The organism is Pseudomonas sp. RW407 (assembly GCF_003176655.1).
Classification (GTDB): Bacteria; Pseudomonadota; Gammaproteobacteria; order Pseudomonadales; family Pseudomonadaceae; genus Pseudomonas; species Pseudomonas delhiensis.
In genome coordinates this window covers 228,843-285,351 of record NZ_QGSL01000091.1, presented here as the reverse complement: position 1 = coordinate 285,351, position 56,509 = coordinate 228,843, and the positions used below count along the sequence as shown (strand labels likewise).

The window sequence follows — 56,509 nt, the reverse complement described above, 5'->3', positions numbered from 1 at the left end:
GTGCGTTCGGTTTTCCGAACGCGGCTGGACCCACTCCTGCAGTTCCAGGGAGGCACGGTCGTAGGAGCGGGCCCTGCCCGCGAATCGCGCGCAGGGCGCGCTCCTACAGGAGAATGGCATGGCTCGGGCAGCGTAGGAGCGGACTCCGTCCGCGATCAGGCGCATAACGCCGTAGGCGTTATGCGCCCTACGGGCCTAGGCCGCCGGTGCCTGCTGGGCATCCAGTCGATGGAAGCCACCCCACTCGCCGCGCCGGAACGGCTTGTCGCGGTCGGCCATGTAGGCGGCGATGCGTTCCAGCATCTGGTGGGTGGGCGCGCGCACGCCGGTCATGCCCTGCAGCGAGGCCAGCAGCAGGACCATGGCCAGCAGCAGCGGCGACAACGACGGCAGGCGGCGCTGCGTCAGGCAGAGGAAGGCGCCGCTGGCGGCCAGGCCGACGGCCAGCCCGCCGTAGACTTCCGCCGGCGAATGCACGTTGATCTGCAACCGCGACACCCCCACCAGCACCGCCAGCACGGCGCCTCCGGCCGCGGCGGCCAGGCGCCAGATGGGGCGGGTGGGTACCAGCAGGCTGCAGAGCACTGGCAGGACGCTGGCGGCCAGCATGCTGTGGCCGGACAGCCCGGTGAAGTTCCACGCGGGAATGCCGATGCCCCAGCCCATGAAGGCCAGTTTGGAGACCAGGGTGGCGCCGGCGGCCAGGCCGAACAGCAACAGCCAGCAGTGGGCGTTGCGGCTTTCCCGGCGCAGCAGCAGCCAGGCATAGATGAACAGCGCGCAGGGCAGCAGCAGGGAGCTGTCGCCGAAGCGGGTGATGAGGTTCCAGAGGTTCATGGGCTTGCAGGCGGTCCTTCGAGGGGCCGAACCATAGCACAGCGAGGGCTCTGCCATGGGCCCGGCCGATCGGAGGCGGCTCAGGCGGGCTCGTCCTGGCGCGCCGCCTGGCCCTCGCGGCGCAGCAGCTCGTGCTTGCGTTCCAGGCCCCAGCGGTAGCCGCCGCTGCCGCCGTCGGCCGCCACCACCCGGTGGCACGGCACCAGCAGCCCCACCGGGTTGCTGGCGCAGGCGCGGGCGATGGCCCGGGGGTGGCTGTGCAACTGTTCGGCCAGTTCGCCGTAGCGCCGCGTCTGGCCGCTGGGAATCTGCGCCAGGGCGTGCCAGACGCGCAGCTGGAAGGCGCTGCCGTGCAGGTCCAGGGGCAGGCCGGCGGTGCGTTCGGGCTGCTCCAGCTGGTGCAGCACTTGGCCCAGCCAGTCGCCCAGGCCGGCGTCGTCGCGCTGCAGCTCGGCGGCGGCGAAGCGTTGGCGCAGTTCCGCCTCCAGTTGACCCGCTTCGTCGCCGAACAGCAGGGCGCAGACGCCCCGCGGGCTGGCGGCCAGCAGCACCTGGCCGAGCGGGCAGGGGGCGATGGCGTAGCGCAGCCGGGTGCCGGCGCCCTTCTGCCGGCGCTGCGCCGGGCTCAGCGCGGTGGGTGCCTCGTAGAGCGCGCGGGTGCCGGAGTAGCCCGCCTCCAGGGCGGCGTCGAGCACCGAACGCGCCTGCGGCAGGGCGGCGGCCAGGCGCTGCTGGCGGCGGGCCTCGGCCCAGGCCCGGGGCGTCAGGCCGGTGCGGGCCTTGAAAGCGCGGGCCAGGTGCGAGGCCGAGAGGCCGATGCGGGCCGCCAGCTCTTCCATGGTCAGCGGGCGCTCGGCCTGCTCCAGCAGCTGGCAGGCGGCGGCGACCAGGGCGTCCAGGCGCTGCGCCGGGCTTTCGCCGTCGGGCGTGCAGCGCCGGCAGGGGCGGAAGCCCGCGGCTTCGGCGGCCGCCGCGTCGGCGTGGAAGCGCACGTTGGCGCGGCTCGGCCGCCGCGCCGGGCAGCTCGGCCGGCAATAGACGCCGGTGGAGCGAACGGAAAACACGAAACGCTGGTCGAAGCCCGCGTCACGCTCGCAGACCGCCTGCCAGCAGCGTTCATCATCGGGAAGTGAGGGCATGGTGCTCTCCGTGGAGGACCAGGGACATGGGTAAATTGTCGGCGCCACCCGGCGGGCGGGCAATCCGTAATCGCTTTTCAAACTGCCGGCTACGCTTGCAGGAGGTCCGTCGAGAGCCCGCCATGCCCTGCCGCCGACTCCTTCACCACTGCCTGCTGCTCTGCGTCCTGCTGTGCCCGCCGCTGTGGGGCGCGGAACTGACGCTCAGCCCCCGCGAACGCAGCTGGCTGGAGGCCCATCCGACGCTGCGGGTGGGCATTTCCCGGGACGGCTGGCCGCCGTTCGAGATGGTCGACGCCCAGGGCGAGTTCCAGGGCATCAGCGCCGACTACCTGAACCAGGTCGCGCAGCGCCTGGGCCTGAGCCTGCAGACGCAGACCTTCGACGACTGGGCACAGGTGATCGAGGCGGCGCGCAATGGCCAGGTCGACCTGTTGCCGACCGTGGCGCGCTCGCCCGAGCGCGAGCAGTTCCTCGCCTTCAGCCGGCCCTACCTGAGCACCAGCAGCCTGATCTTCGCCCGCCGCGACAGCAGCGTGCGGATGCTCGACGACCTGTCCGGCAAGCGCGTCGCCGTGGAGCGCGACTTCGCCGTGCACGACCTGCTGCGCACGGCGGTGCCGGGGGTGTCCTTCGTCATCGTCGACGACACCGCCGAGGCGCTCAAGGCCGTGGCCTCCGGGAACGCGGACGCCTACGTGGGCAACCTCATCTCGACCAACTACCTGCTCGGCCAGCTCAATCTGAGCAACCTCGAGGTGCGTGGCGACAGCGGCCTGGACAACAGCCAGGTGCGCTTCGCCGTGCGCCGCGAGCTGGCGCCCCTGGTACCGCTGCTCGACCGCGCCCTGGCCAGCATCGACGCCGACGAGCAGGAGCGCATCCGCCAGCGCTGGCTGCCGCAGCTCGACGCCTTCGACTGGATGCAGCTGCTGCAGGCGCTCTGGCCCTACGTGGCGGGCTTCTTCGCCCTGCTCACCTTCGTGCTGATCTGGAACCGCCGCCTGCAGATCCAGGTGGCCGAGCGCGCCCGCGCCGAGGCCGAGGAGCACCGCCAGCGGCGCACCCTGCTGGCGCTGATCAACGCCATTCCCGACCCCATCTGGTTCAAGGACACCGAGGGCCGCTACCTGGGCGCCAACCACGCCTTCGCCGAATGCCTGGGGCTGCCGGCCGAGGACGTCATCGGGCGCAGCGACGCCCAGCTGTTCAGCGATGCCGCCAGCGCCGGCCGCGGCGAGCGCGACCGCCAGGCGCTGTCGGCCAGCCAGCCGTTCGCCAGCGAGGGCTGGGTGGTCTACCCGGACGGCCGGCGGGTGCTGTTCGACACCCTGCGCAGCGCCTTCCACGACGACCACGGCGGGTTGCTCGGGCTGGTCGGGGTGAGCCGCGACATCACCGCGCGCAAGGCCACCGAGGAGGCCCTGGCCCAGGCCCGCGACCTGGCCGAGCAGGCGGCGCGGCTGAAGAGCGAGTTCCTGGCCAACGTCAGCCACGAGATCCGCACGCCGCTGAACATCATCATCGGCCTTGCGCATCTGCTGGAGCAGACCGCCCTGGACCCGCAGCAGCGCGACTACCTGGGCAAGATCCAGGGCTCGGGCCAGTACCTGCTGGAGCTGATCAGCGACATCCTCGACCTGTCCAAGGTGGAGGCCGGCCGCCTGGAGTTCGAGCACCTGGACTTCGACCTGGAGCGCCTGCTCGGCGAGCTGGTCGACCTGCTGGCGATCCGCGCCGCGGGCAAGGGCCTGAGCCTGGAGTGCCACATCGACCCGCGGCTGCCCTCGCACCTGCTGGGCGACTCGCTGCGCCTGCGGCAGATCCTGATGAACTACGGCAACAACGCGCTCAAGTTCACCGAGCGCGGCGGGCTGCAACTGGAGGTGCGCCTGGACATGCAGGCCGGCGACGAATACTGGCTGTACTTCGGCCTGCGCGACAGCGGCATCGGCATCAGCCAGGCGCAGCAGGAACGGCTGTTCGAGTCCTTCCGCCAGGCCGACAACTCCATCACCCGCCGCTACGGCGGCTCCGGCCTGGGCCTGGCGATCTGCAAGCGCCTGGCCGAGGCCATGGGCGGCGAGGTCGGGGTGGACAGCGCGCCGGACCAGGGCAGCCTGTTCTGGTGCCGCCTGCCCATGGGCCGGGTGGAGGACGCGCGGCCCATCGACCTGTCGCGCATCCTGCGCTCGCCCCCGGCGCCGCTGCTGCAGGCACCGGAGCCGGCGCCCGCGCAGGCCCGGGAGGAATTGCCGACGGAACAGCGCCAGCAGGCCGAGCAGGTGGTGCGCCGCCTGGCCCACCTGCTGGCCGCCGACGACCCTCGTGCCGGACGGCTGGTCGGCGAGCGCGCGGGCCTGCTGCGCAGTATCTTCAATGACGGGTACGACGACGTCGCGGCGAGCATCCGCCGCTTCGAGTTCGAGCGGGCCCTGGAAAAACTGCTGGTGTTGTCGCGCGAGCGCGACATCCGCATCTGACCGTAGAGGAGTGAGGCCATGGACAGCATGCTGGACCGGCCGGACCAGGAAGTGATCCTGGTGGTCGACGACCAACCCGACAACCTGATGCTCATGAGCGAGCTGCTCATGGGCCAGTACCAGGTGCGCGTCGCCGGCAGTGGCGCCAAGGCCCTGCGCCTGGCCGCCAGCGAGCCGCGGCCGGACCTGGTGCTGCTCGACATCATGATGCCGGAGATGGACGGCTACGAGGTCTGCCGCCAGCTCAAGGCCGACCCGCTGACCGCCGAGATCCCGGTGATCTTCCTCACCGGCATGGTCAGCACCGCCGACGAGCAGCGCGGCCTGGACCTGGGCGCGGTGGACTACATCACCAAGCCGATCAGCCCGCCGGTGACCCTGGCGCGCATCCGCGCGCACCTCAAGCTCAAGGCCAACGCCGACTTCCTGCGCGACAAGAGCGAATACCTGGAGCTGGAAGTGCGCCGCCGCAGCCGCGAGCTGCAGGCGGCCCAGGACGCCACCCTGGAGGCCATGGCCACCCTCTGCGACCTGCGCGACAACCCCCACAGCCGCCACCTGCTGCGCATCGAGCAGTACATGCGCCTGCTCGCCGACGCCCTGGCCCGCCGCGAGGGCGAGGCCGGCAGCCTGGACCTGGAGCAGATCGAGCTGCTGGCGCGCTCCGCGCAGCTACACGACATCGGCAAGGTGGCGGTGCCCGACCGCGTGCTGCTCAACCCCGGCCAGCTCAGCCCCGAGGACCTGCTGCTGATGCAGAGCCACACGCGCATCGGCCACGACGCCCTGGCCGCCGCCGAGCGCCGCCTGGGCACCCCGGCGGAATTCCTGCGCTACGCCAAGGAGATCGCCTACGGCCACCACGAGCGCTGGGACGGCACTGGCTACCCGCGGGGCCTGCGCGGCGAGCAGATCCCGCTGTCGGCGCGCCTGCTGGCGCTGATCGACTGCTACGACGAGCTGACCAGCCGCCATCCCTACCATGCGACCCTGTCGCCGGACGAGGCCCGCCAGCACATCCTCGCCGCCAGCGGCAGCCACTTCGACCCGCAGGTGGTGGAAGCCTTCGCCGAGGTCGCCGACGGCTTCGCCGCCATCGCCATCCGCTACGCCGACGACGACCAGGCCCTGGGCAGCGAGATCGAGCGCATGGCCGATGCCCTGGGGGAAAGCATCGAAATGACCACGACGCCACCATGATTCCGGCGGTCGGTGCTGGGCGCCACCCGGCGCATGTCGTATAAGGGGCGGCTGCGGCCGCTTGGGCCGGATATGAACGACGACGGAGCCTGATGAAGACACCCAAACGCATAGAGCCGCTGATCGAGGACGGCCTGGTCGACGAAGTGCTGCGCCCGCTGATGAGCGGCAAGGAAGCGGCGGTCTACGTGGTGCGCTGCGGCGAGCAGCTGCGCTGCGCCAAGGTCTACAAGGAGGCCAACAAACGCAGCTTCCGCCAGGCCGCCGAATACCAGGAGGGCCGCAAGGTGCGCAACAGCCGCCAGGCCCGGGCCATGGCCAAGGGCTCGCGCTACGGCCGGCGCGAGCAGGAGGAGGCCTGGCAGAACGCCGAAGTGGCGGCGCTGTTCCGCCTCGCCGGCGCCGGCGTACGGGTGCCCAAGCCCTACGACTTCCTCGACGGCGTGCTGCTGATGGAGATGGTCGCCGACGAAGACGGTGACGCCGCGCCGCGCCTGAACGACGTGGTGCTGGAGCCGGAGCAGGCGCGCGAATACCACGACTTCCTCATCCGCCAGATCGTCATGATGCTCTGCGCCGGGCTGGTGCACGGCGACCTCTCGGAGTTCAACGTGCTGCTCGGCCCCGACGGCCCGGTGATCATCGACCTGCCCCAGGCGGTGGACGCGGCGGCCAACAACCACGCCTTCCGCATGCTCGAGCGCGACGTCGGCAACATGGCCGCCTACTTCGGCCAGTTCGCCCCGGAGCTCAAGGACACCCGCTACGCCAAGGAGATGTGGGCGCTGTTCGAAGACGGCAAGCTGCAGCCGGACACCCCGCTGACCGGCCACTTCGACGAGCCGGAGGAAGAAGCCGACGTCGACGCGGTGATGCGCGAGATCGCCGCTGCCCTGCGCGAGCAGGAGCGCCGCGAGGCAGCCCGCGCCGAGCAGGATGGCCCGCCGCGCGCCGAGGAACCGCCACCGCCGCCGTGGTTGCAGTGACTCCGCAGGCGGCGCGCCTGATCGCGCTGCTCGCCGCCTGCCCGCAGCGCATGGGCCTGCTGCGCGCCCTGCGCGAATACGGCCCGCCCGGCGCCTGGATCGGCGCCGGCTTCGTGCGCAACGCCGTCTGGGACCACCTGCACGGCCTGGCGCCCGGCACCCTGGCGGACGTGGACGTGCTGTATTTCGACGGGGGTAGCCTGCAGGCCGAGGCCGACGAGGCTTTCGAGCGGCGCCTGGCCCGGGCCTGTCCGCAGGCGCCCTGGTCGGTGCGCAACCAGGCGCGCATGCACCTGCGCAACGGCGACGCACCCTATGCCGACGTCGCCGACGCCATGCGCCACTGGCCGGAAGTCTGCACCGCGGTGGCGGTGCGCCTGGCCGACGAGGGCCTGGAACTGCTGGCGCCGCTGGGCCTGGACGACCTGTTCGGCCTGCGCGTCCGCCCCACCGAACACTTCCGCGGCAAGCCCGAGGCCTACCGCGATCGCCTGCGCCGCAAGAACTGGCCGAGGCGCTGGCCGAAGCTGGAGGTAGAGCGGTTGTAGCGACGCTGTATGCGTTTTTTCCGCGGCAACTGTGTACATACACCCCGCAGCGGCCCTGCTAGCGTGGCACGATCCCACCCGGAACCACCGCCATGCCCTTGCCGCACATCCTCCTCGCCCTGCTGGTCACGCTGATCTGGGGCGTCAACTTCGTCATCATCAAGGTCGGCCTGCACGACTTCCCGCCGCTGCTGTTCTGCGCCCTGCGCTTCGCCCTGGCGGCGCTGCCGCTGGTGTTCCTGCGCGGGCCGCTGCCGGCGCCGTTCTGGCGCATCGTGCAGATCGGCGTGCTGCTCGGGGTGGTCAAGTTCGGCCTGCTGTTCGTCGGCATGCACCTGGGCATGCCTGCCGGGCTGTCGTCCCTGGTGCTGCAGAGCCAGGTGTTCTTCACCGTGCTGATCGCCGCCGCTTTCCTCGGCGAACGCCCCAGCCGCCGCGCCCTGGCGGGCCTCGCCGTGGCCGCCGCCGGGTTGCTGCTGATCGGCCTGGAACGCCCCCTGGGCGACAGCCTGCTGGCCTTCGCCCTGGTGATGGCCGCGGCCCTGGCCTGGGCCTTCTCCAACATCGCCACCAAGCGCTCCGGGGCCAGCGACATGCTGCGCCTGATCAGCTGGGTGAGCCTGATCCCGCCGTTGCCGCTGCTGGCCCTGTCGTGGGTCTTCGAAGGCCCGCAGGCCATCTCGGCGGCGCTGACCGGCATCAGTTGGGAAGGCATGGGCGCGCTGCTCTACATCGCCTTCCTCGCCACCACCGTGGGCTTCGGCCTGTGGAGCTTCCTGCTGCGCCGCTACCCGGCCAGCCAGGTCACCCCCTTCGCCCTGGCGGTGCCGGTCTCCGGCCTGCTGTCCGGATGGCTGCTGCTGGGCGAACGACTCACCGCCCAGGACTGGCTGGCCTGCGCGCTGGTCTTCGTCGGCCTGGCGGTGACGGTGCTGCCGGCTTCGGTGTGGCGGCGTGGCGCGGTGGCGCAGGTTCGTGGCTGATTCCGCTCAGGCGGCCGCTGCGGCCCAGTCGTAGGGCGCATAACGCCAACGGCGTTATCCGCCGATGGCGGCGGATAAAGCGTTCCGCTTTATGCGCCCTACGGTGGAGTCCAGCCCAGTGACAGCGACTCTCTCGATTCCGGTCCTTTCGCTGGCCGGCAGCCGTAGTGGTTGCCGACGTGATGCATTTCCCTTCTCGGCACGGACTAGCCCCTCTCCCTTCAGGGAGAGGGTTGCGGACTCCGACGATGCTCCGGAGCCTGGCTTGACTCCGCACCCCCTCCCTAACCCTCCCCCGCAAGCGGGAGAGGGGACCGTTGGGCAGAACGAGGGGCCATGGAGTCAGCCGGAGGTATCCGTGATCGATTCCGGGCCAACCGGCGAGCGACGAGCTGCCCGAGCGCTGCGGACAGCCCCCTCTCCCGCAAGCGGGAGAGGGGACCGTTGGGCAGAATGAAGGGTCATGGAGTCAGTCGGAGGCATCCGTGATCGATTCCGGGCCAACCGGCGAGCGACGTGTTGCCCGAGTGCTCCGAACGGCCCCCTCTCCCTTCAGGGAGAGGGCTGGGGAGAGGGTTGCGGACTTCGACGACACGCCGGCGCTGAGCTTGGCTCCGTCCCCCCTCTCTAACCCTCCCCGCAAGCGGGAGAGGGGACCGTTGGGCAGAACGAAAGGCACTGGCGTCAGATGGTAGGTCCGTTCGCGAGCAAGCTCGCTCCTACGAAAGACTCGCCGTGCCTCGATCCGTAGGGCGCATAACGCCAACGGCGTTATCCGCCGATGGCATCGCTCAGTGACAGCAGCTCCCCGACTCCAGGTCCCTGAGGATCGGGCAGTCCGGGCGGTGGTCGCCCTGGCAGTGGTCGTGGAGTTCCTGCAGGGTGTCGCGCAGGGCGGTGAGTTCGGCGATCTTGCGTTCCAGTTCGGCGATGTGCTGGCCGGTCAGCGCCTTGACGTCGGCGCTGGCGCGGCCGTGGTCCTGCCAGAGGGCGAGCAGGCGGCCGACTTCTTCCAGGGAGAAGCCGAAGTCCCGCGAGCGGCGGATGAACGCCAGGCGGTGCAGGTCGTGCTCGCTGTAGTGGCGGTAGCCGCTGGCGCTGCGCCCGGCGGGGGCGAGCAGGCCGATGGATTCGTAGTAGCGGATCATCTTCGCCGACAGGCCGCTCTTCTTCGCCGCTTCACCTATGTTCATCGTCGCCTCCGCTTGCGTTCGCGCCGTGCGCCGGCTTCCAGCGCTTGAGCAGCAGGGCGTTGCTCACCACGCTGACGCTGGAGGCGGCCATGGCGGCGCCGGCGACCATCGGGTTGAGCAGGCCGAAGGCGGCCAGGGGCACGCCGACCAGGTTGTAGATGAAGGCCCAGAACAGGTTCTGGCGGATCTTCGCGTAGGTGCGCCGGGCGATGTCCAGGGCCTCGGGGACCAGCCGCGGGTCGCCGCGCATCAGGGTGATGCCGGCGGCGTGCATGGCCACGTCGGTGCCGCCGCCCATGGCGATGCCGACGTCCGCCGCGGCCAGCGCCGGGGCGTCGTTGATGCCGTCGCCGACCATGGCCACCACCTTGCCGCCGGCCTTCAGCTGCGCCACCACCGCGGCCTTGTCCGCCGGCAGTACTTCGGCGTGGACGTCGTCCAGGCCCAGGGCCTGGGCCACCACCCGTGCGCTGCCGCGGTTGTCGCCGGTGATCAGGTGGCTGTCGATGCCGCGTTCGTGCAGCGCCTGCACCGCCTCGGCGGCGCCGGGCTTCAAGCTGTCGCCGAAGGCGAACAGTCCGAGCAGGCGCGGCTGCGGCTGCAGTTCGAGCAGCCAGGACAGGGTGCGGCCCTGGCCCTCCCATTCGACGGCCTTGTCTTGCAGCTCGCCGGCGGCCAGGCCCTGCTCGTCGAGCAGGCGGCGGTTGCCCAGGGCCAGCAGGCGTTCGCCGACCTGGCCCTGGATGCCGCGCCCGGCAAGGGCCTGGCTGTGGCTCACGATGGGGACGCGCAGGTGCTGCTCGGCGCAGGCGCCGAGCACCGCCTTGGCCAGCGGGTGCTCGCTGCCGCGCTGCAGGGCGCCGGCCAGGGCCAGGGCGGCGTCGGGCTCGCCCTCGGCCACGGCGAAGTGCACCAGGCTGGGCGTGCCCGAGGTGAGGGTGCCGGTCTTGTCGAAGGCCACCGCGCTCACCGCGTGGGCCACCTCCAGGGCCTCGGCGTCCTTGATCAGGATGCCGTGGCGCGCGGCCACGCCGGTGCCGGCCATGATCGCCGTCGGCGTGGCCAGGCCCAGGGCGCAGGGGCAGGCGATGACCAGCACGGCCACCGCGTTGATCAGCGCGGCTTCCACCCCGGCGCCGGCCAGCAGCCAGCCGGCCAGGGTGAGCAGGGCGATGCCGATCACCACCGGGACGAAGACGTTGCTTACCTTGTCCACCAGCTTCTGGATCGGCGCTTTGGCCGCCTGGGCGTCTTCCACCAGGCGGATGATGCGCGCCAGCACGGTTTCCCCGCCCAGGGCGGTGGCGCGGATGGTCAGCAGGCCCTCGCCGTTGATGGCGCCGCCGGTCACCGCGTCGCCCGGGCCCTTGGGCACCGGCAGGCTTTCCCCGGTGATCAGCGCCTCGTCGGCGTGGCTGCGGCCGTCGAGTACCTTGCCGTCCACCGGGAAGCGTTCGCCCGGGCGCACCAGCAGTTCGTCGCCCAGGCTCAGTTCGGCGATGGCGACGTCTTCCTCGTGGCCGTCGCGGATGCGCGTGGCGCGTTCCGGGCGCAGCGCCTCCAGGGCGCGGATGGCCGCGGCGGTCTGGCGCTTGGCGCGGCTTTCCAGGTACTTGCCGAGGAGGACCAGGGCGATCACCACGGCGCTGGCCTCGAAGTACAGGTGCGGCATGGCGCCGGGGGCGGCGCTCAGCCACAGGTACAGGCTCAGGCCGTAGCCGGCGCTGGTGCCCAGGGCCACCAGCAGGTCCATGTTGCCGCTGCGGGCGCGCACCGCCTTCCAGGCCGAGACGTAGAAGCGCGCGCCTATGACGAATTGCACCGGGGTGGCCAGGAGGAACTGCACCCAGGCCGGCAGCATCCAGTGCAGCCCGGCCCATTCGGCGAGCATCGGCAGCACCAGGGGCACGGCCAGGACGATGGCCGCCAGCAGGTACCAGCGCTCGCGGGCCAGGCGCGCCAGGGCCGGGTCCTCGGCGGGGCGTTCGGGCTGCAGCAGGCGGGCGTGGTAGCCGGCCTTCTCCACCGCGGCGATGAGCGTAGCCGGCTCGACCGGGCCGAGCAGGTCCAGGCGGGCGCGCTCGCTGGCCAGGTTGACGCTGGCCTCGCGCACCCCGGGGACCTTCTTCAGCGAGCGCTCGACGCGGCCCACGCAGCTGGCGCAGGTCATGCCTTCGATGGCCAGTTCCAGGCTGTGGCTGGGCACCTGGTAGCCGGCGTTCTCCACCGCGGCCACCAGGGCCGGCAGCTGTTCGGGCGAGTCGAGGCTCACCCGCGCCTGCTCGCTGGCCAGGTTGACGCTGGCCGCCAGCACCCCCGGTACCTTCTTCAGGGCCCGTTCGACGCGGCCGACGCAGGACGCGCAGGTCATGCCGGTCACCGGCAGGTCGAGTTCGATGGGGCTGTTCATGGACGCTCCTCCTGATGTCCGCGGCCCGGCTCCGGCGGGGCAGCGGTCACGATCCGACGATGCCCAGAGGATGAACCTTGCCACGAGGGCAAGGTCAAGCCCTGGTTCAGGGAAGGTTGACCGGCGTCAGGAACAGCCCGCCCTCGCGGTAGCCGATGCGGTAGCTGCGGATCTCCCCGGCGCGCAGGCGCAGCGTCTGCGTCTGCTGTTGCTGCATGCCGTCGCGGCAGGCGCCGGTGGAGGAGACGGCGAGGCGGATGGGCACCTCGCCGGGGGACAGGTTCAGCGCCACCGCGCCTTCGGGCTGCAGGCGCGTCAGCAGTTCGCCGCGCACGTAGAGGTCGATGTCGCAGGCGCTGCCGCTCTGCAGGCCCTGGCGGCTGATGTTGAGCACGGCGTAGCCGGGCGGTGGCGGTTCCTGCTGCGGCCAGGCCTGCACCGTGGGCGGGTCGGCGGCCAGGGCCAGGGCGGGCCAGAGCAGGCAGGGCAGGGCGCGGAGCAGGCGGCGCATGGGGGGCTCCCGGTAGGGCTCGGATGCGCAGAGCTTGGCCGAGGGCGGCGCCGGGGGCAAGCCCGCGGCGCGGTGCCGCAGGGGGCTTGACCTTGCCACGGTGGCAAGGTCGACACTGCGCCCATCGTCAACCGAACCCGAGGAGTTCGACCATGCAAGCGTTCAGTGTGAAAGGCATGTCCTGCGGCCACTGCGTGCGGGCCATCACCCAGGCGATCCAGGCCCGCGACGGCGCCGCCGAGGTCCAGGTGGACCTGGCCGGCGGCGAGGTGCGGGTGGCCAGCCGCCTGGCGGCCGAGGAGGTGCTGGCGGCGATCCGCGAGGAAGGCTACGAGGCCGCGCTGGCCTGAGCCGCGCCGGCCTGGCTCCAGTCGCGGACCAGGCCGCGGAACAGCGGCTCGAAGAGCGACTCGGCGTCCTGCAGCGGGTCGAACAGCTGCGGGTCGCGCAGCCAGTCGTTGATCAACCCCAGGATCAGGCCGTGGACCGCCCGCGAGGCGGTCTTCGGCGTCACCCCGGGCAGCAGCCGCACCCGGCATTTGTCGCGGGCGAAGAGCTGCTCGCAGAGGTCGATGAACTGGCGGATGAAGGCGTTGTGGCGAAGGATCGCCTCGCGCAGCTCCTCGGTGAACTCGCAGCGCTGCAGCAGGATGGTCAGCACCCGGCGCTTCTGCGCGTTCTGCGCCAGGCTCTGCACCACCTCCACGCAGAGGTCGAACAGCGACTGCAGCGGGTCCACCCCGTCGCAGCCGGACAGGCGCAAGGCCAGTTGCTCCGGCGGCAGGCGCACCTGGGCGAGCAGCTCGTTGAACAGGTGGGCCTTGTTCTCGAAGTGCCAGTACACCGCGCCCCGCGTGACCCCGGCGTTGCGCGCGATCTCCTCGAGGCTGGTGCTGGAAACGCCGTTTTCCAGGAAAAGCGCCTCCGCCGAGTCGAGGATCGTCTGGCGGGTCCTTTCCGAATCTTCTTTAGTTCTTCTCATGGCGCGGCTTGCTATACGGGCTAGGCTCACTAAGTGTTCCCGCAGTTTACTGAAATTTCGAGTGGGAACCGTGAGTTACTGGCGGATGGCAGTTTTCCCCCGACAACCGTACCGAATCATCCCAGCCGACATTTCCATGGAGAGGTTCTATGCCGTTCACCCCGCGCGTGTCCGCCGCCCTGGCCCTGTGTGCCCTGGTTGCTGCGCAACCCGTACTGCCAGCCCTGGCGGATGAGGCGGGCGCGGCGCCACCGCCACCGGAGGTCACGGTGGAGGTGGCCAAAAGCGCCAGCCTGCCGCTGAGCCTGGAATACTCGGCGCGGGCGGCCGGCTACCGCGAGGTGGAGGTGCGCGCCCAGGTCAGCGGCATCCTGCAGAAACGTACCTATGAGGAAGGCCGGCCGGTGAAGCAGGGCCAGGTGCTGTTCCAGATCGACCCGCGCCCCTACCAGGCCGCCCTGGGCCAGGCCAAGGGCGCCCTGGCCCAGGCCCAGGCGCGCTACCGCCAGACCGACCGCGACCTCAAGCGCATCCGCGAACTGCAGCGCAAGGGTTTCGCCAGCGCCAGCGAGCTGGACCGCTACACCTCCGACTACGAGCAGGCCAAGGCTGACGTCGAGGCGGCCAAGGCCAACGTCGATGCCAAGCAGATCGACCTGGACTACACCACGGTGAAGGCGCCCATCTCCGGCATGGCCAGCAAGGAAACCCGTTCCGAGGGCAGCCTGGTCACCGCCAGCGACCCCAACACCAGCCTGCTCACCGAGCTGACCCAGCTCGACCCCATCTACGTCAACTTCGCCTATTCCGACACCGAGGCCGCGCGCCTGCGCGACGGCGTGCAGCAGGGCCGCCTGGTGCTGCCCGAGCACGGCAAGTTGCAGGCGCAGATCTTCTTCGGCGATGGCAGCCGCTACCCCATCGACGGCGTAGTGGATTTCACCGACAGCTTCGTCAACACCGGCACCGGCACCATCAACGCCCGCGCCGTGGTGCCCAACCCGGAAACCCACCTGATCCCCGGCCAGTTCGTCCGCGTGGTGGTCACCGGCATCACCCGCAAGGCCGCGGTGACCGTACCCGAGCGCGCCCTGGCCCAAGGCCCGCGCGGGACCTTCGTCTACGTGGTGGACAAGGACGGCCTCGCCCGCATGCGCCAGGTGACGGCCTCGCAGATGGTCAACCAGCGCTGGGTGATCGACTCCGGTGTCGACGATGGCGACAGGGTGATCGTCGACGGCCTGCCCAAGGTCCGCCCGGACCAGCCGGTGAAGGCCGTCGAGGCGCCCGTCGCGCCGGCGCAGCAGGCCCCCGCCGCGCAAGCCCAGTCCTGAAGGAGCGGCCATCGTGATCTCGCGCTTCTTCATCGACCGCCCCGTGTTCGCCATGGTGATTTCCATCGTCATCCTGCTCGCCGGCCTCGCCGCCCTGCGCGCGCTGCCGGTGGCGCAGTACCCGGAGATCCTGCCGCCGCAGGTCGCGGTGACCGCCTCCTACCCCGGCGCCAGTTCCCAGGTGATCGCCGAGACCGTGGCCGCGCCCCTGGAGCAGGAAATCAACGGCGTCGAAGGCATGATCTACCAGCTGTCCAACTCCGACAGCAGCGGCGCCATGAGCCTGACCGTGTACTTCAAGGTGGGCACCGACCCGGACCAGGCCACCATCAACGTCAACAACAAGGTCCAGGCCGCCCTGGCCAAGCTGCCGGAGGAAGTGCGCCGGCAGGGCGTGAAGGTGCAGAAGAAGTCCTCCGATATTCTCCAGATGGTGACGCTGTATTCCCCGGACGGCTCGCGTGACCCGGTGTTCATCAGCAACTACGCGCTGATCAACGTGATCGACGAGCTCAAGCGCATCCCCGGCATCGGCGACGTCACCCAGTTCGGCTCCAAGGACTACTCCATGCGCATTTGGCTGCGCCCGGACAAGCTGGCGCAGTACAACCTCACCCCCAGCGACGTGGTCGACGCCATCCGCGAGCAGAACTCGCAGTTCGCCGCCGGCAACTTCGGCAAGGAGCCGCTGAACACCGCGCAGGACTTCACCTACACGGTGAGCACCCAGGGCCGCTTCACCGACCCGAAGGAGTTCGAGAGCGTCATCCTGCGCACCGACAGCACCGGCGCCAGCCTGCGCCTGAAGGACGTCGCGCGCATCGAGCTGGGCGCCCAGGACTACTCGATGAAGACCACCCTGAACGGCCAGCTCAACGCCGCCTTCGGGGTCTACCTGCAACCCGGGGCCAACGCCCTGGACACCGCCGACGCGGTGCGCAGCACCATGGAGCGCCTGGCCAAGCGCTTCCCGCAGGGCATCACCTACAAGATCCCCTACGACACCACCGTGTTCGTCAAGGTGTCCATCGAAGAGGTGGTGCACACCTTCTTCGAGGCCCTGGTGCTGGTGATGCTGGTGGTCTACATCTTCCTGCAGAACCTGCGCGCCACCCTGATCCCGGTGCTGGCCATCCCGGTGTCGCTGGTCGGCACCTTCGCCGGCATGTACCTGCTGGGGTTCTCCATCAACCTGCTGACGCTGTTCGGCCTGGTGCTGGCCATCGGTATCGTGGTGGACGACGCCATCGTGGTGCTGGAGAACGTCGAGCGGGTGATGCGCACCGAGAAGCTGCCGCCGCGGGAGGCGGCGATCAAGGCCATGGAGGAGGTGACCGGGCCGATCGTCGCCATCGTCCTGGTGCTCTGCGCGGTATTCATCCCCGTGGGCTTCCTCGGCGGCCTGGCCGGGCAGATGTACCAGCAGTTCGCGATCACCATCGCGGTCTCGGTGGTGATCTCCGGGATAGTCGCGCTGACCCTCTCGCCGGCGCTCTGCGCGCTCATCCTCAAGCCCGAGCACAAGGAACCGGCGGCGCCGTTCCGCTGGTTCAACCGCATGTTCGACGCGGCCACCGCGGCCTATGGCGCCGGCGTGCAGTTCTTCCTCAAGCGCGTGCTCATCGGCCTGCTGGTGTTCGGCGGGATGATCGCGCTGATGCTGGTGCTGTTCGGCCGGGTGCCCGGCTCGCTGGTGCCCGACGAGGACCAGGGCTACGTGATCAATGCCTACCTGCTGCCGCCGGCGGCCTCGCTGTCGCGTACCGAGGCGCTGACCGACGCCGTCTCGCAGCAACTGGAGAAGCACCCGGCGGTGCTGGACGTGGTGACCTTCGCCGGCCTGAACATCCTGACCAATGCCAACACCACCAGCGCCGGGGTGTCCTTCATCACCCTCAAGGACTGGAAGGAACGCCAGACCCCCGAACTGGACGCGCGCAACCTGACGCACACCTTCATGGCCATGGGGGCCAGGCAGCAGGACGGCGTGGTGCTGACCTTCAACCCACCGCCGATCACCGGCATGAGCACCACCGGTGGCTTCGAGGCCTACATCCAGGACCGTAGCGGCGGCACCCCCGAGCAGTTGCAGGCCATGGTGCAGAAGTTCATGGCGGCGGCGGCCAAGCGCCCCGAGCTGGCCGGGGTGACCAGTACCTTCAACGCCAACGTGCCGCAGTACTACATCAACCTCGACCGCACCAAGGCGCGCTCGCTGGGGGTGGCCATCAACGACGTGTTCACCGCCATGCAGGCGACCTTCGGCGCCTACTACGTCAACGACTTCACCCTCTACGGGCGGACCTGGAAGGTCAACCTGCAGTCCGAGGCGGACTTCCGCCGCAAGCCCGAGGACCTGACCCAGGTGTACGTGCGTTCCTCCACCGGCGACCTGGTACCGCTGTCGGCCCTGGTCAGCGTGCAGCGCACCCTGGGCCCGGATTCCTACGCACGCTTCAACGTGTTCCCCGCGGCCAAGCTGCTCGGCGGCCCGGCGCCGGGCTACAGCTCCGGCCAGGCCCTGGCGGCGATGCAGGCGGTGGCCGACCAGACCCTCGGCGACAGCTACTTCCTCACCTGGATCGGCTCGGCCTACCAGGAACTGGAGACCCAGGGCTCGGGCAGCACCGCCTTCCTCTTCGGCCTGATCCTGGTATTCCTCATCCTCGCCGCCCAGTACGAGCGCTGGACCCTGCCGCTGGCAGTGGTCACTGCGGTGCCCTTCGCGGTGTTCGGCGCCATACTCGCCATCTGGATGCGCGGGCTGAGCAACGACGTGTACTTCCAGGTCGGCCTGGTGACGCTGATCGGCCTGGCGGCGAAGAACGCCATCCTGATCATCGAGTTCGCCGTGATGATCCGCGAGGAGCAGGGCCTGGGGCCGCTGCAGGCGGCGCTGGAGGCGGCCAAGCTGCGCTTCCGGCCGATCGTCATGACCTCCCTGGCGTTCATCCTCGGCTGCGTGCCGCTGGCCATCAGCAGCGGCGCGGGCTCGGCCAGCCGCCATTCGATCGGCACCGGGGTGATCGGCGGGATGCTCGCCGCCACCGTACTGGCGACCTTCCTCATCCCCATGTTCTACATGCTGGTGGAGTCGGCCGCCGACCGCCTGGGCAAGCGCAAGGCCAAGGCCCAGCCGGCCGCCGAGGCGGCCCAGGGCGAAGGCCCGGCGCGCTGACGGGCAGCGGGCGCCGGCCGCCTGGCCGGTGCCCGCGCAGCCTGTCGAAGCCTCGTGGATTTTCTATTCGGCCCTGCCCCGGCGGCGGCGAATTGCTATGCTTGGCGGCGTTTCGTTAGCCTGCTTCCAATCAATCCGCCCGAACCTTCCAGGCCCCGTCCCGCACCGGCGGCGCCCACGGTGCTCCATGAACTTTCGCATCCTGCTGATCCTCGGCGCGCTGAGCGCCTTCGGCCCCATGGCCATCGACTTCTACCTGCCCAGCTTCCCGGCGCTGGCCGCGGCCTTCGGCACCGACGTCGAGCACGTGCAGATGAGCCTGTCGGCCTACTTCGCCGGCCTGGCCATCGGCCAGCTGCTCTACGGCCCGCTGGCCGACCGCTACGGCCGGCGCCTGCCGCTGGTGCTGGGGGTGAGCATCTTCACCGCGGCCTCGCTGGCCTGCGCCTTCGCGCCGAACCTGGAATGGCTGATCGGCGCGCGTTTCGTCCAGGCCCTGGGCGGCTGCGCCGGCATGGTCATCTCGCGGGCGGTGGTGCGCGACCTGTGCGACCCGATAGCCGCGGCCAAGGCCTTCTCGCAGCTGATGCTGGTGATGGGCCTGGCGCCGATCCTCGCGCCCCTGGGCGGCGGTGCGCTGCTGGGGCTGTTCGGCTGGCAGTCGATCTTCCTCTGCCTGGTGGCGTTCAGCGCCGTGGCCGGCAGCGCCATCGCCCTGTGGCTGCCCGAGACCATCCCCGCCGGCCCGCGGCCGCCGCTGTCCGGCGCCCTGGGCGAGTACCGCCGGCTGTTCGGCGACCGTTCCTTCCTCTGCTATGCGCTGACCGGTGGGGTGGCCATCGCCGGGATGTTCGCCTACATCGCCGGCTCGCCCTTCGTCTTCATCCAGCTCTACCAGGTGCCGGCGGAGCACTACGGCTGGATCTTCGGCAGCAACGCCGCCGGCTTCATCCTCATGGCCCAGGTCAACGCGCGCCTGCTGCGCTACCGCGGGCCGGGGTTCTGGCTGCGCCGCGCGGTGTGGGTGTACTTCCTCTGCGGCCTGGCGCTGCTGGCGATCACCCTGTACCGCCCCGAGCACCTGCTGGCCCTGCTGGTGCCGCTGTTCGGCGCCATCGCCAGCCTGGGCTTCCTGCTGCCCAACTCCTCGGCCTGCGCCATGGCCGGGCAGGGCAGCCACGCCGGCAGCGCCTCGGCGCTGATGGGCAGCCTGCAGTTCACCGTGGCGGCGCTGGCCTCGGCCCTGGTCGGGGTGCTGCACGATGGCAGCGCGCTACCCATGGCGGTGGTGATCACGGTATGCGGCGGCTGCGCGGCGCTGCTGGGCTGGTTCACCGGCCAGATCAGCGAGCGCACCGTCTGAACCGGCTCAGCCGGCCACTGGCTGCTCCGTGCGTGGCAGCGCGTGGGGCGCGCGCAGGCGGGCCTCCAGGGTGCTGACGAAGAGCCGCGCCTCCTGCTCGTTGCGGAAGTCCACGGCGAACTGATCGAGGCAGACCTGCCAGCGCTTGCCCTGGGCGCCGGCCGACGGACGAACGAGTATGTGCATGGCGCGACACCCGTGTCTGTGTTGGGGGGAAGCTGAGTGTAGTTCCGCCTGCCGCGCTGTCCGGGGCGAATCGACAATCGGCGCCGGGCCCTCAGGCGCCGCCGCGGCCCTCGCCCAGGCGGGCCCGGTAGGCGCTGGGCGACAACCCCATGACCTTGCTGAAAAGTCTTGAAAAATAATAGCTGTCGTCATACCCCAGGGCCTCGCTGACCTGGGCGACGCTGTGCCCGCTGCTGTCCAGCAACTGGCAGGCGTATTCGATCTTCAGGTGCAGGAAGTGCTGCACCGGCGTGCGCCCGGTGAGCGCGCGGTAGCGGTTGACGAAGTGGAACTTCGACAGGTTGCAGAAGGCCGCCAGCCGGGCCAGGTCCAGGCGCTGGTGCAGGTTCTCGCGCATGTAGGCGTGCAGGCCGTCCAGGTCCAGCCCGCCCTCGCGCAGCGGGCGCAGCAGCGGCAGCTGGCAGAGCAGGGCGCGCAGGCGGCTGGCGGCGAGCAGGAAGGGCTGGAAGCGGTAGCCGCTGTGGCGCGCCTCGAGCAACTGGGCGAAGCCGCCGAGCAGGGCATGCTGCACACCCCAGTGGCGCACCGGAGAGGCCCCGTAGCCGGCGGCCTGGCGCAACCAGGCGGCGCCGTCGCCGCGCAGGTGCACCCAGGAGATGGTCCAGGGCTGCGCGGCGTCGGCGCGGTAGGCGTGGGCCATGCCCGGCGGCAGCCAGACCAGGTCGCCGCAGCCGATGGTCATGGCCTGGGGGCCGCCGGGGCCCTCCACCAGCAGGTGGCCGATGCCTTCGCTGCAGTAGATCAGCAGGTGGTCGTCGTGGCGGTCGCGGCTCATCTGGTGGTCGCGGGCGCGCCGGTAGTGGCCCAGGGACGTGGGGTAGAGGTCGCGGCTGAGCGGGTGCGCGGCCAGCTTGCCGAGCAGCGTGGGCGGCAGCAGCAGGCGCAGGCTGTCGGCGGGAAGCGGCCAGTCCGAGGTACGTGACATCTGGGTAGCGGGCTCAGCAATTTAATCCATCAAGACCACAATTTAGTCGATCTTGGCGCCTGCGTGCGGGTGATAGCTTTGCCCGGGAGGAAGGAGATGTGATGCCCTTCCGCAATAAAAGCCGGTTTGCCCCGCGGGCAGGCCGGTTCGGCCGAGGGGCGTGGTCTCGCAGGAAGGTCCCGCCGGCTTACGACCAAAGGTTGATGGCGGGCCCCCGCGGCCTGTCCATACTCGTTATTCGACCTCGATAAAAACAATTCAGAGGGTCAGATGATGAATTACCGGCAATCCTACGCCCGCTCCGTTGCGGACCCTGCCGCCTTCTGGGCCGAACAGGCCGAGGCCGTGGCCTGGTACCAGCGCCCGCGCAGCATCCTCGAAACACTCCCCGACGGCAGCCACCGCTGGTTCGCCGATGGCCGCCTGAACAGCTGCTACCTGGCCCTGGACCGGCAGATCGCCCTGGGCCGCGGCGAGCAGGCGGCGCTGATCTACGACTCCCCGGTCACCGGCGTGCAGCAGCGCTTCAGCTTCCGCGAGCTGCGCGACGAGGTGGCGCGCCTGGCCGGCGCCCTGCGCGCCCTGGGCGTGGGCAAGGGCGACGGGGTGATCATCTACATGCCCATGGTGCCGCAGGCGGCCATGGCCATGCTGGCCTGCGCGCGCATCGGCGCGGTGCACTCGGTGGTGTTCGGCGGCTTCGCCCCCTACGAGCTGGCGCTGCGCATCGACGATGCCAAACCCAAGCTGATCCTCACCGCCTCCTGCGGGCTGGAGTTCGAGCGCGTCATCGAATACAAGCCGCTGGTGGACAAGGCCCTGGAACTGGCCCTGCACCAGCCGGCCCACGTGCTGGTCTGGCAGCGCCCGCAGGCGATGGCCGAGCTGCACGCCGGGCGCGACCTCGACTGGCGCGAGACGGTGGCCCACGCCGAGCCGGCCGACCCGGTGGAGGTGGCCAGCGGCGACCCCCTGTACATCATGTACACCTCCGGCACCACCGGTAAGCCCAAGGGCATAGTGCGCGACAACGGCGGCCACGCGGTGGCCCTGCACTATGCGCTGCCGACCATCTTCGGCATGCAGCCGGGCGACGTCTGGTGGGGCATCTCCGACGTCGGCTGGGTGGTCGGCCACTCGCTGATCGTCTACGGCCCGCTGATGAACGGCTGCACTACGGTGTTCTACGAGGGCAAGCCGGTGCGCACGCCGGACGCCGGCAGCTACTGGCGGGTGATCCAGGAGCACCAGGTCAACGCGCTGTTCTGCGCGCCCACGGCGATCCGCGCGATCCGCAAGGAAGACCCCAATGGCGAACTGCTCGGGCAATACGACCTGGGTTCGCTGCGCCAGCTGTTCCTGGCCGGCGAGAAGCTCGACAGCAGCACCCACCAGTGGCTGGAGGAACTGACCGGCAAGCCGGTGTTCGACCACTGGTGGCAGACCGAGACCGGCTGGCCGGTGACCGCGCCCTGCACCGGGCTGGGCTGCCAGGAGCAGCGCGCCGGTTCCAGCAACCTGGCGGTGCCCGGCTACGCCGTGCAGGTGGTGGACGAGGAGGGGCGCCTGCTGGCGCCGGGGCAGACCGGCTCGATCGTCATCGGCCTGCCGCTGCCGCCCGGCTGCGCGCAGACCCTGTGGAACGACCACCCGCGCTACCTCAGCGCCTACCTGCAGGCCTTCCCCGGCTACTACCACACCGGCGACGGCGGTTTCGTCGACGAGGATGGCTTCGTCCACATCATGGGCCGCACCGACGACGTGATAAACGTCTCCGGCCACCGCCTGTCCACCGGCGAGATGGAGGAGCTGCTGGCGCTGCACGAAGCGGTGGCCGAGTGCGCGGTGGTCGCCGTGCAGGACCCGCTCAAGGGCCACGTGCCGCTGGGCCTGGTGGTGCTCAAGGACGACGCGCGCATCAGCGAGGAACAACTGCAGCGTGAGCTGGTGGCGCTGGTCCGCGAGCGCATCGGCGCGCTGGCCTGCTTCCAGCGCGCGGTGGTGGTCAAGCGCCTGCCCAAGACGCGCTCGGGCAAGATCCTCCGCGCCGTGCTGCGCAAGATCGCCGACGGCGAGGACTACGCGCCGCCGTCCACCATCGACGACCCGGCCATCCTTGGCGAGATAGCCGCCCGGCTGCAGGCCGTGGGCCTCGCCCGGGCCAGCTGAACCCACGCGCCGGCCCGCGGGCCGGCTTTCCTCCAGGGCCGCGGTGCGGCCCTTTTTTTGTCTGCGGCGGACCTGTAGGAGCGGGCCCTGCCCGCGATTCGCGCGCAGGGGATGGTGTGGGTGGGGTGGCGTAGGAGCGGATCTCATCCGCGAACCGAGCCGGAATGTCCGGCTATCGCGGACAGGGTCCTACGTCCGTGCTCGACCGTAGGGCGAATAACCGTTCGCGGTTATCCGCCGCCGGCCGGAATGCCGGTGCCCGACGGCGGCGGCGGATAACGCCGTAGGCGTTATGCGCCCTACGGCCGTGCTCCCCTGGACCCGTAGGAGCGGACTCCGTCCGCGATTTCGCGCGCAGGGCGCGCTCCTACGTGTCACCTCGGCGCGGCCAACGCATAGGCATGCCAACCCTCAGAAAACCGCGAACCCCGTTACCTTTCCGATGATTGGCGGATATTCCAGCTATGAATACGGAATCTGCTGTCGATACAGGAGAGGATGTTCCGTCGGAATATGTCGTATTTATCTGAGAATGCTGAATTATTTAGTGGCAAAACGCCGGGTTATGTAACAAATTCGGCTTCAAATAGCCCGGTCGAGCTACTAGGCTCGGCTACGACGGATCCCCAATAAGAGCTAGAGCAAAGAGCCAGGGCATGACCGATTTCTCGACGCTGCCACTCCCGCCGGAAACCGCCGGCCCGCCGGGTGGCAGCCGCTTCTATCGCCCGCCGCTGCCCGCCGGCTACGTCAGCCGCGCGCGGCTGTGCCAGCGCATGGGCGCGGGCCTGAGCGGGCGCCTGCTGCTGCTCAGCGCCCCGGCCGGGTTCGGCAAGAGTTCCCTGGCCATCGAGTTCTGCGAATCCCTGGCGCCGCACTGGCGCAGCCTGTGGCTGGGCCTGAGCGCGCGGGACAGCGACCCGGGGCGCTTCCTCGAACGCCTGCTGGAAGGGCTGCGCCTGTACCTCCCGGGCCTGGGCGACGACGCCATGGCGGTGTTGAAGATGCGCCAGCGCCACCAGCCGTTCGCCTTCGAGGCCTGGCTCGACGACCTGCTCGACGAACTGGCCGAGCGCCTGTCCCCCGAGGCGCCGCTGCTGCTGGTGCTGGACGACTACCACCTGGCCCAGGGCGCGGTGCTCGACCGCTGCCTGCAATTCCTCCTCAACCACCAGCCGCCCGGCCTGGTGCTGCTGGTCACCAGCCGCCAGCGCCCGGACTGGCACCTGGCGCGCCTGCGCCTGTCGCGCCAGTTGCTGGAGCTCAGCGAGCAGGACCTGCGCCTGACCGCCGAGGAAACCGCTGCCCTGGTCTCGGCCAGCGGCACCCCGGCCAGCGAGGCGCTGGTCGAGCGCCTGATCGAACGCAGCGAAGGCTGGATCGCCGGCCTGCGCCTGTGGCTGTTGGCGCACCCCGAGGGCCTTGGCGGGCAGGCTGCCGACGCGCCGCTGAACGGCACCGAGGAACTGATCCGCGACTACCTGCTGGAAGAGGTGATCGACAAGCAGCCGCCCGAGGTCCAGGCCTTCCTGCTGCACACGGCGCGCTTCGAGCGCTTCTGCGGCGAGCTGTGCGACGCCCTGCGCGACAGCCACGACAGCGCCGCCATCCTGCGCCACCTGCAGCGCCACCAGGTGTTCCTGGTGCCGCTGGACGAGCAGGGCCAGTGGTTCCGCTACCACCACCTGTTCTCCGACCTGTTGCTGGCCCGCGAGCTGCCCGCCGACGGCCCCTCGGCGGGCTCGCTGCACCTGCGCGCCTGCCGCTGGTTCAGCTCCCGCGGGCTGCTCGACGAGGCGGTGGACCAGGCCCTGCGCGCCGGCCACCCGGAAGTGGCGGCGAGCCTGGTGCAGAGCCTGTCGGAAGAACAGCTGCTGGCCGAGCAGAACGTCGCCACCCTGCTGCGCTGGAAGATGGACCTGCCCGACAGCCTGCTGGCCAGCACGCCGCGGCTGATCGTGCTGTACAGCTGGGCCCTGGCCCTGGCCTGCCAGCTGGATGCCGCCGAGGAACTGGGCGCCCAGCTGGCGCGCTTCCTGCCGGCCGCCGACGCCGCCACCCAGGCCGACCTGCTGGCCCAGTGGCAGGCCCTGGCCGGCATCATCGCCCGTGGCCGCGGCGACATCGAAGGCGCCGAACGGCATTGCGCCGAGGCCCTGGCGCACCTCCCGGCGGAACGCTCCGGGCCGCGCCTGATGTGCCTGTCGAGCCTGGCCAACCTGGCCATCGTCCGCGGCGACTCCTGGGGCGCCCGCGGCCTCAACCGCGAGGCCCTGGAGCTGGCGCAGCGCTTCGGCAACCCCTTGCTGGAAGCGCTGGTGCACTACGATCGCGCCCGCGGCCTGCAGGCTCGCGGCGAGGTGCTGCGCGCCAGCGAGGAACTGGAACAGGGCCTGGCGCGCCTGGCCGGGCAACCGGCGCACCGGCGCTACGCCGTGCGCGGCCGCCTGCTGATCTACCAGGGCTACCTGCGCGGCCTGGGCCTGCAGGCCGACGAGGCGCGGCAGAAGCTGCGCGCCGGCATCGAGGAGGCGCGCGCCTGCCGCGACGTCAGCCTGGTGATCGGCTACTGCGCGCTGGCCGGCCTGGAAGGGCGCCAGGGCAACTACACCCAGGCCTTCGCCCAACTGGCCGAGGCCGAGCGCCTGATGCACGTGTGGGACGTGCCGCCGGTGTACTACCTGTCGGTCATCACCCTGGTCAAATGCGAGCTGTGGCTGGCCCAGGGGCAGCTGGAGCTGGCCTCGGCCTGGCTGGAGCGCCTGAGCGAAACCTACTCCGGGGCCAACCCGGCGACGCCGCCGGAGTGCCACCCGCAGCTGCCGTACTACATCGAACTGCTGCAGGCGCAGCTGGCCCGCCGCGAGGAACGCGCGGGCGAAGCCGAGCGCCGCCTGCGCACGCTGATCGCCGCGGCCCAGCCGGCCGCGGCGCAGATGCCGGCGCGCCTGGCCCAGGCGCAGCTGGTCGGCCTGCTGCTGCAGCAAGGCCGCGAGCGCGAAGCCCGCGAGGCGCTGGACGCCTGCCTGCAGGGTGCCATCGGCGGGGCCCTGCTGCCCTTGCAGGAACTGCTCGTCCACGAACCGGACTGGCTGCGCGAGCAACTGGAACTGCGCGCGCCCTGTCCGCTGCAGCTCCTGTTGCTGCAACGCCTGCCGGCCCAGGCGGAACGCCCGGCGACCCTCGCCGACGGCCTCAGCGGCCGCGAGCTGGCGGTGCTGGAACTGATCGCCCAGGGCCTGTCCAACCAGGAAATCAGCGAGCGCCTGTTCATCTCGTTGCATACCGTGAAGAGCCACGCCCGGCACATCAACGACAAGCTCGGGGTCGAACGGCGTACCCAGGCGGTGGCCCGGGCGAAGGTGTTGGGGTTGTTGCGTTAGTTGGCTGCTTGGTTCTTCGTAGGAGCGAGCTTGCTCGCGAATGGTGTTTTGCTGGGGCTTCGGTGCTGGCCCTGAAGAGCGCCCTCTCCCTAACCCTCTCCCTGAAGGGAGAGGGGACCGTTCGGCGTGGTCTGGTTTTCCCGAGTCAGCCGGCAGGCGCAGCGATTTCCGGCTGAAACCATTCCTCCTCTCGGCACGGACTAGCCCCCTCTCCCTTTAGGGAGAGGGCTGGGGAGAGGGGACGGAGTAAACCCAAAGCACCACCGCCGACGGGAAGCACCGTTCGCGAGCAAGCTCGCTCCTACGAAGAGCTGCGATCCGCGCTATTTATTCCTTCGGCGCGCTCAAATCCAACGCCTTCGGCGCCGGCGCGCCCTTCGCCGGCTTGGCCAGCTGGCGCTGCACGTCGGCCTGGATGGCCTGCAGCACCGGCAGCAGGTCGCGCATGTTCTCCCGCACTTCCGGGTAGGGATGCTTGTCGGCGAAGGCCTGCACCCGCGCCAGCAACTGGCCGCGGGTCTCGCCGGGCAGGTGGATGAACAGCTCCGGCAGTTGCTTGGCCAGCTCGGCGCTGTACAGCACCAGGTCCTGGCGCTCGAACTGCGCGGTCAGGCCCAGGTAGTCCAGGGCGCTGCTGGTCAGCATGGCCGCGGCGGCCTTGGCCTCCTGCATGCCCTTCAGGCGCACCGGGTTGCGCTGCTCGCTCTGGGCCAGGGTCATCCAGAATTCCACCGTCAGGTTGAACAGGATGGCCTGCTCGCGCAGCGAGTAGCTCATCAGGCCCAGGGCCTCGGCGCCGTAGGGTTGCTTGGCGGCGCGGAAGTCGAAGTACAGGCGCATCAGCTCCTTGAGCTTGAACAGCACCTCGCGCGCCTCGTTCTGGCGCAGTTCCAGCGGCGCGTAGATGTTCATCTGCGGGCGGAAGTTCTCCTCGCTGACCATGCGCTGGTAGATCGGCCCGGTGAATTCGCCGCTGCGCCGCGGCAGGCTGTTGGCCTGGGTTTCCTCGATCTTCTTCAGGGCGTCGATCAGTTGCTGGTAGTCCTCGCTGGTCCAGGTGCGCTGGATGTCCGGGATGCGCTGGCCGAGGTAGTACAGCTCGTTGCCGGCGGCCGCGGCGGGGCGGCAGACGACCAGCAAAAGGATGGCCAGCGGCCACAGCAGGCGGCGTGTTAGGGTCGGCACGAACGGGCTTTCCTTGCGCGGGAGCGGTCGGCCTAGGTTAGCGACGGGCGGGGCCGGCGTCACCCCGCGCCTTGGTTGGGTGGAGGGGGCATGACGATCCAGGAATCCGGCGCGGTGCTGGCGGTGTTCGAGGACCTTGGCGGCTACGGCGCCCTGGCGCGCCAGGAGGGCAGCGGCGAGGGGCCGCTGGTCAACCACCTGCAGCGCGCCAACATCCAGCTGGCGAGCATCCCGGTGTTCGTCGCCAGGGGCCTGGCCGAGACCACGGTGAACGACCTGCTGGCGGCGGCCAAGGTCTCGCGGCGCACCTTCTACAAGTACTTCGACGGCAAGCTGGACGTGCTCGAGGGCATCTACCGCACCGCCGTGCAGCTGCTGCTGATGCGCTTCCGCGAGATGCGCACCGCCACCGGCAGCAGCGAGGCCTGGCTGCGCGCCATGGTCGCGCGCTTCTTCGACTACCACCAGGCGGTGGGGCCGATCATCCGCCTGATGCACGAGGAAGCGTTACGCTCCGACTCACCCCTGGCCGCGCACCGCCGCCAGGCACTGCACGAGTTGCAGGCGCTGCTGGAGGAGCGCTTCGTCGGCGAGGGCGTGCGGCACGCGCCGCTGACCTACCAGGCGCTGCTCTGGGCCCTGGAGGCGGCCTCCCACGAGCTGCTCGGCGCCGCCGTGCGGCCCGACCTGGAGGAGGTCAAGCGGGTGCTCGGCGACCTGCTGGTCGACAGCCTCTGCAAGCGCACTACCTAGGTTGGGCGCAACGCGTTGGGGCGCTGTGCTCTGATCGGGCATCGACAACAACGCGCACCGGAGTGCCCCATGTCCGCAACCTACAGCTTGCAGCCGCCGCTGGCGGCCGGCTTCGCCCGCCTGGGCTTCGGCGCCCTGCCGCTGGAAGCCCTGATCGACCGCTACGCGCCTGCCGAAGCCGGCTCGCGCTTCATCGAGGTGGACGGCTTCCCGATCCACTACCGCGACGAGGGCGGCCGCGACAAGCCGGTGCTGGTGCTGGTGCACGGGGTGATGGCGTCGCTGCACACCTGGGACGGCTGGGTGGCCGAGATGGGCCGGCACTTCCGCATCGTCCGCCTCGACGTGCCCGGCTTCGGCCTCACCGGCGGCGGCCGCGACCGCGACTACAGCGGCGAGCGCCTGGTGAAGGTGTTCGGCCTGTTCCTCGAGCGCCTGGGGCTGGACAGGGTGTCCATCGCCGGCAACTCCCTGGGCGGCTACATCGCCTGGAACTACGCCCTGGCCCAGCCGCACAAGGTGGAGCGGCTGATCCTGGTCGACCCGGCCGGCTACCCGATGAAGAAGGTGCCGCTGATGATCGCCAGCGCCGCGCTGCCCGGCGCCGGCCTGCTGATGCCGGCCTGGATGCCGCGCGCCCTGGTGGCCCAGGGCATCCGGGAGGTCTACGGCAACCCGCAGCGCATCCAGCCCGGGGTGGTCGACCGCTACTACGACATCAGCCGCCGCCCGGGCAACCGCCGCGCCATGATCGACATCTTCCGCGTGCTGGTGAAGGCCAACCGCGAGGAACTGCCGGGCACCCCGGCGCGGGTGGCGCAGATCAAGGTGCCGACGCTGCTGATGTGGGGCGAGCGCGACCGCTGGATCTCGCCGAAGCACGTGCCGCTGTGGCAGCGCGACCTGCCGGGGCTGCAGGTGAAGACCTATCCCGGCGTGGGGCACATCCCCATGGAGGAGATCCCGCAGCAGACGGCGGCGGATGCGTTGCGGTTCCTGCATGCCTGATCGGGCGTTGCGATGAAAAAAGCCCCGGTTCGCCGGGGTTTTTTCATTGGGAGGCGGCTTTTCGTAGGAGCGAGGGGGACGCCTGGTTCTTGCTCGCGAATGGGTTTTCCCTATGGCGCCGTGCCAGGCCTGACTCCGTTCCCTCTCCCCAACCCTCTCCCGCAAGCGGGAGAGGGGGCTGTCCTGAGCGGCGTCGAAGTCAGGTGTAGTCCTCTCCCCCCGTAGGGCGCATAACGCCTACGGCGTTATCCGCCATCGGCCTGCGTGCCGGGGCCAACGGCGGATAACCGCGAATGGTTATTCGCCCTACGGTTGGGCTACACGAACGCCAGAAACACCAACGCCCCGGCTGGGCGGGGCGTCGGTAGGGTAGGGGCTGGCTCAGCCCGCGTGGGCCATCGGCTGCGGATCGTATTCCTTGCGCACCTGGTACAGCAGGTCGAGGTTGTCGTGCTGCCAGGGGTGGAAGTCCTTGCGGAAGAAGTCGCGGTACTCGCGCAGCAGCGGGCGGAACACGCCTTCCTTGCCCCAGCTCCACTTCAGGCCGTCGCGCCACACCCGCCAGTTCCACAGCAGGCCGTCGCGCTTGAGCATGTGCACCAGGCCGCGGAAGGTGTCGAGGACGAAGAAGAAGGTCGCCATCACCATCGCCCGGCGCAGCAGGCGGCGGCTGCCGCAGACCTGGTTGTAGACGTCGAAGGCCACCGCCTTGTGCTCGGTCTCTTCCAGGGCGTGCCAGCGCCACAGGCGCTGCATCACCGGCTCGGCGCCCTCCAGGGTGCGCGGGTTGGTGAGCAGGCCGTTGGCCATGATCGCGGTGATGTGCTCCAGAGCCGCGGTGGCCGCCAGCTGGCGGCGGGTGCTGAATTTCTTCTGGGTGTAGCGGATGCGCGCCTGGGCCAGCTTCTCGATGCGCGTGATGTCGTAGCCGAGGTCCTTCAGGCGCTGGCTGTACACCAGATGCTCGCGGCTGTGGTGGCCTTCCTGGCCGATGAAGCCGCGGATCTGTTCCTTGAGCACCGGGTCGGCGATCTGCTCGCGGAAGTTTCGCACCGAGTCGATGAAGAAGCGCTCGCCATCGGGGAAGAGCACCGACATGGCGTCGAACAGGTGCGACTTGAAGGCGTCGCCACCATGCCAGTGGCGGGGCAGCGGGTCGGGCAGCTCGAAGTCCATGTGCCGTGGCTTGATTTCCAGTCCTGCGGGGGTCGTGCTGGCCATGACGGCTCCGTTAGTGTGGGTTTCCATGGAACCGATCTTGGGCTTGCGGGGGAAGGCTCACAAGGTTATCTTCTGCCAACTTTCCGGTCATATCCGGCCAGCGGTCAGAACAAGAAGAAGCCCATGAAACAACCGCTCAACTTCACCGCCGAGCTGGTCCCGGTGGCTTACGCCCAGGCCCTGCTCGACCTCGCCGAGGAGCTCGGCGTGCCGCGCCAGCGCCTGTTCGAACTGGCCCGGGTGCGCCCCGAGGTGCTGCACAGCCCGGCCGGGCGCCTGTCCTTCATCGACTTCAACCTGCTCGCCGGCGCCGCCCTGGCCAACTGCGGCGAGCCGGCCTTCGGCCTGCTGCTGGGCCAGCGCCTGAACGTGTCCACCCACGGCATCCTCGGCTACGCGGTGCTGTCCAGCGCCAACCTGGAAAAGGCCATCGACTTCGCCCTCAAGTACTACCGCGTGCTCGGCCTGGCCTACGACCTGGAGCGGGTCGAGGAGCAGGACCGCTCGCAGCTGCGCGCCAGCGAGTCGATCCCCCTGGGGCCCATGCAGCGCTTCGCCGGCGAAGGCCTGATGACCAGCCTGTACACCATCGCCCGCTTCCTCGTCGGCGAGCCGCTGCAGGGCGTGGAGGTCGGCTTCGCCTTCCCCGAGCCGCCCTATGCCGGGCGCTACACCGAGGTGTTCGGCGTGGCGGCGGCCTTCGACCAGCCGTTCCACTACATCAGCCTGCCGCGGGAATACCTGGGCCGCCCCATGGCCCTGGCCAACCCGGCCACGGTGCAGATGTGCGAGCAGCAGTGCGAGGCGCTGCTGGCCAGCCTGGACGTGCAGGAAGGCCTGCTCACCCGCATCCGCCGCCTGCTGCTGGCGCGGCCCGGCGAGTTCCCCGACCTGGACACCGCGGCGCGCGAGCTGCACACCAGCGGCCGCAGCCTGCGCCGGCACCTGTCGAGCCTGGGCACCACCTACCAGCAGGTGCTGGACGACGTGCGCAAGCGCCTGGCCCTGCAATACCTCACCACCACCCACCTGCCGCTGTACGAGATCGCCCTGCTGCTGGGCTTCAACGACCCCTCGAACTTCCGCCGGGCGTTCCGCAAGTGGACCGGCAAGTTGCCCACCGACTACCGCAGCGACTGAGTGCGGGGAGTTGAAGCGCAGCTGCTTTGCCGTCACCCTTGGCGTTTGTCGAAACTTGCCAGGACATGCCCCATGGACGCCGCCCAGCCCGCGCTGATCCGCGAAACCTTCCCCGTCGGCCCCCTGCAGTGCAACTGCACCATCATCGGCGACCCGCTGACGAAGAAGGCCATCGTGGTCGACCCCGGCGGCGACCACGAGCTGATCCTGCAGCGCCTCGACGCCCTGGGCCTGAAGGTGGTCAGCATCATCCATACCCACGCGCACCTGGACCACTTCCTCGCCTCCGGGCAGATGAAGGAGAAGACCGGCGCCACCCTGCACCTGCACCAGGGCGACCAGTTCCTCTGGGACAACCTGGAGATGCAGTGCCGCATGTTCGGCGTGCCCTACCAGCCGGTGCCCTCGCCGGACCAGTGGCTGCAGGACGACGAGGAACTGGCTTGCGGCTGCGGCGTGGCGTTGCACACCCCGGGGCACACGCCCGGCTCGATGAGCTTCTGGTTCCCCGGCGCCAGGCTGCTGATCGCCGGCGACACCCTGTTCCGCCGCGGCATCGGCCGCACCGACCTGTGGGGTGGCGACTACGCCACCATCGAGCGCTCGATCAAGACGCGCCTGTACAGCCTGGACGAGGAGGCCACCGTGGTCACCGGCCACGGCCCGGATACCCGCCTGGGCGATGAAATGCGCGAGAATCCGTTCATCCGTGCTTAAGGTTGCTGTGGAATCTTTTGCACGTCCTGAGCTCTAACCTGCCGCCCGGGAAAGGGCGTATCGCTATTCGAGGAGTCTTCCTTCATGTTCACCGCACGTCGTCTGTCCATGGTCGCGGCCGTCACCGCCTTCGCTCTCATGGCCGGTTGCGCCTCGCAGAACCCCTATGACCCCAACACCCAGGTCCCGCCGGAAGGCGGCGTGAGCAAGACCGCCAAGTACGGTGGCCTGGGCGCGCTGGCCGGTGCCGTGGCCGGTGCCGCCATCAACCACGACAACCGTGGCAAGGGCGCGCTGATCGGCGCCGCGGTGGCCGGTGCGGCCGCCGCCGGCTACGGCTACTACGCCGACAAGCAGGAGGCCCAGCTGCGCCAGCAGATGCAGGGCACCGGCGTGCAGGTGCAGCGCCAGGGCGACGACATCAAACTGATCATGCCGGGCAACATCACCTTCGCCACCGACTCGGCGAACATCGCCCCGTCCTTCTACGCGCCGCTGAACAACCTGGCGAACTCCTTCAAGCAGTTCAACCAGAACAGCATCGAGATCGTCGGCTACACCGACAGCACCGGCAGCCGCCAGCACAACATGGACCTGTCGCAGCGCCGTGCGCAGAGCGTGGCCACCTACCTGACCTCGCAAGGCGTCGACGGCACCCGCGTGAGCACCCGCGGCATGGGCCCGGACCAGCCGATCGCGAGCAACTCCACGGTCGACGGCCGCGCGCAGAACCGCCGCGTCGAGGTCAACCTGAAGGCCCTGCCGGGCGCCCAGGGCACCGCGCCCCAGGGTGGGCAGCAGTATCAGTAAGCGTTGCCTGGATGAAAAAGCCCGCCGGTTGGCGGGCTTTCTTGTTGGGGCAGGGGTATTGGTCGTGCCACCGGGACGTCCGGCGTGGTCGGTGATTCCAATCGCGGACGGAGTCCGCTCCTACGGCCGTGCTTCCCTGAACCGTAGGAGCGGACTCTGTCCGCGATTCGGCGGATAACGCCGTAGGCGTTATGCGCCCTACGCCAGGTTTGGCCGTGACGTAGGGCGGATAACCGTTCGCGGTTATCCGCCGTTTCACCTTCACCACAACCCACGCCAAGGTCGAGCCCGAAGTCGCCCTACGGGTTTCCAGCGCCGCGGTCACCCTTCGCGGGCAAGCTCGCTCCTACAAATACGAAAAGCACACACCCTCAAGCCTTGGCCCCAGCCGGGTACTCGCGGTGCAGCTGCGCCAGCAACTGGTCCTTGCGTTCCCACAGCTGGTTCACCCAGCGCTGGAATTCGGCGCGGTAGTCCGCGTCCTGGTCGTAGCTCTTGCCGATGAACTGCCGCGGGATCTCCAGTTCCTCGAAGCGCACCACCACGCGCTTCAGGCGCCCGGACAGCAGGCACCAGAAGGTCGGGCTGCCGTCGGGGTAGTGGATGGTGACGTTGACCAGGGTGCGCAGCTGCTCGCCCATGGCGTCGAGGACGAAGGCGATGCCGCCGGCCTTGGGCTTGAGCAGGTGCTGGAAGGGCGAGCCTTGCTCATCGTGCTTGGCGCGGGTGAAGCGGGTGCCTTCGAGGAAGTTGAAGATGGCCACCGGGATGCGCTTGAACTTGGCGCAGGCCTTGCGGGTGGTGGCCAGGTCCTGGCCCTGCTTCTCCGGGTGCCTGGCCAGGTAGGCCTTGCTGTAGCGCTTCATGAAGGGGAAATCCAGCGCCCACCAGCACAGGCCGATGACGGGCACCCAGATCAGCTGCTGCTTGAGGAAGAAACGCAGCAGCGGGAGGCGGCGGTTGAGCTGGTACTGCAGAACGAGGATGTCGACCCAGCTCTGGTGGTTGCTGGTGACCAGGTAGGAATGGTCGTACTCCAGGCCCTCCAGTCCTTCGACGTTCCAGCGGGTGCGCTGCACCAGGTTCATCCAGCCCTTGTTGCAGCTGATCCAGCCTTCGGCGATCAGCCCCATGATCCGCCGGCACAGCGCCTGGGCGGGGGCGAAGGGCAGCAGCAGCTTGAACAGCGTCATGCCGAACAGCGGGATGCACCAGCACAGGGTGCTGACGATCAGCAGCAGGCCGGCGAGCGAGCCGCGCAGGGCATGGGGAAGGAAGTTGAGCATTGGCGTTCCTTGTACATGGGCGACGCACGGGGCGGCGCGTGGTCGGGGTTCCGGCCCCGCTGTTGGCGGTGGCACCTTCCTGTGCCGGCGTTGGCCTGGGCCGCCCGCGGGCGGCCCTCCTGGTGTCAGGTCTGTTGCGTGTCGGCCTGGATCGCGGTGAGCGCGATGGTGTAGACGATGTCTTCCACCAGGGCACCGCGCGACAGGTCGTTCACCGGCTTGCGCAAGCCTTGCAGCATGGGGCCGATGCTGATGCAGTCGGCGCTGCGCTGCACCGCCTTGTAGGTGGTGTTCCCGGTGTTCAGGTCGGGGAACACGTACACGGTGGCGCGGCCGGCCACCGGGCTGTCGGGGGCCTTCTGGCGGCCGACGCCGGCGACGGCGGCGGCATCATACTGCAAGGGCCCGTCGATCAACAGATCGGGGCGTTTTTCCTGCGCGATGCGCGTCGCTTCCCGCACTTTCTCGACATCCGCGCCGGTTCCCGAGTCCCCCGTGGAGTAGCTGATCATCGCCACCCGCGGGGTGATGCCGAAGGCCTGCGCCGAGTCGGCACTCTGCAGGGCGATTTCCGCCAGGTCACTGGCCGAAGGGTCGGGATTCACCGCGCAGTCGCCGTAGACCACCACCTGGTCGGGCAGCAGCATGAAGAACACCGAGGACACCAGGTTGTAGCCGGGCGCGGTCTTGATCAGCTGCAGCGCCGGGCGGATGGTGTTGGCGGTGGTGTGGATGGCCCCGGAGACCAGGCCGTCCACCTCGTTCAGGGCGAGCATCATGGTGCCCAGCACCACGTTGTCCTCCAGCTGCTGCTCGGCCATGGGCGCGTTGAGGTTCTTGCCCTTGCGCAGCGCCACCATGGGTTCGACGTAGCGGCTGCGGACCCGGTCCGGGTCGATGACCTCGAGGTCCGCCGGCAGGGCGATGCCGAGCATCTGCGCCACCGCCTGCACGTCGTCGGGCTTGGCCAGCAACACGCAGCGGGCGATGCCGCGGGCATGGCAGATCACCGCCGCCTGCACGGTGCGCGGTTCGCTGCCCTCGGGCAGGACGATGCGCTTGCCGGCGTGGGCGGCGCGCTGGGTCAGCTGGTAGCGGAACACCGGCGGCGACAGGCGCGGCTCGTGGGGCGCGCCGCAGCGTTCGCGCAGCCATTCGAAGTCGATGTGCCCGGCGACGTACTCGGTGACGCGCTCGGCGCGCTCGCGGTCGTCGATGGGGATTTCCTTGTTCATCCGCGTGAGGTCGCCGGCGGTGTCGAAGGAGCCGGTGTTCACCGTCAGCACCGGCAGCCCGCTCTGCAGGGCGCTGCGGCACAGCTCCATGATCCGCGCGTCCGGGGCCAGGCCGCTGCACAGCAGCAGGCCGGCCAGGGGCACGCCGTTCATCGCCGCCAGGCATGCGGCGAGGATGATGTCGTCGCGGTCGCCCGGCACCACCACCAGCACGCCGGGCTTGAGCAGGTGCACGGTGTTCGGCGCCGAGGGCGCGCAGAGGATGATCTTCTGCACGCGGCGCTGCTCGTAGTCGCCGGCGTTGAGCACGCTGGCGTCGAGCAGGTCGGCCACGTCGCGGGTGCGCGGGGCGTTGAGGTCGTCCTGCCAGGGGATGCAGCCGAGCAGGCGGAACTCGCCGCCGCGCATCAGCGCCGAATGCTCGCTCAGGCGCGAGGCGAAGCGCTGGGCGGCGGCCTCGCCTTCCAGCGGGCGGCCTTCGCCGTCGACGTCGCGGACCTTGTTGAGGATCACCCCGAGCAGTTTCGGGTCGTGGGCGCCGCCGAACAGCTGGGCCTGGATCTCCAGGCGGTCGCACAGCTCGTTGAGCGTCTCGTTCTCCGGCGCCGAGACCAGGATCACCTCGGCGTCGGTGCTCTTGGCCAGGTGGAAGTTGATGCGCGCGGCGTAGCTGACGTGGCGGGTGGGGACCATGCCCTCGATGATCATCACGTCCTGGCCCTCGGCGGCGGCCCGGTACTCGTGGATGATGCCTTCGAGCAGGTCGTCCAGCAGGCCGTCGCCGAGCATCCGCTCGACCTTGCCCAGGGGCAGCGGGGTGGGTGGCTTGAGGCCGTGGGTGCGGGCCACCAGCTCGCTGGAGCGTTCCGGGCCGTCGTCGCCGGGCTGCGGCTGGGCGATGGGTTTGTAGAAGCCGACCTTCAGGCCGGCGCGCTGCAGGGCGCGGATCAGGCCCAGGCTGATGGACGTGAGGCCCACGCCGAAGCCGGTGGGGGCGATGAAGAAGGTATGCATCCGGGCTCCTTAAGCCGTTCGGTTTCGCTGCGGCCCTTGTGGGGCCGGAGAAGCAATCTTCAGCCGAGCACGGCCAGGGTGTCGAGGGCGATCTGGCGTTCCTCGTTGGTCGGGATCACCAGCACCCGCGGGTGGCCCTGCGCGTGGATCGGCCCCTCGACGCCGCGCACGCAGCGGGCGTTGGCCTCGCCGTCGAGCTGCAGGTTCATCACGTGCAGGTGCTGCACCGTGAGGTTGCGCACCAGGGGCGAGTTCTCGCCGATGCCGCCGGTGAAGATCAGCCCGTCCAGGCGCGGCAGGGCGCAGCTCATGGCCGCCAGGGACTTGGCCAGGCGGTAGCAGAACACCTCGATGGCCAGGGCCGCGTTGGCGTGGCCCTGCTCGCGGGCGTGCTCCAGGGTGCGCATGTCGTTGGACAGCCCCGACAGGCCGAGCAGGCCGCTGTCGTGGTTGAGCATGTGGTCGATCTTCTCCAGGCTCCAGCCCAGGGTGCGCGCCAGGTGGCTGTGCAGGTTGGGGTCGACGTCGCCGCTGCGGGTGCCCATCACCAGGCCTTCCAGCGGCGTCAGGCCCATGCTGGTGTCGCGGCTCTGGCCCTCGGCGATGGCGCAGGTGGAGCTGCCGTTGCCCAGGTGCGCGCAGATCCAGTAGCTGTCGCCCAGGGCCAGGCCGCTGATCTCGGCGGCGCGGTGGCTGACGTAGCGGTGGCTGGTGCCGTGGAAGCCGTAGCGGCGCACGTGCTGCTCGCGGTACAGCGGCTCCGGCAGGGCGTAGCGGTAGGCGCGCGGCGGCAGGCTCTGGTGGAAGGCGGTGTCGAACACGGCGACGTGGGGCAGCCGTGGATAAAGCGCCATGGCCGCCTCGATGCCCAGCAGGTTGGCCGGGTTGTGCAGCGGCGCCAGGGGCACGGTGTCGCGGATCGCCTGGAGCACCTCGGCGTCGATCCGACAGGCCTGGGTGAAGCGCTCGCCGCCGTGCACCACGCGGTGGCCGATGGCGTGCAGCGGGCCCTTCACGGCCTGCTCCACCAGCGGCAGCAGGCGCGCCAGGGCCGCTTCGTGGCCGGCGCCGTCGCCCAGCTCCAGGCTGTCGCGCTGGCCGCCGCGGACCCAGCCGAGCACCGCCCCGGGCTCGCCCAGGCGCTCGGCCAGGCCGTGGAGGACGAAGCCCTCGCGGTCCTCGCTGGCCAGGGCGAACTTGATCGAGGAACTGCCGCAGTTGATTACCAGGATGTTGCGTGCCGCCATGCTTGTCAGTCCTTGTCGGGGTGGGATGCCCGCGCGCACCAGCCGCAGGCGAAGGGCCGGCCGAGCAGCGCCGCGCGCGCCTCGGCGTCCAGCACCCAGGGGCGCGACTGCCAGGGCGGCTGGTGGCGCAGGTGCTGGGTATGGCCGCAGGACAACACTGCCACCCAGTGGCCGTCCTCGTCCTGATGGAAGTCAAGCAGGCGCGGCGGCTCGCGCACGGGCCATCCGTCCGCCTTCGGGTCGCTTTCATCCCCGGCCCGGCGTAAACTTGCCCGCTCAACTTCTTTTTCCGAAAGGTTCTTCCCCATGCAGATCGCAGCCAACAAGGCGGTTTCCATCGACTATACCCTGACCAACGACGCAGGTGAGGTCATCGACAGTTCCGCCGGCGGCGCTCCGCTGGTTTACCTGCATGGTGCCGGCAACATCATTTCCGGCCTGGAGAAGGCCCTGGAAGGCAAGCAGGTCGGTGACGAGCTGGACGTCGCCATCGAGCCGGGCGAAGCCTACGGCGAATACAGCGCCGAGCTGGTCGCCACCCTGAGCCGCGAGATGTTCGAAGGCGTCGACGAGCTGCAGGTCGGCATGCAGTTCCACGCTTCGGCGCCGGACGGCGGCATGCAGATCGTCACCATCCGCGACATCGACGGCGACGACGTGACCGTCGACGGCAACCACCCGCTGGCCGGCCAGCGCCTGAACTTCAAGGTCAAGGTGGTCAACGTGCGCGACGCTTCCGCCGAGGAAGTCGCCCACGGCCACATCCATGGCGAAGGCGGCCACCACCACTGAGGTGTTTCGTCGGGCCGATTGATGGCCCGGTGACACCCGGTCGGAGCTGCTAAGCTTGTACCCGTGAAAGGCGCCTGAGGGCGCCTTTCGCATGCACGGATGCTGGGCCTTTTTCCCGAACCGACTGGGATGCGCTGCGTGGACGACTTGTCCGGCCGGGCGCACGGCACTTCGTGTGCCTATTTCATTCAAGGAGTACTCCAATGAGCGCTTTTCACGATCTGACTCTGCGTGGCCTGGACGGCCAGGATCTGCCGCTCTCCCCATTGAAGGGCAAGGTGGTGCTGGTGGTGAACGTCGCCTCCAGGTGTGGTCTGACCCCGCAGTACGCCGGGCTGGAGAAGCTCTACCAGCAATACCGCGACCGCGGCTTCGTGGTCCTGGGCCTGCCCTGCAACCAGTTCGCCGGCCAGGAACCGGGCAGCGAGACGGAAATCCAGTCGTTCTGCTCGCTGAACTACGGCGTCAGCTTCCCGATGTCGGCCAAGCTCGAGGTCAACGGCTCCGAGCGCCATCCGCTGTACCGCCTGCTGGCGGGCGAGGGCGCCGAGTTCCCCGGCGACATCACCTGGAACTTCGAGAAGTTCCTGCTCGCCCCCGACGGCCGCGTGCTGGCCCGCTTCAGCCCGCGCACCACGCCGGACGACCCGGCCCTGGTGCAGGCCATCGAGAAGGCCCTGGGCTGAGCCCGCGCCCCGGCAGGTGAGGGCGCTTGCGCCAATCCTGCCGGCATTTCTCTCCTACGCCTGTGCGCGGCGCCGCTGGCCGGGTTTAATCCCCGGACCGACCGAGGACGCCGCCATGACCCGATTCGTCGCCGAAACCCCTGACCTTGCCTGCGGGCCGGCCGCCCTGCGCCAGCTCATCGAGCAGCGCCGCTCGGTGCGCCGCTTCACCGACGAGCCGGTGCCGGACGCGGTGCTGCGCGACTGCCTGGAACTGGCAACCCTCGCGCCCAACTCCTGCAACCTGCAGCCCTGGAGCTTCCAGGTGATCCGCGAGCCGGCGCTGCGCCAGCGCCTGCACGAGGTCTGCCTGAACCAGAACGCCGCGCGCACCGCGCCGGTGCTGATCGCCGTGCTGGCGCGCCCGGACACCTGGCGCGAGGCCTGCCGCCAGGTGGTCGAGCAGTGGCCGGAGCCGCAGGTGCCGGAACAGGTGCGCAAGTTCTACGCGAAAGCCGCGCCCTTCCAGTACGACCAGGGTGCCTTCGGCCTGCGCGGCCTGTTCAAGCGTTGCCTGGTGCGCCTGGCCGGCCTGCGCCGACCATTGATGCGCACGCCCAACAGCCATGGGCAGATGCGCCTGTGGGCGGTGAAATCCACGGCCCTGGCGGCGCAGAACCTGATGCTCGCGGTGCAGAGCCACGGCTACGCCAGCTGCCCCATGGAGGGCTTCGACGAGGTGCGCCTGCGCCGCGTACTGGACATCCCGCCGCGGGCCGTGCCGATCATGCTGCTGGCGGTGGGCCGGGCCAGCGAGCGCGGGGTGTACAACCCGCGCCTGCGCTTCCCGCTGGAGCAGCACGTCAGCTGGCACTAGCCCGGCTGGGCGCCGATGCCCATGCGTCCGCCGCCGAACGACCAGTCCTCGCTGGCGCTGGTGCTGACCTGCACCATCACGTCCTCGGTGGCGATGCCGGGGCTTTCCCCGAGCAACTGCACCAGGCGCCGGTAGAACGCCTGCTTGGTCTGCGCATCGCGCGGCCGCCCGGCGGTGATGGCGATCAGCACGAAGCCGTCCGAGCGCGGGCCGCCCAGATAGTCGCGGTCGAAGAACAGCTCCCAGGGCTCGTGCTGGTGGATCATCTGGAAGCGGTCGTTGGCCGGCACGTCGAAGGCTTCGTGCATGGCGCGGTAGACGTTGTCCGACAGCTGGCGCAGGTACTCGGGCGACTTGCCCTTGAGCAGGGAGATGCGGGCGTAGGGCATGGTTCGGGTCTCCGGTGAGGTGGCTTGACGGGGTCAGAGTAGCGCGGCATTTTTGTTCGTAAAATCGGGAAATATTTCACCGATAATTCGATAAAGCAGGATGGTTGCCATGGCCCGGGTGAACTTCGATCTGGACGTGCTGCGCACCTTCGTCGCCGGCGTCGAGCTGGGCAGCTTCGCCCGCGCCGCCGAGCGCCTGGGGCGCTCCACCTCGGCGGTGAGCGCGCAACTGAAGAAGCTGGAAGAGCAGGCCGGCACCCCGGTGCTGCGCCGCAAGGGCCGCGGCATGGCGCTGACCGACGCCGGCGAGACGCTGCTGGCCTATGCCCGCCGCCTGCTGGAGCTGAACGACGAGGCCGCCGGCGCGCTGCGTGGCGCCAGCCTCGAAGGGCGGGTGCGCCTGGGCCTGCAGGAGGACTTCGGCGAGACGCTGCTGCCGGCGGTGCTCGGCCGCTTCGCCCGCGCCCACCCGAAGGTGCGCATCGAAGTGCGCACCGCGCGCAACCAGGAGCTGATCCGTGGCGTGCGCAACGGCGAACTGGACCTCGCCCTGGCCTGGGACGCCGGCGAGCGCACGCCCCACCAGGAAACCCTGGGCGCCGTGCCGCAATGCTGGATCGGCGCCATCGGCGCGCCCGCGCCGGACCTCGGCCAGCCGCTGCCGCTGGCGGTGCTGGAGGCGCCCTGCCTGCTGCGCAGCGCCGCCACCGCGGCCCTCGACCGCGCCGGCATCGCCTGGCGCGTGGCCTTCACCAGCGCCGGGCTGTCCGGCATCTGGGCGGCGGTGGCCGCCGGGCTCGGCATCGGCCTGCGCACGCCGCTGGGCCTGCCGCCCAACGTCGAGCGCCTGGATGACGCGCGCAGCGGCCTGCCGCAACTGCCCCCGCTGGGCCTGTGCCTGCACCATGGCGAGGCCGATCCCGAGCCGGTGGCTGCGCGCCTGGCGGAACTGCTGCGCGGCGGGGTGGCGGAAACCCTGCAAGGCCTAGGTGAACGCTGACGGATTTCTGAAGGACGATCACCGCCATCAATAGTGCTGGGCAGGGCGAGACGACCGGTCATATCCTGCGCCCCATGAACACCAGCATCCGACTCGACAAGCGCGACCTCATCCTGGCCAAGGGCTCGGCGGTCATGACCCGCTGCGGCTACCACGGCACCGGGGTGCAGGACATCGTCCAGGCCGCGGGCATCCCCAAGGGTTCCTTCTACCACTACTTCGACAGCAAGGAAGACTTCGCCCTGCAGGCCCTGGAGCAGATCTACGGCCCGCGCCTGCAGCGCTACGCCGAGGCCCTGGGCAACCCGGCGCTGGGCCCGCGGGCGCGCATCCTCGACTACTACGCCGAGCTGATGGCGCACTTCGCCCGCCAGGAAAAGGCCGAGTACCACTGCTTCATCGGCAGCCTGAGCTTCGAGATGGCCGAACTGTCGCCGGCCATCGGCGCCAAGGTCGACGCCATCCTCCAGCGCGGCGCCGACATCCTCCGCGACTGCCTGGTCCAGGCGCAGCGCGTAGGCGAGCTGGCGGCGGACGAGGACTGCGAGAACCTCGCCGCCTTCATCGCCAACGCCTGGCAGGGCGTGCTGGGGCGGCTGAAGACCAGCGGCTCGCTGCAACCCATGGAAGCCTTCATCGCCCGCCTGGAGCGGGTGCTGGCGGCCTGAACATCGTGCAACCCACTGACGGGACGCCCGGCCACCCGGCCGCCCCTGGAGAACCTTCGTGAGCGCATCCGTAGAGAGCCTGTTCGAACCCTTCCGCCTCGGCAACCTGGAGCTGCCGAGCCGCGTGGTCATGGCCCCGATGACCCGCAACTTCAGCCCGGGCGGCGTGCCCCACGCCCAGGTGGTGGAGTACTACCGCCGCCGCGCCGCCGCCGGCGTCGGCCTGATCGTCACCGAAGGCACCACCGTCGGCCACAAGGCCGCCAACGGCTACCCGAACGTGCCGCGCTTCTACGGCGAGGACGCCCTGGCCGGCTGGAAGCAGGTGGTCGACGCGGTGCACGCCGAAGGCGGCAAGATCGTCCCTCAGCTGTGGCACGTCGGTTCCGTGCGCCGCCTGGGCGTGGAGCCGGACGCCAGCGTCCCCGGCTACGGCCCCAGCGGCAAGGTGAAGGACGGCCAGGAGCTGGTCCACGAGATGACCAAAGAGGACATCCAGGAAGTCATCGCCGCCTTCGCCCAGGCCGCCCGCGACGCCAAGGCCATCGGCATGGACGGCGTGGAGATCCACGGCGCCCACGGCTACCTGATCGACCAGTTCTTCTGGGACGGCAGCAACAAGCGCACCGACGAATACGGCGGCAGCCTGGCCAACCGTTCGCGCTTGGCCATCGAGCTGATCCGCGCCGTGCGCGAGGCGGTGGGCCCGGACTACCCGATCATCTTCCGTTTCTCGCAGTGGAAGCAGCAGGACTACAGCGCGCGCCTGGTGCAGACCCCGGAAGAACTGGCGGCCTTCCTCAAGCCGCTGTCGGACGCCGGCGTGGACATCTTCCACTGCTCGACCCGCCGCTTCTGGATTCCCGAGTTCGAAGGCTCGGATCTCAACCTGGCCGGCTGGACGCGCCAGCTCACCGGCAAGCCGACCATCACCGTGGGCAACGTCGGCCTGGACGGCAGCGAGTTCCTCGCCTTCTTCGGCAAGACCGACGAAGTGGCCCAGCCCTCGGGCATCGAAGGCCTGCTGGAGCGCCTGGGCAAGCAGGAGTTCGACCTGGTGGCGGTGGGCCGCGCGCTGCTGGTGGACCCGGACTGGGCGCTGAAGGTGCGCGACGGCCGCCTGGCCGACATCAAGCCGTTCAGCCGCAATGCGCTGATGTCCCTGGCCTGATCGCCACGGATCGACGAAACCGCCCGGGGACATCCCCGGGCGGTTTCTTTCGTCAGATTCCTAAGGGCATTTCTGCCGTATTTACAAATCTTTTCCGAAGCAGGCCTTCCGATCTGCTGACTTGAATGTCGGAAACGGGCATTGTAGGGCCGCCAACACAACAATAGGCCGGCACACGGCCAAAGGAGCTAAGCCATGCGGATTGGCCTGGTGGTGGATGCGACCTGCGACCTGCCCCCCGAATTCCTTGCCGCTAACAATATCCGCGTACTGCCCATCGGCATCCGGCTGGGCCAGCGCCGGATCATCGATGACCGCGACCCCGAGACCACCCTGCGCTTCTATTCCGAGGACCTGCCCAAGGTCGCCCCGGAGGACGGCAGCGAGCCGCTGACCGCCGCGGAAACCCAGGCCTGGTTCCTCGAACAGTTGGTCACCGACTTCGACTACGTCATCTGCCTGACCGTCAGCAGCGCGCGCAGCCCGATCTTCGACAATGCCACCCAGGCCTCCTTCGGCCTGCTGCAGAACTACCGCGAGCGCCGCGCCGCCGCCGGCATCAACGGCCCCTTCGCGCTGCGCGTGGTGGACAGCCAGACGGTGTTCGCCGGCCTGGCGGTGCTGGCTGCCGAAGGCGCGCGCCTGCTCGGCGAGGACCAGCACCCCAACGCCATCCGCACGCGCCTGGAGCAGCTGAGCCAGCAGATGAACACCTTCCTGGTCGCCAACGACCTGGGCCACGTGCGTCGCCGCGGCTTCCAGAAGGGCGACCGCAGCAGCATCGGCGACCGCCTGCGCGGCGCCTTCCTCGGCATCGGCTCGATGCTCGACATGAAGCCGGTGCTGAGCCTGGTGCAGGGCGAGGACAAGCCGGTGTCGGTGTCGCCGAACTACGAGAAATCCGCCGAGCGCCTGCTCAACTTCGCCCGCGCGCGGGTGGAGGCCGGCGAGCTGCTGGCCCCCCACGTCGGCCTGAGCTACGCCGGCGACCCATCGGCGCTGCGCGACCTGCCGGGCTTCGAGGCGCTGGAGAAGGCTTGCGGCGAACGCGGCATCGCCATGCACCTGGGCATGCTCAGCCCGACCGGGGGCATCAACCTCGGCTCCGGGGCCATGAGCCTGTCCTTCGCCGCCGAGCCCAAGCCCTTCGCCTGATCACTTGCGCACGGTATCGGCGCCCAGCGCGCCGGTGCCGTCGGCCGTCGCCGGCAGCGGCTGGCGGACGGCCTCCAGCAGGTAGCCCTCGAAGCGTTCGACGATGCCGCGCCATTCCAGGCGCCCGGCGTGCTGGCGGGCGTTCAGGCGCACCCGGCGCAGGTGCTCGCGGTCTTCCAGCAGCCAGCTGGCGGCATCGATGAAGGCGGCCTCGTCGCCGGGAATCGCCAGGGCACCGTCGTGCCCGTGGCGAATGTGCTGGGCCGCGGCGGCCTGGTCGTAGGCGACCACCGCCAGGCCCGAGGCCAGGGCCTCCAGGACCACGTTGCCGAAGGTCTCGGAGAGGCTGGGGAAGAGGAACAGGTCGCCGCTGGCGTAGTGCCGGGCCAGCTCCTCGCCGCGCTGCAGGCCGCAGAACACCGCCCCGGGCAATTCACGGGTAAGCTGCGCGCGCTGCGGGCCATCGCCGACTATCACCAGGCGCAGATTCAGTTGCGGATGGGCTGCCCGCAGTTGATTGAAAGCACGGCCGAGCAGGCCGAGGTTCTTCTCCGCGGCCAGGCGGCCGACGTGCAGCACGGCGATGTCCTGTTCGCCCAGGCCCCACTCGCGGCGCAAGGCGTCGTCGCGGCGGCCGGGCTGGAACAGCTGGCCGTCCACGCCGCGCGCCAGCTGGGCGAGGTGGGCGAAGCCGCGGCGTTCCAGCTCCAGCGCCTGGCTGGCGCTGGGCACCAGGGTGCGCAGGGTGCGGTTGTGGAACCAGCGCAGGTAGGCGGTTACCAGGCGCGTCAGCGGGCCCAGGCCGTAGTGCGCGCCGTACTGCTGGAAATTGGTGTGGAAGCCGCTCAGGGCGGGGATCCGCAGGCGCCTGGCGGCGCGCAGGGCGGCCAGCCCGAGCGGGCCTTCGGTGGCGATGTAGAGCACGTCCGGGCGCAGCCGCCGCCAGTGCCGTAGCAGCTTGTGCAGGCACGACTGGCCCCATTGCAGGCCGGGGTAGCCGGGCAGCGGCCAGCCGCGGGTGAGCAGCAGCTCGTCGTCGCTGTGGCGGCCGTCGTCGACGCTCTGCCGCGGGCGCACCACCTGCACCCGGTGGCCGAGCTGCAGCAGCCCGGCGGCGAGGCGCCCGAGGGTGTTGGCCACACCGTTGATCTCCGGCGGGAAGGTTTCGCTGATCAGCGCGATGCGCAGGGGAGTCGTGCTCATGAACGGCAGTCTCCGCCCGGCCGGTGTAGCGGGTGTGACGCCTGGATTGCGGAAATGTGACGGGCGATTCGGGCGTTTCCCGCAAGGTTTTGGGAAAGGCCTGTCATAGAGCCTTCGCCTGGCTGTCACACGGGGCTGCTAGAGTGCCGCGATTTCCGATAACAGGGAGCCGTCGATGAGCGACAAGCGCGATCAGAATCCCGGGCAGGACCTTGCCCAGCCACTGGCGGACGCCGGCCGCCGCCGCTTCCTCGGCGGCGCCGCGGCTCTGGGGGCCGGGGCGGCGCTGGCCGGCCTGGTGGGCGAGGGCACGGCCCGGGCCGCCGAGGCCGTGCGCGAGTTGAGCGGCGCCGAGCTGGACCGGGCGCTGCGCGAGCAGGTGAAGACCGTCGTGGTGATCTACGCCGAGAACCGCAGCTTCAACAACCTGTTCGGCGACTTCCCCGGCGTGGAGAAACCGCTGTCGTCGCTGCAGCCGGCCGACTACCGGCAGCGCGATCGCGACGGCAGCCTGCTGGACCAGCTGCCGCCGGTGTACGGCGGCGTGCTGCAGGTCGGCCAGAGCCTGGAAGGGGTGAGCTACGCCGAGGGCGTGCAGTACCAGGAGAACCTGGCCAACGCGCCCTTCGCGCTCAAGGGCCCGCAGGGCGAGGACCTGCCCCTGGGCCTGGTGACCCGCGACCTCTGGCACGTGTTCTACCAGAACCAGATGCAGATCAACGGCGGGCGCAACGACATGTTCGTCGCCTGGGCCGACTCCGGCGCGCTGCCCATGGGCTACTACGCGCAGAGCCCCTACAGCCTGCGCCTGTGGGACCTGGCCCGGGACTTCGTGCTGTGCGACAACTTCTTCCAGGGCGCCTTCGGCGGTTCCTTCCTCAACCACCAGTACCTGGTGGCGGCCACCCCACCGGTGTACCCGGACGTGCAAGACTCGCCGGCCCGCACGCAGATCGCCCAACTGATGAGCGACGATCCCGCCGACCCGCGCCTGCAACCCCTGGAGGATTCGCCGGCCAGCGTCAGCGGCGGTGCCCCGAAGTTCGGCCCCAGCGCCCTGACCCCCGACGGCTACGGCGTCAACACCATGCTCCCGCCGTTCTGGCCGACCGTGCAGCGCGACCCCCAGCGCCCGGACTACGCGCTGCCCGGCCAGCCCAACGTGATGGTGCCGCAGCGCCACGAGCACATCGGCGACAAGCTGAGCAAGAAGGGCGTCGACTGGGCCTGGTACGCCGGCGCCTGGGAAGCCACCCTGGAGCAGTACAGGAACTCCGCCGGCATCCCGAAGATCCCCAACTTCCAGTACCACCACCAGCCGTTCAACTACTTCGTCCAGCAGGGCCCGGAACACCCCGGGGAACGCGCGAAGCGCCTGCGCGACGGCGGCCTGGGCGACGACCCGTCGAGCAACCGCTTCTTCGCCGACGCCCTCGCCGGCACGCTGCCGGCGGTGACCTTCTACAAGCCCCAGGGCAACCTCAACATGCACGCCGGCTACGCCGACGTGGCCAGCGGCGACCGCCACATCGTGCGCGCGGTGAAGCACCTGATGGAAAGCCCGCAATGGCCGAACATGGTGATCGTCATCAGCGTGGACGAGAACGGCGGCTGGTGGGACCACGTGGCGCCGCCCCAGGGCGACCGCTGGGGCCCCGGCTCGCGCATTCCGGCGCTGGTGGTGTCGCCCTTCGCGCGCCACGGCACGGTGGACCACAGTGTCTACGACACCGGCTCCATCCTGCGCCTGATCACCCGGGTGTTCGACCTGGAGAAGCTCGACGGCCTGAAACTGCGCGACGACGCCATGCGCGCCCGCGGCCAGCAGCCCATGGGCGACCTGACCGCGGCACTGCGTTTCAGCGCATGAAGAAAGAGCGCCCCGGTACGCGCCGGGGCCGATGCCGCATTTAGCGCAAAACCCTACAGTCCAGCAGGAAACGCCCGGCAGCCGATGCCCGGCACCAGCGAGTAATTCGTTGTGCTTCCCCCACCCGCCGAACGGGGAAGGCCGAATCACCCGCTGGAGCACCCATGGGGCTGACCACCGCTCAACTGGACGAGCTGGGGCGTTCGCTGGACGCCAACCACCGCGAACTCCTGTTCCTCACCGTCGAACAGGCCAACCAACTGGCCCGCGATCATGCGACCAGTCATTTGCCCCCGGTCGGGGCGCCTGGCTTGTGCCAAGCCAACGGGCCGTTCGATGGCTCAGGGGCCTATCTTGACAGCCCGTTTCATTCGTTCGCGAGCACCCCCTGGGGCGTCCCGGTTGCGCTGGGTTCATTCGACACGGTGAACTTCGTCCGGCTGGTACGGGACCTCGGAGGCCTCAATACTCGGATCAGATATACGTTCTACCAAGGCAGGCAGTACGTCGTCCTGTCCGGTTACCCGGGGCTGCGCCGGATACTGACCGGCACGCGCTATTCCGTCGACAATGCCAAGCTGGTCCAGATGGGCGTAGGACGTTACGGCATTCGCGGCAGCTCCCTCAGTGGCTTCAGGCTTTCCTGCTACGTGGCAGTGGGTCTGGAGGTCCTTGAGTGGTACTTCAACGACCAGTTGAGCATGTTGGATTTGCTTGGTGGCGTTGGCATCGAGTTGGTCAAGGCGGGGATCGCTTCGGCGGTTGGGTATGCGGTTGCTACAGGTATTAGTGTGATGTTTGGATTTGCTGTCCTTCCTGTGTTGGTTGGGGCATTAGTGGTATTTGGTGTTGGTGTCGGGTTGAATTTACTGGACCAACGCTATGGTATTAAACAGCGTGTGAGAGACTCTCTCCATTTCGCGGTGGACAATGCCTCCTCGCTTACAGCTCGATTCGAGGCGTTGGATGTAAACAACGTCAGAACTTATGCCGAACGTGCTGTCGGTGAAGTGATCGATGCTGCTGTGGACCAAGCGGTCGATGAGGCCAGGAACTGGTTGCTTAAACGCGTACCACCTGGTTTGGTGCCCGAGGTGCCTTTTCGGACGCGTATCTTGGAAAACCTCAAGCTACCAAAGCTCTAATCCAGCCCATGAGATTCAATGAAGACGCGGTGACTCCCATTTCTGAACGATGGCTACGCCCTATCGGCTTCGCTCTGATATTGGTTGGGCTGGCAATAATTGTCGGGAGCTTGCTGATATGCATTGAAATGTTGTTTCCGATCTATCTTCGCCTCTGGCGACAGGCTCCCATAGTCGAAACGGTCTATCCGGCCTTCTTCATGATTGCTGGGCTGCTATTGGGCCCCGTGACCTTACTTGGTGGTTTCCACGGGCTGCTATTTGGAAAACCTCTAACCTCGCGAAGTCCGGTCTGGTTCAAGATCGCGTTATGGCTGTTCAAGGTTGGTGCCGTATTGATGATAGTGGTAGGGCCTGCATTGGCGATTGGTACCACTGCTGCACTTGCCGCCATGGACTACCAAACCTGCAGCCAACTACGCAGGTCCGGTTCTGGCTGGCAGGTCTTCTGGGTGAAGAACGACGGTTTCTGCTTCCGTCCGGACAGCTATATCGAGGACAACTGGCCCTGCAAGGATATGGACGGCAAGACCTACTGCCTCAGGGCGGATGGGTTGTAGCGGCCGGCATCCAGTCCCCTGGGGGATGCCGGAAGGGCAGGGCGAGCCCTGCCCCTGTACCCGCCGGCTCAGAAGTTGACCTTCAGGCCCAGGGTGAAGGCCTGGTCGCGGTAGCCGTTGTCGCCGTGCTGGCGGGCCACTTCGCCCCAGACGTTGACCCGGCTGTTGAGCTTGCTGGTGGCGCCCAGCTTGACCTCCAGGATGTCGTTGGCGCCGTCCATGTCGAAGCGGGTGTTGCCCATCTTCGCGCCGAAGTCGTCGGAGTTGTGGATCCAGTTGGCCTCCAGGTAGGGCTCGACGCCATAGGTGCCGGCGAAGCCCTGCGCGTCATTGCTGCGCAGTGCGGCGCGGGCGCCCAGGCGGGTCATGAGGTTGCCGTCGCCGCGCCCGGTGACGCGGGTGCCGTTGGCCTCGCGGTGGCTGTCGGCCTTGACGCCCATGTAGACCACCTGCGCCTGGGGCTGCACGTACACGCTGGCCTTCTCGGTGCGGGCCACGCGGAAGGTCTTGCCGGCCTCGACGGAGGCGGTGATGCCGTCGGAGTCGTAGTGCTCCTTGGCCAGTTGTTCGCCATGCACCTCGTTGTCGAAGCGGTTGTACAGCACCCAGGTGTCGACATAGGCGCCGTTCTCGTCGTCGCGGTCCTCGTACCAGGTTCCGTAGAGGCCGAGGCTGTAGCCATCGATCTCGCCCTTGGCGCTGTAGCCGGTGATCCGCGAGCGGCTGGTGGAGTTGCCGTTGGCGTAGCCGCCCAGTACCCCGAGCACCCAGTCGCCCTTGTCGTTGCTGTAGCGCAGCAGGTCGCTGCCGAGCTGGATGACGTAGCGGTTGCTTTCGGTCTTCAGCTGGCCGGTGCTGTCGTTCCAGCGGCTGGCGCCGTCGACGCTGCGCAGCCACAGCATCGAGGTCCTGGCCTCGCCGGTGTCCGGATCGACGTAGGTCAGGTTGCCGGTGCGGTCGTGCAGGCGGTGCAGGAACAGGGTGTTGGCAGCAGCCAGGTTGGCGGTGTAGGCGCCGCCCTCCGGCTGGCGGATGCGGTCCCCGTCGCTGGGCGGGGCCGGCGGTACCGGGGGCTCCGGGATGGGCGGAATGTCGGGATCGGGCCCCGGTTCCGGCTGCGGTTCAGGTTCGGGCTCGGGTTCCGGTTCGGGATCGACGGTGGGCTTGTAGGAGGTCAGGTACCAGTCCTTATCCGAGCCGGTGGAGCCGACGAAGGTGCCGCCACGACGCAGCAGGTATTCGTAGCCGCCCTCGGTCACCCGGTCGGACTGGAACTCGCCGGCGGACAAGCCGGCCACCTCGATCATGCGGATGCCCTCGATGGTCTGCTCGCCCGTGCCGGTGGTGTTGTTCACCGTCACCCGGGTGTCGCCGGAGGTGTCGCCATTGACCACCAGGCGGTCGGTGGCCGAGTTGTCGTCGCCCAGGTGGGTGTTCATCACCAGGCGCCCGCCGCCGGTGAAGTCGCCGTCCACGGTCAGGGTCTTGTACTGGTAGTCGCTCGCGTCCCCCTGGCGCAGGTAGGCCAGGGTGGCGCCGCTACCCAGGTTCAGCGAGCTGAGGTTGGAGTCGGCGCTCAGGTCCCAGCGGCTGGCGCCCTCGATGGCCAGGTGGATCTCCCCGGCGCTGGCGGTGGCGGTGCTGCCGTTGAAGTAGGAGCCGGCGGCCATCTTCAGGTCGATGACGCCGCCCTGGTCGGCGAGCAGCCTGGCCCCCAGGCGACCGTCTTGGTCGCTGGCCGCGCTGCTGTCGAGGTGGTAGATGGCGGCCTGGCCGCTGTTGATCCGCGAGCCGGCGCCGCTGGCGTAGAGGGCCCGGTTGCCGTCGGTCACGCTGACGCGGGTGTCGCCGTCGAGGTTGACCACGCCGCCACGGGGGCCATTGGCATCGCTGAGTGTCTGGGCGTAGATGCCGTAGGCGTTGTTCTTCTCGGTGGCGATGCTGGTGTCGCCCAGGTTGATCACCCCGCCACGGTTGGCATAGACGGCATGGGCCGCGTTGCCCTTGGTGAGGATCACGCTGCCGTCGCCCAGGGTGACTTCGGCGTCACCCTTGTAGCTGCTCGCGCTCAGGTCACGGTTACCGGCGTACACGGCGTAGCCGGTGCCGTCGAGCCAGTTGGAGGCGCCGCCATGGGTGGTGACGTGCGCATCCTTGCCGATCACGATCTGGTTCTTGCCGCCGTTCTTCGAGGTGTTGGCGCGCACGCCCATGCCCGTGCCTTCGGCGGTGACGGAGGCCCCGTCGCCGATGGTGACCGTCGAGTTGATCGCGTTCTCGGTGACATTGATGCCGTCCGCCGAGGAGCCCCTGGTGACGATGGTCAGCGAGTCGGCGCGGATGTTGTTGGTGCCGATGTTGGCCTGGATGGCGTCCGCGGTGGAGCCGGTGGTGGTGATCAGCAGGTTCTTCAGGTTGTAGGTCGAGCTGTTGCCGTAGATGCCGAAGCCGGCCAGGCCGGAGCTGCCGCCGGTGGAGCCGTTGGCGGTGGTGTTGATCACGACGTTGTCGTAGCCGGCGGGGTTGCCGAAGTACAAGGGCACGTCGCAGGTCAGGGTGCTGCTGGCGACATCGCCGGTGCAGCCGGCGTTGGCCCCCTGCATGGGCAATGACAGGGCCGCGGCCAAGGCGACGTGAAGCGCCAGGGCTGTCTTCTGGAATCGCATGGTTCACCTCCTTGCACCGCCGCTTCGCGGAAGGGCGGGGCTTGAGCCAACGCGCGTCAGGGCACGAGGAGAAGGAATGCGGCAGCTGCGGGCTGCCGATGCCGATCCGCCAGCGTTGGACGATGGGGCCTGGGTTTGCCAGGCAGGCTGGGTGCGCAGCTGTGCCGCGCCACCACGAGGCTTCTGGTGAGGCGGTGGTGTGGGAATATTCTTTGGAGCGAGGAGGAAAAAACCGATTGATATAAGTCAGCCGATTTTTTTGACCGTCCGGCTTGAAACCCGTCTTTTCGAAATTCTTTGATGAGGGGCAGTTTTATGGCGCCAGAAAAGCGTCGAGCACGAACGGAACGCGAAAGCGGCTGCGAATAAGTTGCGATTCAGCGCAAGGCGGCGCCACGAGGAGGGGAAGAAGTGGCAGGCATGGGCTGGGGAGGAAGGGGCATCCCGCAACGGGGGGCGCCGCTGCGGGATGAGAAGGGAAGGGCGATGCGCCCGGGTTATTTGACCAGCGCCTTCTCCCCCTCCTCGCGCACCCAGAACAGCACCGCGCCGGCCACGGCGGCGGGCATGGCGACCAGGTTGACCACCGGGATCAGCAGCGCGAGGTAGGTGATGCCGCCGAAGCCCATGCAGGCCCAGCGCTTGCTACGTAGCCAGGCGAGCATCTCGTTCCAGCCCAGCTTGTGGTTGTCCGCCGGGTAGTCGATGTACTGCACGGCCATCATCCACACGCCGAACACCAGCCACAGCGGGGTGGCGATGATGTTCAGGCCGGGGATCAGGCTGAGGACGAACAGGGCGATGGCCCGTGGCAGGAAGTAGCCGAGCTTGCGCAGTTCGCGGGCGACGGTGCGGGGCACCATGGCGGCCAGTTCGGCCCAGTTGAAGGCCGGGAAGTCGTCCTGGCCGCGCACCACCACCTCGACCTTCTCGGCGAGGAAGCCGTTGAACGGCGAGGCGATCAGGTTGGCCACCAGGGTGAAGCTGAAGAACAGGATCAGCAGCACCAGCAGGACGAACAGCGGCCAGAGGATGTACTGGAGGAAGTCCAGCCACTGCGGCAGGCTGGGCATCAGCCAGTCGACCCAGTGGCTGAACTGGTTCACCGCGAAGCCGATCAGGCCGACGAACAGCAGCAGGTTGACCGTCAGGGGCAGCAGCACGAACAGGCGCAGCCCCGGGCGCATCATGAGTTTCAGGCCTTCGCCGAGGTATTGCGGGCCGCTCAGGGTGGACATGGAGCATCTCCGTAGGAAACCAGCTTGCGACCTTAGCAGGGCCGGCGCACGCTCGCGAGCCGTCTGTTTTGCCGGTTGTGTGGGGTTCAGGCGCGGTAGCGGCTGTAGTGGTTGCGCTGTTGCTTGGCGCGATACATGGCGCTGTCGGCGGCGTGGATCAGGCCTTCGGCGTCGCCGGCGTCGGCCGGGTAGAGGGCGATGCCGATGCTGGCGGAGAGGAACTCCAGGCGCTGCTCGCCGGCGTGGTAGTCCTGGTTGAGGCTGGCCAGCAGGCGCCCGGCCAGGCGCTCGGCGCTGTCGCAGTCCACGCCTTCTAGGACCACCGCGAACTCGTCGCCGCCCAGGCGGAAGGCCATGTCCGGCTGGCGCAGGTTGCCGCGCAGGCGCTCGCCCACGGCGACCAGCACGGCGTCGCCGGCGGCGTGGCCGAAGCGGTCGTTGACCGGCTTGAAGTGGTCCAGGTCGACGTACAGCAGGGCCACGCTGGTGCCTTGCGCGCAGCGCTGCAGGGCCAGGGGCAACTGTTCGCCGAAGGCCTTGCGGTTGCCCAGGCCGGTCAGCGCGTCGCGGTAGGCGAGGTCCAGCAGGCGCTGCTGGTAGGCGACCTGCAGGCTGATGTCGCGGAGGATGCCGCGGAAGCCGCGGAACTGCCCCTGGGCGTCGGTGATCGGCGAGACCTTCGTCTCGAAGATCACGCGCTGGCCGTCGCGGCGCTTGAAGGGCGCGGCGAAGGTGGTTTCCTGCTCGCCGTCGCGCACCTGCTGGTAGAGGCCGCGGGCGCGCGCCACGTCCTGTTCGTCGAGCAGTTCCCGGTAGGAGTGGCCTTCCACTTCCTCGGCCGTGTAGCCGAGCAGGCGGCAGAAGGCGGCATTTACCGTGAGCACCAAGCCGTCGCCGTCCATCTCGAAGTAGCCGTCGCGGATGCTGTCGAGAATGGCGCGGTCGCGGGCCTCGCTGCGCTCCAGGCGTTCGAGCATCTGGTTGACTTCGCAGGCCAGTTGGCCGACTTCGTCGCGGCCCATGTCGGCCAGCCGGGCGGGGCCGGTGTCGGCGCCGATGTTCGCCACCCCGCGGTTGAGCCGCTGCACGCGGCGGATCACCCAGATCTCCAGGACCAGGTAGGCCAGCAGCAGGGCGGTGAGGCTGATCAGCAAGGTCATGCCGAGGAACAGGCGGATGGCCTCCTGGCCCTGCTGGTAGGCGACCCGCGACTTGCCGATGGCCAGGCTGAACTGCGGCGTGTCGGTGGCGTCCAGGAACAGCAGGGTGACCTGCTGGGTATCGGCGTCGAGCACCCGCCGCGGGCTCAGCAGGGTGCCGCCGTTGCGCCCCGGCAGGTGCAGGGTCCGCCAGCCGTCGCCGGGCGTCACCCCGGGTTGCACCTGCAGGCGCGCGTCCATCTGCTCCTGCAGGGCGCGCATGTGGCGCTGGTCGAGCAGGTAGCCGGCGACGATGGCGCCGACCGGCTCGGCGCGGCCCAGGTTGTCGCTGATCGGCTGGCTGAGCAGCAGCAGCGGGGTGCCGTCCACCAGCAGCCATTGCGCCAGGCTGCGCGACGGATCGCCCTGCAGGTCCAGCACGCCCAGTTCCAGGGCGCGGCGCAGCAGGTCCTGGCGCAGTCGCTCGGGGCTGGGCGCGCCGGCTATCGCCTGGGGCGCGGCGAGCCGTGCCTCGTCCCAGCGCTGGGTGACCACGCGGCCCCGGCGGTCGAGGTAGAGCGCGAAGTCGAAGCCCAGGTTGCCGAGCATGTCGATGTCCAGGTTCTCCCGCACGAACCCCGGCGTGGGGTGCGAGACGAAGCCGTAGCTGGCGTCCCACCAGGCATAGCTGCGCAGCAGGTCCAGGTGGCGCTGCTTCTCGAAGGCCAGGCGGTTGTCGAGCACGCGCACCTCGTCGTACAGGCGCTGGCGGTCGTCGCGGTCGAAGCGTTCGAGCAGGATGTGCTCGGACAGCAGCCAGATGCCCAGCAGGCTGAGGGCCAGCAGCGGCAGGAACAGCAGGAGCAGTCGTTTTCTCAGGGTCATGCCGGGCGCGCAGGTGGGAGAGGGGACGAATACTGAGTCTAGTTGGCCTGCCGCGGGGGATAGCCGGCCTCTATCGGGGGCATTGAGATTGGGCATTTCGTTCGCGGCGCGGCGGGCCTTACGCTGCGCGGCAATCCCCAGTCGCGAACGGATCGGCCGGCGAAGCGGAATGTCCCTGACTTATCTCAAAGTGACTTTGGGAAACGTCTGACAGACTTCAGGTCGTGGGTGACTCCACGGCAGCGCCGCTCGCTCCTGACGGCCCTGCCTTCCTCGCGATCTGTGCGTTCTGTGGGAGCTGCCGCGCCTCCCAACCTTCCCCCAGGTACCTTGGCAGCTCCCTTTTCTTGTTCGACGAGGAGTCAGCCATGCCTGAAGTTCGTCATGCCCGCGTCATCATCCTGGGTTCCGGCCCTGCCGGTTACTCGGCCGCCGTCTATGCCGCCCGTGCCAACCTCAAGCCGCTGCTGATCACCGGCCTGCAGGCCGGCGGCCAGCTGACCACTACCACCGAGGTGGACAACTGGCCCGGCGACCCCCATGGCCTCACCGGCCCTGCGCTGATGCAGCGCATGCAGGAGCACGCCGAGCGCTTCGAGACCGAGATCGTCTTCGACCACATCAACGCCGTGGACCTGGCCGGCAAGCCCCTGGTGCTCAAGGGCGACAGCGGCACCTACACGGCCGACGCGCTGATCATCGCCACCGGCGCCAGCGCCCGCTACCTGGGCCTGCCTTCGGAAGCGGCGTTCATGGGCAAGGGCGTTTCCGCCTGCGCCACCTGCGACGGCTTCTTCTACCGCAACCGCGAAGTGGCGGTGGTCGGTGGCGGCAACACGGCGGTGGAGGAGGCGCTGTACCTGGCCAACATCGCCAGCAAGGTGACCCTGGTGCACCGCCGCGAGACCTTCCGCGCCGAGAAGATCCTGCAGGACAAGCTGCGCGCCCGCATCGCCGAGGGCAGGATCGAGCTGAAGCTCAATGCCCAGGTGGAGGAAGTGCTGGGCGACGACATGGGCGTCACCGGCGTGCGCCTGCGCCATAACGACGGCGGCACCGAGGAACTGACGGTGGACGGCCTGTTCGTGGCCATCGGGCATACCCCGAACACCTCGCTGTTCGAGAACCAGCTGCAACTGAAGGACGGCTACCTGGTAGTCAATGGCGGCCGCGACGGCAACGCCACCGCCACCAGCACCCCCGGCGTGTTCGCCGCCGGCGACGTGGCCGACCACGTCTATCGCCAGGCCATCACCTCGGCCGGCGCCGGCTGCATGGCGGCGCTGGACGTGGAGCGCTACCTGGATTCGCTGTAACGGCCCCAAGAGCCGGCGTGCAGGAAGAAGCCCCGCTGGTCGGGGCTTTTTCCTTTTTGACGGGGGCGCCGTGGCAGCCGTCCAGCCTGATCGCGGACGGAGTCCGCTCCTACGACCGTGCTTCCTGGAACCGTAGGAGCGGACTCTGTCCGCGATCATCCGTCGTTGAAAACGGCGGATAACGCCGTAGGCGTTATGCGCCCTACACATTGCCATTCCCGCCATGCGGAAACCCCAGGGTTCGCGAGCAAGCTCGCTCCTACGAAGAGCAGTGCCGCTCTTGA

Annotated in this window: 46 protein-coding genes; 27 read left to right on the top strand and 19 right to left on the bottom strand. The window is 69.2% G+C overall.

All coding sequences use genetic code 11. The annotated features are described in order from the left end of the window. Positions 1-195: 195 nt before the first annotated feature. Together DK254_RS13595 and ada are read right to left on the bottom strand one after the other, a co-directional pair. A complete protein-coding gene (locus DK254_RS13595; protein WP_109934193.1) occupies positions 196-837 on the bottom strand; it encodes a phosphatase PAP2 family protein in 642 nt (213 codons plus the stop codon). A gap of 80 nt (positions 838-917) precedes the next feature. After that, complete coding sequence (gene ada, locus DK254_RS13590) at positions 918-1,976, bottom strand: bifunctional DNA-binding transcriptional regulator/O6-methylguanine-DNA methyltransferase Ada (RefSeq protein ID WP_109934192.1); 1,059 nt, start codon at positions 1,974-1,976, stop codon at positions 918-920. A gap of 122 nt (positions 1,977-2,098) precedes the next feature. Between ada and DK254_RS13585 the strand changes: the two genes are divergently transcribed. From DK254_RS13585 to DK254_RS13565, 5 genes are all read left to right on the top strand, one after another. Then, a complete protein-coding gene (locus tag DK254_RS13585; protein WP_109934191.1) occupies positions 2,099-4,459 on the top strand; it encodes an ATP-binding protein in 2,361 nt (786 codons plus the stop codon). A gap of 18 nt (positions 4,460-4,477) precedes the next feature. After that, a complete protein-coding gene (locus DK254_RS13580) occupies positions 4,478-5,659 on the top strand; it encodes a two-component system response regulator (RefSeq protein ID WP_109934190.1) in 1,182 nt (393 codons plus the stop codon). A 92-nt stretch (positions 5,660-5,751) separates the two neighbouring features. Continuing rightward, positions 5,752-6,645 (top strand): PA4780 family RIO1-like protein kinase, encoded by an 894-nt coding sequence (locus DK254_RS13575; RefSeq protein WP_089389654.1) that lies wholly within the window; start codon positions 5,752-5,754, stop codon positions 6,643-6,645. A 50-nt stretch (positions 6,646-6,695) separates the two neighbouring features. Continuing rightward, on the top strand, positions 6,696-7,193 hold the full coding sequence (locus DK254_RS13570; protein ID WP_109934668.1) for a nucleotidyltransferase family protein: 498 nt from the start codon (positions 6,696-6,698) through the stop codon (positions 7,191-7,193). 92 nt (positions 7,194-7,285) lie between these two features. Next, positions 7,286-8,176, top strand: coding sequence for an EamA family transporter (locus tag DK254_RS13565; protein WP_109934189.1), 891 nt, complete (start codon positions 7,286-7,288; stop codon positions 8,174-8,176). A 791-nt stretch (positions 8,177-8,967) separates the two neighbouring features. Here DK254_RS13565 and cueR read toward each other — a convergent pair. The 3 genes from cueR to DK254_RS13550 form a co-directional block, all read right to left on the bottom strand. Beyond that, positions 8,968-9,369 carry a Cu(I)-responsive transcriptional regulator gene (gene cueR / locus DK254_RS13560; protein ID WP_109934188.1) on the bottom strand — a complete coding sequence of 134 codons (402 nt, stop codon included), beginning with the start codon at positions 9,367-9,369 and terminating at the stop codon, positions 8,968-8,970. Next, complete coding sequence (locus DK254_RS13555) at positions 9,356-11,779, bottom strand: heavy metal translocating P-type ATPase (RefSeq protein WP_109934187.1); 2,424 nt, start codon at positions 11,777-11,779, stop codon at positions 9,356-9,358. Before DK254_RS13555 ends, cueR begins: the two co-directional genes overlap by 14 nt. Positions 11,780-11,885: 106 nt before the next feature. Continuing rightward, positions 11,886-12,290 (bottom strand): hypothetical protein, encoded by a 405-nt coding sequence (locus tag DK254_RS13550; RefSeq protein WP_109934186.1) that lies wholly within the window; start codon positions 12,288-12,290, stop codon positions 11,886-11,888. A gap of 152 nt (positions 12,291-12,442) precedes the next feature. Here DK254_RS13550 and DK254_RS13545 point away from each other — a divergent pair, with 152 nt between their 5' ends. Next, a complete protein-coding gene (locus tag DK254_RS13545; protein ID WP_009616013.1) occupies positions 12,443-12,640 on the top strand; it encodes a heavy-metal-associated domain-containing protein in 198 nt (65 codons plus the stop codon). Here DK254_RS13545 and DK254_RS13540 read toward each other — a convergent pair. Next, a complete protein-coding gene (locus DK254_RS13540; RefSeq protein ID WP_109934185.1) occupies positions 12,619-13,272 on the bottom strand; it encodes a TetR family transcriptional regulator in 654 nt (217 codons plus the stop codon). The two genes, DK254_RS13545 and DK254_RS13540, sit on opposite strands and share 22 nt — an antisense overlap. Positions 13,273-13,421: 149 nt before the next feature. On the opposite strand from DK254_RS13540, the gene DK254_RS13535 reads away from it, so the two are divergent. From DK254_RS13535 to DK254_RS13525, 3 genes are all read left to right on the top strand, one after another. Then, complete coding sequence (locus DK254_RS13535; protein WP_177412058.1) at positions 13,422-14,606, top strand: efflux RND transporter periplasmic adaptor subunit; 1,185 nt, start codon at positions 13,422-13,424, stop codon at positions 14,604-14,606. Between the two features lie 13 nt (positions 14,607-14,619). Next, positions 14,620-17,784 (top strand): efflux RND transporter permease subunit, encoded by a 3,165-nt coding sequence (locus DK254_RS13530; protein WP_109934184.1) that lies wholly within the window; start codon positions 14,620-14,622, stop codon positions 17,782-17,784. Positions 17,785-17,971: 187 nt separating this feature from the next. Then, positions 17,972-19,147: a multidrug effflux MFS transporter gene (locus DK254_RS13525; RefSeq protein ID WP_109934183.1), complete on the top strand. Its 1,176-nt coding sequence runs from the start codon at positions 17,972-17,974 to the stop codon at positions 19,145-19,147. 6 nt (positions 19,148-19,153) lie between these two features. On the opposite strand, the gene DK254_RS13520 is transcribed toward DK254_RS13525, so the two are convergent. Continuing rightward, positions 19,154-19,333 carry a hypothetical protein gene (locus DK254_RS13520; RefSeq protein ID WP_109934182.1) on the bottom strand — a complete coding sequence of 60 codons (180 nt, stop codon included), beginning with the start codon at positions 19,331-19,333 and terminating at the stop codon, positions 19,154-19,156. 91 nt (positions 19,334-19,424) lie between these two features. Then, entirely contained in the window at positions 19,425-20,318 is an 894-nt protein-coding gene (locus DK254_RS13515; protein ID WP_109934181.1) for an AraC family transcriptional regulator, read from the bottom strand. Between the two features lie 273 nt (positions 20,319-20,591). On the opposite strand from DK254_RS13515, the gene DK254_RS13510 reads away from it, so the two are divergent. Beyond that, positions 20,592-22,487 (top strand): propionyl-CoA synthetase, encoded by a 1,896-nt coding sequence (locus DK254_RS13510; protein WP_109934666.1) that lies wholly within the window; start codon positions 20,592-20,594, stop codon positions 22,485-22,487. Between the two features lie 656 nt (positions 22,488-23,143). Then, positions 23,144-25,870 carry a LuxR C-terminal-related transcriptional regulator gene (locus DK254_RS13505; RefSeq protein ID WP_109934180.1) on the top strand — a complete coding sequence of 909 codons (2,727 nt, stop codon included), beginning with the start codon at positions 23,144-23,146 and terminating at the stop codon, positions 25,868-25,870. A gap of 327 nt (positions 25,871-26,197) precedes the next feature. Here the strand turns inward: DK254_RS13505 and DK254_RS13500 are convergent, their stop codons facing one another. Beyond that, on the bottom strand, positions 26,198-27,055 hold the full coding sequence (locus tag DK254_RS13500) for a hypothetical protein (RefSeq protein ID WP_109934179.1): 858 nt from the start codon (positions 27,053-27,055) through the stop codon (positions 26,198-26,200). Between the two features lie 90 nt (positions 27,056-27,145). Here DK254_RS13500 and DK254_RS13495 point away from each other — a divergent pair, with 90 nt between their 5' ends. Further along, a complete protein-coding gene (locus tag DK254_RS13495; protein WP_109934178.1) occupies positions 27,146-27,808 on the top strand; it encodes a TetR/AcrR family transcriptional regulator in 663 nt (220 codons plus the stop codon). A gap of 69 nt (positions 27,809-27,877) precedes the next feature. After that, entirely contained in the window at positions 27,878-28,816 is a 939-nt protein-coding gene (locus DK254_RS13490) for an alpha/beta fold hydrolase (protein ID WP_109934177.1), read from the top strand. Between the two features lie 381 nt (positions 28,817-29,197). Here the strand turns inward: DK254_RS13490 and DK254_RS13485 are convergent, their stop codons facing one another. Then, positions 29,198-30,037 (bottom strand): metal-dependent hydrolase, encoded by an 840-nt coding sequence (locus DK254_RS13485; RefSeq protein WP_109934176.1) that lies wholly within the window; start codon positions 30,035-30,037, stop codon positions 29,198-29,200. 123 nt (positions 30,038-30,160) lie between these two features. Between DK254_RS13485 and DK254_RS13480 the strand changes: the two genes are divergently transcribed. The 3 genes from DK254_RS13480 to DK254_RS13470 all read left to right on the top strand — a co-directional run bounded on the left by DK254_RS13480 (position 30,161) and on the right by DK254_RS13470 (position 32,704). Then, a complete protein-coding gene (locus DK254_RS13480; RefSeq protein WP_109934175.1) occupies positions 30,161-31,177 on the top strand; it encodes an AraC family transcriptional regulator in 1,017 nt (338 codons plus the stop codon). Between the two features lie 72 nt (positions 31,178-31,249). Continuing rightward, the gene (locus DK254_RS13475) at positions 31,250-31,894 is read left to right on the top strand and encodes an MBL fold metallo-hydrolase (RefSeq protein ID WP_109934174.1); all 645 of its coding nucleotides are present in this window, start codon (positions 31,250-31,252) and stop codon (positions 31,892-31,894) included. Between the two features lie 84 nt (positions 31,895-31,978). Next, positions 31,979-32,704: an OmpA family protein gene (locus DK254_RS13470; RefSeq protein ID WP_109934173.1), complete on the top strand. Its 726-nt coding sequence runs from the start codon at positions 31,979-31,981 to the stop codon at positions 32,702-32,704. 371 nt (positions 32,705-33,075) lie between these two features. Here the strand turns inward: DK254_RS13470 and DK254_RS13465 are convergent, their stop codons facing one another. The 4 genes from DK254_RS13465 to DK254_RS13450 form a co-directional block, all read right to left on the bottom strand. Further along, entirely contained in the window at positions 33,076-33,990 is a 915-nt protein-coding gene (locus DK254_RS13465; RefSeq protein WP_109934172.1) for an acyltransferase, read from the bottom strand. Between the two features lie 125 nt (positions 33,991-34,115). Continuing rightward, positions 34,116-36,239, bottom strand: coding sequence for a phosphate acetyltransferase (pta, locus tag DK254_RS13460; RefSeq protein WP_109934171.1), 2,124 nt, complete (start codon positions 36,237-36,239; stop codon positions 34,116-34,118). 59 nt (positions 36,240-36,298) lie between these two features. Further along, positions 36,299-37,486 (bottom strand): acetate kinase, encoded by a 1,188-nt coding sequence (locus DK254_RS13455; protein ID WP_109934170.1) that lies wholly within the window; start codon positions 37,484-37,486, stop codon positions 36,299-36,301. A 5-nt stretch (positions 37,487-37,491) separates the two neighbouring features. After that, entirely contained in the window at positions 37,492-37,824 is a 333-nt protein-coding gene (locus DK254_RS13450; protein ID WP_089389839.1) for a DUF3565 domain-containing protein, read from the bottom strand. Here DK254_RS13450 and DK254_RS13445 point away from each other — a divergent pair. The 3 genes from DK254_RS13445 (at position 37,793) to DK254_RS13435 (ending at position 39,820) form a co-directional block, all read left to right on the top strand. Beyond that, positions 37,793-38,278 (top strand): peptidylprolyl isomerase, encoded by a 486-nt coding sequence (locus tag DK254_RS13445; RefSeq protein WP_109934169.1) that lies wholly within the window; start codon positions 37,793-37,795, stop codon positions 38,276-38,278. The two genes, DK254_RS13450 and DK254_RS13445, sit on opposite strands and share 32 nt — an antisense overlap. Before the next feature lie 203 nt (positions 38,279-38,481). Next, a complete protein-coding gene (locus DK254_RS13440; RefSeq protein WP_089389632.1) occupies positions 38,482-38,964 on the top strand; it encodes a glutathione peroxidase in 483 nt (160 codons plus the stop codon). Between the two features lie 115 nt (positions 38,965-39,079). Continuing rightward, entirely contained in the window at positions 39,080-39,820 is a 741-nt protein-coding gene (locus tag DK254_RS13435; RefSeq protein WP_109934168.1) for a nitroreductase family protein, read from the top strand. Here DK254_RS13435 and DK254_RS13430 read toward each other — a convergent pair. Next, positions 39,817-40,209, bottom strand: coding sequence for a tautomerase family protein (locus DK254_RS13430; protein ID WP_109934167.1), 393 nt, complete (start codon positions 40,207-40,209; stop codon positions 39,817-39,819). The genes DK254_RS13435 and DK254_RS13430 overlap by 4 nt on opposite strands. A gap of 109 nt (positions 40,210-40,318) precedes the next feature. Between DK254_RS13430 and DK254_RS13425 the strand changes: the two genes are divergently transcribed. From DK254_RS13425 to DK254_RS13410, 4 genes are all read left to right on the top strand, one after another. Continuing rightward, a complete protein-coding gene (locus tag DK254_RS13425; RefSeq protein ID WP_109934166.1) occupies positions 40,319-41,209 on the top strand; it encodes a LysR substrate-binding domain-containing protein in 891 nt (296 codons plus the stop codon). Between the two features lie 74 nt (positions 41,210-41,283). Next, the gene (locus tag DK254_RS13420; protein WP_109934165.1) at positions 41,284-41,877 is read left to right on the top strand and encodes a TetR/AcrR family transcriptional regulator; all 594 of its coding nucleotides are present in this window, start codon (positions 41,284-41,286) and stop codon (positions 41,875-41,877) included. A 58-nt stretch (positions 41,878-41,935) separates the two neighbouring features. Then, positions 41,936-43,048 carry an NADH:flavin oxidoreductase gene (locus tag DK254_RS13415; protein ID WP_109934164.1) on the top strand — a complete coding sequence of 371 codons (1,113 nt, stop codon included), beginning with the start codon at positions 41,936-41,938 and terminating at the stop codon, positions 43,046-43,048. Between the two features lie 195 nt (positions 43,049-43,243). Further along, the gene (locus DK254_RS13410; RefSeq protein WP_109934163.1) at positions 43,244-44,203 is read left to right on the top strand and encodes a DegV family protein; all 960 of its coding nucleotides are present in this window, start codon (positions 43,244-43,246) and stop codon (positions 44,201-44,203) included. Here the strand turns inward: DK254_RS13410 and DK254_RS13405 are convergent, their stop codons facing one another. Next, positions 44,204-45,406: a glycosyltransferase family 1 protein gene (locus DK254_RS13405; RefSeq protein ID WP_109934162.1), complete on the bottom strand. Its 1,203-nt coding sequence runs from the start codon at positions 45,404-45,406 to the stop codon at positions 44,204-44,206. A 175-nt stretch (positions 45,407-45,581) separates the two neighbouring features. On the opposite strand from DK254_RS13405, the gene acpA reads away from it, so the two are divergent. From acpA to DK254_RS13390, 3 genes are all read left to right on the top strand, one after another. After that, positions 45,582-47,276, top strand: a complete 1,695-nt coding sequence (acpA, locus tag DK254_RS13400; RefSeq protein ID WP_109934161.1) for an acid phosphatase — start codon at positions 45,582-45,584, stop codon at positions 47,274-47,276. 164 nt (positions 47,277-47,440) lie between these two features. Then, the gene (locus DK254_RS13395) at positions 47,441-48,421 is read left to right on the top strand and encodes a hypothetical protein (RefSeq protein ID WP_109934160.1); all 981 of its coding nucleotides are present in this window, start codon (positions 47,441-47,443) and stop codon (positions 48,419-48,421) included. Positions 48,422-48,429: 8 nt separating this feature from the next. After that, positions 48,430-48,981 (top strand): hypothetical protein, encoded by a 552-nt coding sequence (locus tag DK254_RS13390; protein WP_256595863.1) that lies wholly within the window; start codon positions 48,430-48,432, stop codon positions 48,979-48,981. A 68-nt stretch (positions 48,982-49,049) separates the two neighbouring features. Here DK254_RS13390 and DK254_RS13385 read toward each other — a convergent pair whose 3' ends face one another. The 3 genes from DK254_RS13385 to DK254_RS13375 all read right to left on the bottom strand — a co-directional run bounded on the left by DK254_RS13385 (position 49,050) and on the right by DK254_RS13375 (position 54,909). Then, positions 49,050-51,647 (bottom strand): autotransporter outer membrane beta-barrel domain-containing protein, encoded by a 2,598-nt coding sequence (locus DK254_RS13385; protein WP_109934159.1) that lies wholly within the window; start codon positions 51,645-51,647, stop codon positions 49,050-49,052. 497 nt (positions 51,648-52,144) lie between these two features. Beyond that, on the bottom strand, positions 52,145-52,885 hold the full coding sequence (gene cysZ / locus DK254_RS13380; protein WP_109934158.1) for a sulfate transporter CysZ: 741 nt from the start codon (positions 52,883-52,885) through the stop codon (positions 52,145-52,147). 86 nt (positions 52,886-52,971) lie between these two features. Continuing rightward, positions 52,972-54,909 carry a diguanylate cyclase domain-containing protein gene (locus DK254_RS13375; protein ID WP_109934157.1) on the bottom strand — a complete coding sequence of 646 codons (1,938 nt, stop codon included), beginning with the start codon at positions 54,907-54,909 and terminating at the stop codon, positions 52,972-52,974. 368 nt (positions 54,910-55,277) lie between these two features. Between DK254_RS13375 and trxB the strand changes: the two genes are divergently transcribed. Further along, entirely contained in the window at positions 55,278-56,225 is a 948-nt protein-coding gene (gene trxB, locus DK254_RS13370; protein ID WP_109934156.1) for a thioredoxin-disulfide reductase, read from the top strand. Positions 56,226-56,509: the final 284 nt, after the last annotated feature.

Coding starts and splice junctions, on each gene's coding strand:
- DK254_RS13575 (WP_089389654.1), top strand. CDS start 5,752: ATGAAGACACCCAAACGCATAGAGCCGCTGATCGAGGACGGCCTGGTC.
- DK254_RS13510 (WP_109934666.1), top strand. CDS start 20,592: ATGAATTACCGGCAATCCTACGCCCGCTCCGTTGCGGACCCTGCCGCC.
- DK254_RS13570 (WP_109934668.1), top strand. CDS start 6,696: ATGGGCCTGCTGCGCGCCCTGCGCGAATACGGCCCGCCCGGCGCCTGG.
- cysZ (WP_109934158.1), bottom strand. CDS start 52,885: ATGTCCACCCTGAGCGGCCCGCAATACCTCGGCGAAGGCCTGAAACTC.
- DK254_RS13430 (WP_109934167.1), bottom strand. CDS start 40,209: ATGCCCTACGCCCGCATCTCCCTGCTCAAGGGCAAGTCGCCCGAGTAC.
- DK254_RS13445 (WP_109934169.1), top strand. CDS start 37,793: ATGCAGATCGCAGCCAACAAGGCGGTTTCCATCGACTATACCCTGACC.
- DK254_RS13485 (WP_109934176.1), bottom strand. CDS start 30,037: ATGGCCAGCACGACCCCCGCAGGACTGGAAATCAAGCCACGGCACATG.
- DK254_RS13480 (WP_109934175.1), top strand. CDS start 30,161: ATGAAACAACCGCTCAACTTCACCGCCGAGCTGGTCCCGGTGGCTTAC.
- DK254_RS13595 (WP_109934193.1), bottom strand. CDS start 837: ATGAACCTCTGGAACCTCATCACCCGCTTCGGCGACAGCTCCCTGCTG.
- DK254_RS13555 (WP_109934187.1), bottom strand. CDS start 11,779: ATGAACAGCCCCATCGAACTCGACCTGCCGGTGACCGGCATGACCTGC.
- DK254_RS13420 (WP_109934165.1), top strand. CDS start 41,284: ATGAACACCAGCATCCGACTCGACAAGCGCGACCTCATCCTGGCCAAG.
- DK254_RS13520 (WP_109934182.1), bottom strand. CDS start 19,333: ATGCACATACTCGTTCGTCCGTCGGCCGGCGCCCAGGGCAAGCGCTGG.
- DK254_RS13550 (WP_109934186.1), bottom strand. CDS start 12,290: ATGCGCCGCCTGCTCCGCGCCCTGCCCTGCCTGCTCTGGCCCGCCCTG.
- acpA (WP_109934161.1), top strand. CDS start 45,582: ATGAGCGACAAGCGCGATCAGAATCCCGGGCAGGACCTTGCCCAGCCA.
- DK254_RS13395 (WP_109934160.1), top strand. CDS start 47,441: ATGGGGCTGACCACCGCTCAACTGGACGAGCTGGGGCGTTCGCTGGAC.
- DK254_RS13435 (WP_109934168.1), top strand. CDS start 39,080: ATGACCCGATTCGTCGCCGAAACCCCTGACCTTGCCTGCGGGCCGGCC.
- DK254_RS13585 (WP_109934191.1), top strand. CDS start 2,099: ATGCCCTGCCGCCGACTCCTTCACCACTGCCTGCTGCTCTGCGTCCTG.
- DK254_RS13440 (WP_089389632.1), top strand. CDS start 38,482: ATGAGCGCTTTTCACGATCTGACTCTGCGTGGCCTGGACGGCCAGGAT.
- DK254_RS13385 (WP_109934159.1), bottom strand. CDS start 51,647: ATGCGATTCCAGAAGACAGCCCTGGCGCTTCACGTCGCCTTGGCCGCG.
- trxB (WP_109934156.1), top strand. CDS start 55,278: ATGCCTGAAGTTCGTCATGCCCGCGTCATCATCCTGGGTTCCGGCCCT.
- DK254_RS13495 (WP_109934178.1), top strand. CDS start 27,146: ATGACGATCCAGGAATCCGGCGCGGTGCTGGCGGTGTTCGAGGACCTT.
- pta (WP_109934171.1), bottom strand. CDS start 36,239: ATGCATACCTTCTTCATCGCCCCCACCGGCTTCGGCGTGGGCCTCACG.
- DK254_RS13490 (WP_109934177.1), top strand. CDS start 27,878: ATGTCCGCAACCTACAGCTTGCAGCCGCCGCTGGCGGCCGGCTTCGCC.
- cueR (WP_109934188.1), bottom strand. CDS start 9,369: ATGAACATAGGTGAAGCGGCGAAGAAGAGCGGCCTGTCGGCGAAGATG.
- ada (WP_109934192.1), bottom strand. CDS start 1,976: ATGCCCTCACTTCCCGATGATGAACGCTGCTGGCAGGCGGTCTGCGAG.
- DK254_RS13450 (WP_089389839.1), bottom strand. CDS start 37,824: ATGGAAACCGCCTTGTTGGCTGCGATCTGCATGGGGAAGAACCTTTCG.
- DK254_RS13535 (WP_177412058.1), top strand. CDS start 13,422: ATGCCGTTCACCCCGCGCGTGTCCGCCGCCCTGGCCCTGTGTGCCCTG.
- DK254_RS13375 (WP_109934157.1), bottom strand. CDS start 54,909: ATGACCCTGAGAAAACGACTGCTCCTGCTGTTCCTGCCGCTGCTGGCC.
- DK254_RS13455 (WP_109934170.1), bottom strand. CDS start 37,486: ATGGCGGCACGCAACATCCTGGTAATCAACTGCGGCAGTTCCTCGATC.
- DK254_RS13540 (WP_109934185.1), bottom strand. CDS start 13,272: ATGAGAAGAACTAAAGAAGATTCGGAAAGGACCCGCCAGACGATCCTC.
- DK254_RS13475 (WP_109934174.1), top strand. CDS start 31,250: ATGGACGCCGCCCAGCCCGCGCTGATCCGCGAAACCTTCCCCGTCGGC.
- DK254_RS13525 (WP_109934183.1), top strand. CDS start 17,972: ATGAACTTTCGCATCCTGCTGATCCTCGGCGCGCTGAGCGCCTTCGGC.
- DK254_RS13505 (WP_109934180.1), top strand. CDS start 23,144: ATGACCGATTTCTCGACGCTGCCACTCCCGCCGGAAACCGCCGGCCCG.
- DK254_RS13405 (WP_109934162.1), bottom strand. CDS start 45,406: ATGAGCACGACTCCCCTGCGCATCGCGCTGATCAGCGAAACCTTCCCG.
- DK254_RS13580 (WP_109934190.1), top strand. CDS start 4,478: ATGGACAGCATGCTGGACCGGCCGGACCAGGAAGTGATCCTGGTGGTC.
- DK254_RS13565 (WP_109934189.1), top strand. CDS start 7,286: ATGCCCTTGCCGCACATCCTCCTCGCCCTGCTGGTCACGCTGATCTGG.
- DK254_RS13470 (WP_109934173.1), top strand. CDS start 31,979: ATGTTCACCGCACGTCGTCTGTCCATGGTCGCGGCCGTCACCGCCTTC.
- DK254_RS13425 (WP_109934166.1), top strand. CDS start 40,319: ATGGCCCGGGTGAACTTCGATCTGGACGTGCTGCGCACCTTCGTCGCC.
- DK254_RS13465 (WP_109934172.1), bottom strand. CDS start 33,990: ATGCTCAACTTCCTTCCCCATGCCCTGCGCGGCTCGCTCGCCGGCCTG.
- DK254_RS13515 (WP_109934181.1), bottom strand. CDS start 20,318: ATGTCACGTACCTCGGACTGGCCGCTTCCCGCCGACAGCCTGCGCCTG.
- DK254_RS13390 (WP_256595863.1), top strand. CDS start 48,430: ATGAGATTCAATGAAGACGCGGTGACTCCCATTTCTGAACGATGGCTA.
- DK254_RS13410 (WP_109934163.1), top strand. CDS start 43,244: ATGCGGATTGGCCTGGTGGTGGATGCGACCTGCGACCTGCCCCCCGAA.
- DK254_RS13545 (WP_009616013.1), top strand. CDS start 12,443: ATGCAAGCGTTCAGTGTGAAAGGCATGTCCTGCGGCCACTGCGTGCGG.